33 protein-coding genes are annotated in these 47,399 nt (G+C 63.9%); 16 read left to right on the top strand and 17 right to left on the bottom strand.

All coding sequences use genetic code 11. From position 1 onward, the window contains the following. Positions 1–687 precede the first annotated feature (687 nt). Positions 688–867: a hypothetical protein gene (locus tag V8201_RS18020; RefSeq protein WP_271299038.1), complete on the top strand. Its 180-nt coding sequence runs from the start codon at positions 688–690 to the stop codon at positions 865–867. Positions 868–1,607: 740 nt separating this feature from the next. Here V8201_RS18020 and V8201_RS18025 read toward each other — a convergent pair. Both V8201_RS18025 and V8201_RS18030 read right to left on the bottom strand, forming a co-directional pair. Continuing rightward, positions 1,608–2,060 (bottom strand): hypothetical protein, encoded by a 453-nt coding sequence (locus V8201_RS18025; RefSeq protein ID WP_271299039.1) that lies wholly within the window; start codon positions 2,058–2,060, stop codon positions 1,608–1,610. Between the two features lie 384 nt (positions 2,061–2,444). After that, positions 2,445–3,191, bottom strand: coding sequence for a Crp/Fnr family transcriptional regulator (locus V8201_RS18030; protein ID WP_336546151.1), 747 nt, complete (start codon positions 3,189–3,191; stop codon positions 2,445–2,447). Positions 3,192–3,449: 258 nt separating this feature from the next. Between V8201_RS18030 and V8201_RS18035 the strand changes: the two genes are divergently transcribed. The 7 genes from V8201_RS18035 to budC all read left to right on the top strand — a co-directional run bounded on the left by V8201_RS18035 (position 3,450) and on the right by budC (position 11,270). Beyond that, positions 3,450–4,397: an alpha/beta hydrolase gene (locus V8201_RS18035; protein WP_243848130.1), complete on the top strand. Its 948-nt coding sequence runs from the start codon at positions 3,450–3,452 to the stop codon at positions 4,395–4,397. 59 nt (positions 4,398–4,456) lie between these two features. Continuing rightward, positions 4,457–5,539, top strand: coding sequence for a catalase family protein (locus tag V8201_RS18040; RefSeq protein WP_336546152.1), 1,083 nt, complete (start codon positions 4,457–4,459; stop codon positions 5,537–5,539). 25 nt (positions 5,540–5,564) lie between these two features. Beyond that, the gene (locus V8201_RS18045) at positions 5,565–6,671 is read left to right on the top strand and encodes an NAD(P)-dependent alcohol dehydrogenase (protein WP_336546153.1); all 1,107 of its coding nucleotides are present in this window, start codon (positions 5,565–5,567) and stop codon (positions 6,669–6,671) included. Positions 6,672–6,733: 62 nt separating this feature from the next. Further along, the gene (locus V8201_RS18050; RefSeq protein WP_336546154.1) at positions 6,734–7,285 is read left to right on the top strand and encodes a carboxymuconolactone decarboxylase family protein; all 552 of its coding nucleotides are present in this window, start codon (positions 6,734–6,736) and stop codon (positions 7,283–7,285) included. Further along, positions 7,180–9,330 (top strand): L-dopachrome tautomerase-related protein, encoded by a 2,151-nt coding sequence (locus V8201_RS18055; RefSeq protein WP_336546155.1) that lies wholly within the window; start codon positions 7,180–7,182, stop codon positions 9,328–9,330. Before V8201_RS18050 ends, V8201_RS18055 begins: the two co-directional genes overlap by 106 nt. Positions 9,331–9,341: 11 nt before the next feature. Beyond that, positions 9,342–10,427 carry a catalase family protein gene (locus V8201_RS18060; RefSeq protein ID WP_336546156.1) on the top strand — a complete coding sequence of 362 codons (1,086 nt, stop codon included), beginning with the start codon at positions 9,342–9,344 and terminating at the stop codon, positions 10,425–10,427. A gap of 81 nt (positions 10,428–10,508) precedes the next feature. Beyond that, positions 10,509–11,270, top strand: a complete 762-nt coding sequence (budC, locus tag V8201_RS18065) for a meso-2,3-butanediol dehydrogenase (RefSeq protein ID WP_037534818.1) — start codon at positions 10,509–10,511, stop codon at positions 11,268–11,270. A gap of 202 nt (positions 11,271–11,472) precedes the next feature. Here budC and V8201_RS18070 read toward each other — a convergent pair whose 3' ends face one another. Both V8201_RS18070 and V8201_RS18075 read right to left on the bottom strand, forming a co-directional pair. Then, positions 11,473–12,531, bottom strand: a complete 1,059-nt coding sequence (locus tag V8201_RS18070; RefSeq protein WP_336546157.1) for an acetate/propionate family kinase — start codon at positions 12,529–12,531, stop codon at positions 11,473–11,475. Next, positions 12,519–14,933 (bottom strand): phosphoketolase family protein, encoded by a 2,415-nt coding sequence (locus tag V8201_RS18075; protein ID WP_336546158.1) that lies wholly within the window; start codon positions 14,931–14,933, stop codon positions 12,519–12,521. Before V8201_RS18075 ends, V8201_RS18070 begins: the two co-directional genes overlap by 13 nt. Before the next feature lie 519 nt (positions 14,934–15,452). On the opposite strand from V8201_RS18075, the gene V8201_RS18080 reads away from it, so the two are divergent. Further along, positions 15,453–16,685 (top strand): glycoside hydrolase family 27 protein, encoded by a 1,233-nt coding sequence (locus V8201_RS18080; protein ID WP_336546159.1) that lies wholly within the window; start codon positions 15,453–15,455, stop codon positions 16,683–16,685. A gap of 249 nt (positions 16,686–16,934) precedes the next feature. Here the strand turns inward: V8201_RS18080 and V8201_RS18085 are convergent, their stop codons facing one another. Next, positions 16,935–17,690, bottom strand: a complete 756-nt coding sequence (locus V8201_RS18085; RefSeq protein ID WP_336546160.1) for a hypothetical protein — start codon at positions 17,688–17,690, stop codon at positions 16,935–16,937. A 54-nt stretch (positions 17,691–17,744) separates the two neighbouring features. Here V8201_RS18085 and V8201_RS18090 point away from each other — a divergent pair, with 54 nt between their 5' ends. Further along, complete coding sequence (locus V8201_RS18090) at positions 17,745–18,056, top strand: hypothetical protein (RefSeq protein ID WP_336546161.1); 312 nt, start codon at positions 17,745–17,747, stop codon at positions 18,054–18,056. A 1,314-nt stretch (positions 18,057–19,370) separates the two neighbouring features. Here the strand turns inward: V8201_RS18090 and V8201_RS18095 are convergent. From V8201_RS18095 to V8201_RS18105, 3 genes are all read right to left on the bottom strand, one after another. Further along, a complete protein-coding gene (locus V8201_RS18095; protein ID WP_336546162.1) occupies positions 19,371–21,278 on the bottom strand; it encodes an NPCBM/NEW2 domain-containing protein in 1,908 nt (635 codons plus the stop codon). Positions 21,279–21,385: 107 nt separating this feature from the next. Further along, positions 21,386–24,748, bottom strand: a complete 3,363-nt coding sequence (locus tag V8201_RS18100; RefSeq protein WP_336546163.1) for a TonB-dependent receptor — start codon at positions 24,746–24,748, stop codon at positions 21,386–21,388. A gap of 505 nt (positions 24,749–25,253) precedes the next feature. Then, positions 25,254–26,771, bottom strand: a complete 1,518-nt coding sequence (locus tag V8201_RS18105; RefSeq protein WP_336546164.1) for a DUF4832 domain-containing protein — start codon at positions 26,769–26,771, stop codon at positions 25,254–25,256. Between the two features lie 530 nt (positions 26,772–27,301). Here V8201_RS18105 and V8201_RS18110 point away from each other — a divergent pair. Continuing rightward, positions 27,302–27,955: a FadR/GntR family transcriptional regulator gene (locus tag V8201_RS18110; protein ID WP_336546165.1), complete on the top strand. Its 654-nt coding sequence runs from the start codon at positions 27,302–27,304 to the stop codon at positions 27,953–27,955. Positions 27,956–28,254: 299 nt separating this feature from the next. Here the strand turns inward: V8201_RS18110 and V8201_RS18115 are convergent, their stop codons facing one another. The 5 genes from V8201_RS18115 to V8201_RS18135 form a co-directional block, all read right to left on the bottom strand. After that, positions 28,255–29,187, bottom strand: a complete 933-nt coding sequence (locus tag V8201_RS18115; protein WP_336546166.1) for an N-acetylglucosamine kinase — start codon at positions 29,185–29,187, stop codon at positions 28,255–28,257. Beyond that, positions 29,184–30,326: an SIS domain-containing protein gene (locus V8201_RS18120; protein ID WP_336546167.1), complete on the bottom strand. Its 1,143-nt coding sequence runs from the start codon at positions 30,324–30,326 to the stop codon at positions 29,184–29,186. The genes V8201_RS18115 and V8201_RS18120 overlap by 4 nt, the downstream gene beginning before the upstream one ends. Then, the gene (locus tag V8201_RS18125) at positions 30,319–31,599 is read right to left on the bottom strand and encodes a D-tagatose-bisphosphate aldolase, class II, non-catalytic subunit (RefSeq protein ID WP_336546168.1); all 1,281 of its coding nucleotides are present in this window, start codon (positions 31,597–31,599) and stop codon (positions 30,319–30,321) included. Before V8201_RS18125 ends, V8201_RS18120 begins: the two co-directional genes overlap by 8 nt. A gap of 73 nt (positions 31,600–31,672) precedes the next feature. Continuing rightward, positions 31,673–32,596, bottom strand: a complete 924-nt coding sequence (locus V8201_RS18130) for an EamA family transporter (RefSeq protein WP_336546169.1) — start codon at positions 32,594–32,596, stop codon at positions 31,673–31,675. Beyond that, positions 32,593–34,557, bottom strand: a complete 1,965-nt coding sequence (locus V8201_RS18135) for a glycoside hydrolase family 36 protein (RefSeq protein WP_336546170.1) — start codon at positions 34,555–34,557, stop codon at positions 32,593–32,595. Before V8201_RS18135 ends, V8201_RS18130 begins: the two co-directional genes overlap by 4 nt. A gap of 265 nt (positions 34,558–34,822) precedes the next feature. On the opposite strand from V8201_RS18135, the gene V8201_RS18140 reads away from it, so the two are divergent. Further along, complete coding sequence (locus V8201_RS18140; protein WP_336546171.1) at positions 34,823–35,929, top strand: amidohydrolase family protein; 1,107 nt, start codon at positions 34,823–34,825, stop codon at positions 35,927–35,929. A 15-nt stretch (positions 35,930–35,944) separates the two neighbouring features. On the opposite strand, the gene agaR is transcribed toward V8201_RS18140, so the two are convergent. Continuing rightward, positions 35,945–36,718, bottom strand: a complete 774-nt coding sequence (agaR, locus tag V8201_RS18145; RefSeq protein ID WP_336546172.1) for a transcriptional repressor AgaR — start codon at positions 36,716–36,718, stop codon at positions 35,945–35,947. Positions 36,719–37,133: 415 nt separating this feature from the next. On the opposite strand from agaR, the gene V8201_RS18150 reads away from it, so the two are divergent. Then, positions 37,134–39,962, top strand: a complete 2,829-nt coding sequence (locus tag V8201_RS18150) for a TonB-dependent receptor (RefSeq protein WP_336546173.1) — start codon at positions 37,134–37,136, stop codon at positions 39,960–39,962. 1,259 nt (positions 39,963–41,221) lie between these two features. On the opposite strand, the gene V8201_RS18155 is transcribed toward V8201_RS18150, so the two are convergent. Genes V8201_RS18155 through V8201_RS18165 form a run of 3 tightly spaced genes read right to left on the bottom strand, consistent with a single transcriptional unit; the run spans position 41,222 to position 44,413 of the window. Then, a complete protein-coding gene (locus tag V8201_RS18155) occupies positions 41,222–42,115 on the bottom strand; it encodes an amidohydrolase family protein (protein ID WP_336546174.1) in 894 nt (297 codons plus the stop codon). Next, positions 42,115–43,137 carry an amidohydrolase family protein gene (locus V8201_RS18160; RefSeq protein WP_336546178.1) on the bottom strand — a complete coding sequence of 341 codons (1,023 nt, stop codon included), beginning with the start codon at positions 43,135–43,137 and terminating at the stop codon, positions 42,115–42,117. The genes V8201_RS18155 and V8201_RS18160 overlap by 1 nt, the downstream gene beginning before the upstream one ends. A gap of 28 nt (positions 43,138–43,165) precedes the next feature. Then, positions 43,166–44,413: a LysR family transcriptional regulator gene (locus V8201_RS18165; RefSeq protein ID WP_336546175.1), complete on the bottom strand. Its 1,248-nt coding sequence runs from the start codon at positions 44,411–44,413 to the stop codon at positions 43,166–43,168. 107 nt (positions 44,414–44,520) lie between these two features. On the opposite strand from V8201_RS18165, the gene V8201_RS18170 reads away from it, so the two are divergent. The 3 genes from V8201_RS18170 to V8201_RS18180 all read left to right on the top strand — a co-directional run. Beyond that, entirely contained in the window at positions 44,521–45,192 is a 672-nt protein-coding gene (locus tag V8201_RS18170) for a 4-carboxy-4-hydroxy-2-oxoadipate aldolase/oxaloacetate decarboxylase (protein WP_336546179.1), read from the top strand. Then, positions 45,185–46,240, top strand: a complete 1,056-nt coding sequence (locus tag V8201_RS18175) for a 4-oxalomesaconate tautomerase (RefSeq protein ID WP_336546176.1) — start codon at positions 45,185–45,187, stop codon at positions 46,238–46,240. Before V8201_RS18170 ends, V8201_RS18175 begins: the two co-directional genes overlap by 8 nt. A 32-nt stretch (positions 46,241–46,272) precedes the next feature. Then, the coding region (locus V8201_RS18180; protein WP_336546177.1) for a cation:dicarboxylate symporter family transporter at positions 46,273–47,399 on the top strand (1,127 nt) is incomplete at its 3' end.

Consider the following 47,399-nt stretch of genomic DNA (forward strand, 5'->3'; position numbering starts at 1 on the left):
CTTCACCTGCGCTCATGCGCGACAACACCCGTCGGTCTCTGGTCGCAGCTGGATGAAAGACAGGGGTCACGTCACGACGCATTCTGCTCATCGGCCGCAAGGCGAGATCGCTCTCGTTCTCACTCCGCCACGCGGCGCGAGAACTCCGAGAAGTCGCAACCGCTCAAAGCCAGTGCCGCGATCGTGAGACTGAAACCGCCAACCGCGCACCGCCTTTGAAACGGCCATCGCCGCCGAACACATGATTTCATGCCGCTCGTCTAGCGTCTGGCGGTTAATGTCTGCTTCTGGGAGGAAATCGGCCCGTCTGCTTTTGGGGATGTGGGGGCGATAGCTGGCATCGCGCCGATGCCGGCGCAGATTGATCTTATGAATGAATTGTCATGAGCCAGTATCAGTGCCGATGTTTACCTCTAGGGAAAGTCTTGTAAGAAAAAGGTGACGACAGTGATCGCACTTCTCAGCTTCAGTGTAGCTACCGCAACAGCGGAAATCGCAACCATCCCAGTGCCCCCACCACAAGCAATAGCGTTGGCCGAAGCCCACCCTAATTGGGCAATTACGGGCGTTTTTACGATGAAGGTAGCTGCTGCTGAAAGACGGCCAAACGCTCTGTAATTAAAATCCGACGCCGATTATTGGTCACCAAATAACATCACGTTCAACATCACACCAATAGTAGCGAATATGCTGGAAAAGCGTTTGGGTTCAAAACCGGAAATTGCGCTGATTGGAAAGAACATCACAGTCAAAGGCGAGCTGAAGCTTCTTCCGGTAGCCAACATGCTGGCGGGGCAACCGCGTAGCCTCAATCGATATCAGCACACCGTTTTTGTGCGCGACGCTAGTCAAATCGTTATTCAATAAGCCTGCGAGATAACAGCCTGCGCATGCGATGATGGCTGATTCAGATGAAGTATGCTGAGGCCATGGTGGGTTGTCAGCGTTCCGACCAGGGAGCGCTCAGCGCGGGGGGAACGCCGTATTCTATTAGAGAAAGGCTGCTAGCTTTCAGCCGCCAAATGGCAAAGTTGCAAACGGCCGGGGAACCAACCGGCACCCTTCGGTAGGCCGCCGTAGCGATACGCCTACCAGATGCGTCACGCGGTTACGTACAAGGTTTGTGTGAAGCCCGTCGTTACGCAATATCCGGTTTCAGGTGGCGCGGTTCGCTGTCGGAATGGCAATGTTTGGGCGGAAGCAGCCGCCCTGCTCTGCCGCCGAGGAGACCCAGTTATGGTCATTCGAAGTGCTCTGCTGTCTTCCCAGCTCCTGCCATTCGTTCAGCTTCAGAATGACGCACCACCTTAGGCCACGTTGTGTGGGTGAACGGCTGCCATTAGGCGAAGCGGACGCGGCACCGTTCGAACGATCCGTGATGAGCGCCGAGGCATGTTCTCAAGATGCGGGCTGCCTCAGCTCGATGTTACCTCCCAAGAACGCAAGAGGATAGATAACGCGTTCTTCAAGCCGCATACGGTCGCCGGCTCTTACCAAGATTATATTGTTTGCCAAAGCAAAGCTTGACCAGCGGCTGGCTATACGCCCCTCATCCCAGTAGAAAAGGTACTGCTTCCAGTCTCGTTCGATTTCGCCGGTGAGACTCGTCAATTTTCGTTCAAGCGACTAAAGAGTTGCACCTTGCCTCGTTCGAGGGGCCCATAAAAACAACGCCGTTCCGACGCGCGATGAGCCTCGATAAGGGCCTTAAATTCCGTCAGTTGCCGCCATGCCTCACCTGGATCAGGCTCCTCTCTGACGAGTTGCAGCAGCGACTTACGCCTGCGGTCGAGGTTCTCATGTTCGAGTAAAAGTTGCTGTAAAGAGTCGCTGTTGCGAAGTTGTACAAATTCGCCTTCACCATGACGGCCGCCCATTTCGCTGAGGACGGGTGGCAAGGTTGATTTGGATTCCAACGCGTCCGCCCAAGCATTGCCGTCTTTTCCAAGCGCGACACGGGCTTCTTCGAGCTGGATGCTGGTGAGGCTAAGACCGAGCTCATCCGCAAGCATCAACGCCCGCTCAATCAGCTGAGCAACTTCGTCGATTCCATGGACCATATGCGACCTCCAAGGCGTCGGTCACGTCTGAATGACCTTTGTAGTAGCGTCGTCGCCGTCGCAGGCAAGGTGGGCCGAGCTGGAAATGGGCATGCCCGCCGTTTGGGGCTGGTTCAGGCTTGCTCAACGAATGACGCGATGGGTCCATTCGACGAAGATGTCTCCCCGAGCGCGAGCGCTATTGAGCGAAAGCTGCCGCCCTCCCCTTCGCGGCGATGACCCATATCCGGTCGTTGGCGAAGTATTTGCCCCGCCCCAACTTCGGCCATTTGTTCATCTCGAGTAAGCGTCCAATCTCACCGGTGAGGGCAAGTCGGCGAGATATGGGTATTTCAAGCCACTCATGGGGTCATCCGGGGGCGGCAGTCGGCAGATTCAATTTGATCAGAGGCCGAGTAGGCGCCGATGTTCCGCCTCGGCGAACCCGTAGGTGTCGCCGGCGAGCCTCAGCAGCCGCTCGCGATCACGCACGACCACGCGCCCGCGCACGGACCGGACAGCCTCATCCTCTTCGAGCTTGTGCAGTGCGTCGGTCACGCTGCTACGGCGGACGCCGAGCATGAGCCTGAACTCCTCGTGCGTCATGCAGATGTCGTCCTCCTGCACACGATCGTGGTAGAGCAGGATCCATCGCGCCATCCGCCGCTCGATCGAATGCGCGAGCGACGAGACGATCGTCCTAGACATTTGAATCATGACCACGTCGACGAAACGGAGCAGAACGGTTCGGATCGCCGGACGGTCGGCCAGTATCTCGTTCAACGCCGCAGCCGACAGCCGCATCGCCGTGCCGTGTTCGGCCCTCATCACCACGTCATGCGACCAACGCTCGTTGCCAAGCAGCAACTGCCAACCGATGAACCCTTCGCGGCCGACCAGCGCGACTGCGTAGCGGCGGTCACCCTCGAGCGAGTCAAGTATTGCAGCGATACCGGTCAACGGAAAGCAGATGCTGTCGGCCGCATCGCCAGCGCGTGCGATCATGTCGCCATTGCGAAACGGTACCGGTTCCAGATGCGGCGCAAGGGCGGCGCGGTCAGCGTCATTCAAGAGACGCAGCAGCCCATTCGCCTCCCAGGGCAACGCGTTAGACCTGCGCGTCCCATCCACGATCGAAGCCTGATCATCCATGCCGCCGCCCATACTCCCGAATTTCGCTGCCCAAACGCTTGCGTCTACTTTCGTACCGAAACGCCGAAGCGCGCTCGATGGTTGAGAAACGGATAGTTACAGGAGGGATTTTTGCGCAAAACCATTTCCATGCTGATCGCCGCGTCGACGGCGATCGCAGGCGTTCCGGCTCTCGCCCAGTCAGCCCGCTCGGTCACGGCCCCTCCTCCGCCACCTCCGCCCCCGACATCCGTGCAGCCCCCGAAAGCCGCACCCGACATGCAGTCGGTCCTGGACGCGCTTGCGTCGCTCGGCGGCAAGCCGATCGAGACGCTCACGCCGGCCGAAGCCCGGATGCAGCCCTCGGCTGCGGACGGAGCCAAAGCGGCGATGCAGAAGAAGGGTATGTCGACGGCGCCTGATCCGTCGGTAACGACGAAGGACCTGCCGTACGGCAGCGACCCCAAGCAATTCGCGCGCATCTACAAGCCGGCCGGTGCACCCGCCGGTGGCAAGGCCATGCCGGTCATCGTCTACTACCATGGCGGCGGCTGGGTCATCGCCGACGTCGACACCTACGATGCTGCGCCGCGGGCCATGGCGAAGGCGCTGAGCGCCATCGTCGTCTCGGTCGAATACCGCCATGCGCCCGAGTTCAAGTTCCCGGCGCAGCATGACGATGCGGCCGCTGCCTATCGCTGGACGCTCCAGAATGCGGCAAGCTGGGGTGGCGACCCTGCACGGATCGCGACGGTCGGCGAGAGTGCCGGCGGCAATCTTGCGGTCGCGACCGCGATCTACGCGCGGGACAACGGCCTGACGGTGCCGCGGCACATCGTGTCGGTCTATCCGATCGCGAACAGCAGTATGACGCTTCCCTCGCGGCGGGACTCGGCGAACGCCAAGCCGCTCAACACTGCGATGCTGCCGTGGTTCGGCTATTACTATCAGACGAGCAAGGCCGATGCGCAGGATCCGCGTCTCAACCTGGTCGCCTCGAACCTGCGTGGTCTGCCGCCGACGACGATCATCAACGCGCAGATCGATCCGCTCCGCTCGGATGGCGAAACGCTGGCGGCCGCGATGCGGGCGGCCGGCGACAAGGTCGAGCAGAAGACCTTCCCGGGCGTCACCCATGAGTTCTTCGGCATGGCCAAGGTCGTGAACGGCGCCAAGCAGGCGAACGACCTCGCTGTCGCGCGGCTCAAAGCAGCGCTGGCGCGTTGATCGATATGGAAGGGCGGCGACTGCCGCCCTTCTCCCCTTTCTAATCACGAGGCCGTGCCATGACCGGTTCCCCTGTCCGCTATGCACCCGACGTCGAGCAGAAGCAGCCCGATGAAGCTGATACCATCCAGCAGCTCAACGAGGCGTTCGACGTCATCCTAAAACGGACGGCGGAGGATTACGGCCATGCGGTCCGCTCCGTCCATGCCAAGGCGCATGGCGTCTTGAAGGGCGAACTCGTCATCGACGATGCCCTGCCGCATGAGCTGGCGCAGGGAGCGTTCGCCTCTCCCGGCACCCATGAGGCGCTCATCCGCATCTCGACCAATGCCGGCGACATCTTGCGCGACGGCATCAGCCTGCCACGGGGTCTCGCGATCAAGGTTCTCAATGTCCAGGGCGAGCGTCTTCCGGGTGCCGATGGAACGGCACAGGATTTCGTCACCAATAACGGCAAGGTGTTCGTGGCGAAGGACGCCAAAACCTTCCTCGGCAACGTCAAGATGCTGGCCAAGACAACCGACCGCATGGAGGGCGTGAAGGAGGTACTCTCGACCACATTGCGGGGCGTACACAACGCGCTGGAAGCGGTCGGGCTTTCCAGTCCAACGGTCGACACGCTGGGGGGTACGCCCAACGCCGATCCACTGGGCGAAACCTACAATTCGGTCACGCCATATCGCTGGGGCGATTACATCGCCAAGTATCGCCTCGTACCTATCGCGTCCGATCAGGTCGCGCTCACCGGGCGCACCGTCGAAGCGGCAGATCGCCCGGATGCGATCCGTGAGGATGTGCGTGTCGAGATGGCCCGGCTCGATGCCGAATGGGAATTTCAGGTCCAGCTTTGCCGCGACCTCAAGAAGCAGCCGATCGAAGACCCCACGGTCGAATGGGACGAGGAGGTCTCGCCGTTCCAGCGCGTCGCCGTCCTGCGCGTGCCGGCGCAAGATAGCTGGGATCCGGCCCAGGTGCGCCAGATCGATGAGGAAACACGCTTCAGCATCTGGACCGGGCTCGCGGCACACCAGCCGCTCGGCAACGTCAATCGCGCACGCAACGAAACCTATCGCCACTCCGCGGACTTCCGGGCGCGCGTGAACGGCTGCCCCTACCACGAACCTACCAGCGCTCGCGCTTGATCACCCGGAACGAGGAAGACGCACCATGACCAAAGCCCTCGGCTACGCCGCCAAGCATTCGTTCAGCCGCCTGAAGCCCCTCGAGTTCGATCGCCCCGAGCCGAAGGCCAACGAGGTGCAGATAGACGTCCTCTATTGCGGCGTCTGCCATTCCGACATTCACCAAGTCGAGAACGACTGGGGCAATACCGTTTATCCCTGCATGCCGGGGCATGAGATCGTCGGCCGCGTCTCGGCTGCCGGGGCGGGCGTTTCGCGGCACAAGGTCGGCGACCTCGTCGGGGTCGGCTGCATGATTGACAGCTGCCGGCAGTGCGAGCCCTGCCGCGAGGGCGACGAGCATCATTGCGAGGGGCATAACAGCTGGCTGGCGACCTACAACGGCCCGATGAAGCCCGCCGCGCAGACCGAGGATGGGGTCAACACCTACGCCGAGGATAACACCTACGGCGGTTATTCGAACGTCATGGTAGTGCCTGAGGATTTCGTCCTGAAGGTGCCCGAAAGCCTGCCGATCGAAGCGGCGGCACCGATCCTTTGCGCAGGTGTCACCACCTATTCGCCGCTGAAGCACTGGGGCGTGAAGGCGGGCGACAAGGTCGGCATCGTCGGCCTGGGTGGGCTGGGCCATATGGCGGTGAAGCTCGCGGTCGCGATGGGCGCGGACGTCACCATATTTACGACCGACAAGGACAAGGTCGAACCAGGCAAGGCGCTGGGCGCCAGCCAGGTCGTGATCGAAGGTGACAAGGATGCCTACAAGGAACTCGAGCTGAGCTTCGACTTCATCCTCTCGACCATCCCGGAAAAGCATAAGGTCGACCCGTTCATCACGCTCTTGAAGCGCAACGCGACCTATTGCGCGGTCGGCGCGCTCGACCAGATTCCCGGCTACAACAATCAGGAGCTGATCATGCACCGCCGGACGCTGGCGGGCTCGCTGATCGGGTCGATCGCCGAAACGCAGGAGGTGCTCGACTTCTGTGCCGAGAAGGGTGTCGCCCCCGACGTCCAGGTGATCGACATCCAGGACGTCAATGCGGCCTACAAGAAGGTCAAAAACGAGGACGTGCGGTTCCGCTATGTCATCGACATGGCCAGTCTGAAGCGTGAGATGGACGAGGCCGCCTGATGCGCGCGCCTCCATTTCCTCCGGCAGACATGCCGGAGGATCTCCGCTCACTGCACGATGAGATGAGCGGATACATCGCCGAGCACCTCAAGGGGTTCGTGTCCCGTCGGACCGATGGCGCGCTCATCGGACCATTCGCACCGATGCTCCGATTCCCGGCATTCGGTCGCGCCGCCTGGATCTACACAAAGGCGCTGATCGACAATGCGAGCCTCCCCAAGGCAGCGCACGAGGTCGCAATCCTCGCCACCGGCGCGGCGATGAATTCCCGTTATGAACTTTACGCGCACGAACGGGTCGGCGAGGCCGCCGGGCTGTCGAACGAGAAAATTGCCGCGATCGCCGCAGGGCAGCGGCCCGCCGATCTCACAGAGGAAGAACAATCTGCCTATGACGTCGCAGCGACCTTGGCCGGCGGACGCCAGTTACCCGCTTCTACATATGGCCGCGCCGTTCGCGCGTTCGGCGAGGATCAGACGGCAGAGCTGATCTACCTCGTTGGAGGCTATTGCCTCGTGTCGCTGCTGCTCAACGCATACGACATGTCCGTGCCCGGCCGCGAGGAGGGCTTGCCCGACGACGCCCGAGAGGAAGCTGCTGGGGACCGATCGTGAGCGGTGACCACGGTTTGGCATCCTTTGCGACCGACACGCTCGACATAGCGTATCGCGACCAGGGCCCGCTGGACGGTACGGTAGTCGTGTTGCTCCATGGCTGGCCGGACGATGCCTCGACATGGGAGCATGTCACAGGACGCCTGAACGAGGCTGGCCTGCGTACGATCGTCCCGACGCTTCGTGGCTTTGGGGCGACGAGGTTTCGGGACGATGCATCGCCCCGGACCGGTAATAGCGCGATCCATGCCATGGACGTGGTCGCGCTGCTCGACGGCCTGGAGATCGACCGGTTCATGGTGGCCGGTCACGATTGGGGATCGAACATCGCTGAAGCGCTTGCGGTAGGCTGGCCAGAGCGGGTGGAACGGCTGGCGATGCTGTCGACCCCGCCCCGGCTCGGCGGCATGGCGAATCTGCCCTTCGAGCAGACCCAGCGGCAATGGTATCACTGGTTTATGGCGACCGCGCGCGGGGCGGAGGCGGTCCGTACAGACCGCCGCGGCTTCGCCCATCTCCACTGGGTCAATTGGTCGCCGCCTGGCTGGTTTGACGAAGCAACGTTCGCTCGTGTCGCGCGGTCGTTCGACAATCCCGACTGGGTCGACGTGACGCTCCATAGCTATCGTTCCCGGTGGGATGAAGCGGCGCCCGACCCGGGCAGTGCATGGCTGGAGGAGAAGGTGAAAGCGGCTCAGACGCTGTCGCTGCCAACGCTTTACCTCCATGGAGATGCGGATGGTGTAAACCCGCCCTCTACAGCTGAGGACGCCCCCTCGAAGTTCGCCGGCCCGTTCGCGGCCGTCACGCTGGCAAGCGTGGGTCACTTCCCGCAGCGCGAGAACCCGGAGGCGGTCGTCCGCCACCTTCTCACCCTCTTTACCGGCGACCCCGCCGCGCTCACCGATACGACCGACAGGAGCCTGACCATGAAGAAAGCCGCCCCCTATGCCGCCGGGATCGCCGCCATCGGCCTGGTCGCCGCTGCCGCAGCCGGCGTCGCCCATGCCCAGGGACGCAGCGCACAGCTGACCCAGGTGGCGCAGTTCGATCATCAGGCGACCGGCGTCGCCGTGACCGAGGATGGCCGTCGCTTCGTCAACTTTCCCCGCTGGACCGACGACGCGCCCATCTCGGTTGCCGAGGTGATGAAGGACGGATCCTTGCGTCCCTATCCCGACGCCAAGTGGAACAGCTGGCGCAACGCCCGCGCCAACGAACTGCCGGTCGGTGATTATTTTGTCTGCGTGCAGTCGATCGTACCCGATGGCCATGGCAACCTCTGGGTGCTGGATCCTGGCGCGCCCGGAAACGAGAAGATCCTCGAAGGCGCGCCCAAGCTCGTCCGCATCGATCTGTCATCGAACACCGTGACGAAGACGATTCTGGTTCCCGGCGACGTCGCGCTGCAGGGTACCTATCTCAACGACATCCGCTTCTCGCCCGATGGCAAGACCGGCTACATCACCGACAGCGGCACGCGCGGCGCGATCATCGTCGTCGATCTGGAAAGCGGCAAAAGCCACCGTGCGCTCGACGGGCACGCCTCGACGCAGATCGACAAGACGGTGAAGGTCACGCTGGACGGCAAGCCGCTCGTCCGTCCCGATGGCCGCCAGCCCGCGTTCGCCGCCGATGGCATCGCGATCTCCAAGGACGGCAAGACGCTCTACTATCAGGCGCTGACCGGCAAGACGCTCTATTCGATCGACACCGCCAAGCTGCGGTCGGACGTCAGCGAGACGGACAGGGCGGCAGCGGTGAAGACGGTCGCGCAGACCCACGTTGCCGACGGCCTGTGGATGAGCAAGGCGGGCGTCCTCTACCTGACCTCGCCGACCGACTATGCGATCAAGCGGCTGAACGGCGCGACCGTCGAGACGGTGCTGACCGACCGCCGCCTGCGCTGGCCCGACACCTTCTCCGAAGGGCGCGACGGGACGATGTACGTCACCGCCAGCCATATCCAGGACACCAACTGGTTCACGCCCGGCGCACCCCCGTCGATCAAGACGCAGCTGTTCTCCTTCGCGCCCGCCAAGTGATCGGACATCCCATGACCTATCTACGCTATTCGCCCGACATCGAAACACCGGAGACCGACGAACAGGAGAGCATCAACGGCATCATCCAGGGCATGACCCAGGAGAGCCAGACCGTCGAGAAGCGCGACGGGCATGCGGTACGGGCGAGCCATGCCAAGAGCACGGCCTGTGTGATCGGCAAGCTCATCGTTGCGCCCGGGTTGCCGCCCGAGCTGGCACAGGGCCTCTTCGCAGATCCAGGCACGTTCGATGTCGCCGTCCGTTTTGCGCAAGGCCCCGGTGAGAAGCTCGGCGACCGCGTCTCAACCCATCGCGGCATGTCGATCAAGGTATTCGGTGTCGAGGGCACGAAGCTGCCTGGCCATGACGCGCCGACGCAGGACTTCGTCCTCGCCAGCGGTACGACCTTCCCGGCGGCGACCGCCGCGGGCTTCCTCTCGCAAGCCAAGAAGATTGGGCTGACGGTGCCCATGCCCGAAGGGGTGAAGAGTGCGGCCGCCTCCGTCGCCCGCAACATCAACAAGGTACTGAATGCGGTCGGTGCGGGTCCGAGCCCGACGCTGGACTTCTATGGCCACCCCTTCAGCCACCCGCTGGTCGAGGAATATTTCAGCCAGTGCCCGGTGCGCTACGGCGACCATGTCGCGAAGATCGGGGCCTTTCCCGTTTCAGCCGAGCAACATGTGCTCGCCGATTGGCAGCTCGACCCGCATCAGGATGAGGATGGCTTCCGCCATGCCTCGGTCGAGTACTTCGAGGGCAAGGATGCGGTGTTCGAGCTTCGGGCGCAGCTGTGGACCGATGCCGAGACGCAGCCGATCGAGGACACCTCCGTCGATTGGCCGACAAGCGAAAGCCCATATCGTACCGTCGCCACGATCCGATTGCCGCGGCAGTCGGCCTATGGCCCCGACCGCGTCCGCTACTTCGACGAAGTGATGACGTTCCGCCCGGCCCATAGCCTTGAGGTCCATCGCCCGCTGGGCGGCGTGATGCGCGCGCGCATGCAGGTCTACCAGGCGCTCAGCGACTTCCGTCACCGTGAGAACGGCATCGCCGCCGCCAACACCGCTACCATCCAGGACATTCCAGCCTGAGCTGAACACCAGTCCTGACGACAGTGAGAGGACAATCATGAAGCTGCAAGGCTACCACGACGCCCAGGCGGGGAATGCATAATGGCGCGCTTTTCCAACAAGGTCATCGTCATCACGGGTGCCGCCTCGGGGATCGGTGAAGGGGTCGCGCGTCGCTTCGCTGAGGAAGGCGCAACGCTGGTATTGGGCGACATCGACAAGGCCGCGCTCGACAAGCTGGCGGGCGAACTGCACGGCACAGTCGAAACCCGCGAGACCGACGTGTCCGATCACGCTGCATGCGAGACGCTCGTCCAAGCTGCGATCGATCGCTTCGGTCGGATAGACGTGCTGGTTAACGACGCGGGCGTCGATCATCTCGGCAAAGTCGATGAAGGCGACTTCGCCGAATTCACCAAGGTGATTGAGACCGACCTCTACGGCGTCGTTCACATGAGCCGCGCGGCGATCCCCCATCTGCGCCAATCGAAAGGCTGCATCGTCAATGTGTCGTCGGTGTCCGGGCTGGGCGGCGACTGGAACCATAGCTTCTACTGCGCGGCAAAGGGTGCAGTGAGCAACTTCACCCGTGCGCTGGCGATGGACGAGGCGAAGCACGGCGTCCGCGTCAACGCGGTCAACCCGTCGCTCACCTACACCGCGCTGACCGCGGGCATGAAGGAGCAGCCCGAGTTGATCACCAAGTTCGAAGAACGCATCCCATTGGGCCGCGGTGCCGAGCCCGCCGACATTGCGGGGGTAATCGCGTTCCTCGCGAGTGAGGATGCGCATTTCGTGACGGGCGTGAACCTGCCAGTCGATGGCGGCCTTACTGCCTCAAACGGGCAACCGCCGCTGTCTTGATGGATGTGAGGCGGGCCCTCGCGCCCGCCCAATATTCGGGATGTGAGCATGCCCATGATGCCAGATTCATTAAAGGGCAAATTGCTCAAGCCGATTGATTCACGTCGCAGCAATTTGACCCAGAAGACGACATTCAGACCGACTTGCCGGCTTCCCGACTTCGGCCATTTGCTAATCGGCGCGCTGCCACCGGCAGGCGATGTCACGCCGCCGTGTCACGCGCGACGTCCGCCCGCATAAGCTTCGACGCATCCCACGCGATCTGCTCTTCCTCATCAGCCGAGCAGACTCTGACGTTCCCCGCATCTGCACCCTCTGCGACTCCGGCCCAGGCGAGATCGGCGCATATCGCGTTCCGCGTCTCGGCATCATGCTCGCCGATGCCACCGCTGAAGACGAGCAGGTCGATGCCGCCCAGGCTGGCGGTCATCGCCGCGATCTGCTTGGCGACCGATCGGCAGAAGATGTCGATGGCAAGCCGGGCGTCGGGAGCGGCGGGTGCCAGCCGACGGAGTGTCTGCAGGTCGCCGCTCCGGTCCGAGATGCCGAGGAGGCCGGATTCACGATCGAGCAACTCCTCAAGCCGACCAGCCGTCATTCCGTGTTTGCGCAGCAGGAACATCAGCAGGCCGGGATCGAGATCGCCGCTCCGGGTGGCCATCACGACGCCCCCCGAGGGAGTTAGTCCCATCGAGGTATCGACCGAGACGCCGTCCAGGATCGCCGTGACGCTTGCCCCGCTGCCGAGGTGCGCGATCACCAGCCGCTCGGGCAGGTCGGCGCCGAGCTGGCGCACGATCGACTGACAGGATAGGCCGTGAAAGCCGTAGCGTCTGACCCCGACCGTCCGGAGCGCTTTGGGAACGGGCAGAACGGCGGCGATCGCCGGTAGGTGTTCGTGGAAGCCTGTATCGAAACAGGCGATCTGCGGTGTGCCCGGATAGCGGCGCCGCGCCGCCGCGATCAGGTCCAGCGCGGCGGGCTTATGCAGGGGCGCAAACGCGCATGCCGCCTCGAGGTCGGCAATGACACCGTCGTCGATCAGCGTCGGCCGGAACAGCTTTGAGCCGCCGTGGACGACGCGGTGGCCGATCGCATCGGGCAACCTGTCTAGCTTCGCCGCGATCCCGTCGAAGCTGTGATCGTGCGCAGTCTCGATCGCACCAGAGACTACCGTCTCCATCCGGTCGTTCCCGACGGTGAATGCACCGTATTTCAGCGACGAGGAGCCGCCGCTGATCGCCAGGATCAGCGTGTCCACTGCCAGTCCCGCACCTCGGGCAGGTCGTCACCCTGTTCGGCGACGTAGAGCTTGTGGCGCTCCATCAACCCCCAGTAGCGGGCAGTCTCCGCGGGCACGCGATCCTTCAGGCGCGGCACGCGCTCGATCGCGTCGAGTGCGAGCCGGTATCGGTCAAGGTCGTTCATGACGACCATGTCGAACGGCGTCGTCGTGGTACCCTCGCCCTTGTAGCCGCGGACGTGAAAGTTGTGGTGACCGTGACGGGCGTAGGCCAGCCGGTGCACCAGCGAAGGATAGCCGTGAAAGGCGAAGATCACCGGCCGGTCGGTGGTGAACATCGCGTCGAACGCACGATCGTCCATCCCGTGCGGATGTTCCGACTGCGGTTGCAGCACCATGAGGTCGACGACGTTCACCACCCGAATGCGGATGTCGGGCACATACTCCCGCAATAAGGTCGTTGCCGCGAGCGTCTCCAGCGTCGGCACGTCGCCGGCACAGGCAAGCACCACATCGGGGTCGCCGTCGTCGCTCGCCCAGTCCCAGATGCCGGCACCGGTCGTGCAGTGGCGCACCGCCTCGTCGATCGTCAGCCACTGCCATTCGGGCTGCTTGCCGGCGACGATGACATTTACATAATTGCGGCTGCGCAGGCAGTGATCGGCGACCGACAACAGACAATTGGCGTCGGGCGGCAGGTAGATGCGCGTGACCTCGGCCGTCTTGTTCGCCACGTGGTCGAGGAAACCCGGATCCTGGTGTGACGAGCCGTTGTGATCCTGCCGCCAGACATGCGACGTCAGCAGGTAGTTGAGCGAGGCGATCGGTTTGCGCCACGGGATCGTGCGCGTGGTCGTCAGCCACTTCGCGTGCTGGTTCACCATCGAGTCGACGATATGGACGAATGCCTCGTAGCACGAGAACAGGCCGTGGCGTCCTGTCAACAGATAGCCCTCCAGCCAGCCCTGGCAGAGATGCTCGCTCAGCACCTCCATCACGCGGCCGTCCTGAGCAAGGTCGGTATCGTTCGGCTCCGTTTCCGCCATCCACGTCTTGCCTGTAACGTCGTACACCGCCTGCAAGCGGTTCGAGGCGGTCTCGTCGGGGCCGAACAGCCGCATGTTCGACGCGCCCAGGTTGAGCGCCATCGCCTCCTTCAGGTAGCTGCCGAGCGTCGCCGTGGCAGGCGCCCTGACGCCCCCGGGCGCCGTGAGCGCGACGGCGTGCGACCGGAAATTGGGCAGCGCCAGCGAGCGCATCAGCTCGCCGCCATTGGCGTGCGGGTTGGAGCCCATCCGGCGGTGACCGGTCGGCGCCAATGAAGCGAACTCTTCGCGGAACTTGCCGGTGGCGTCGAACAGCTCTTCGGCGCGATAACTCCGCATCCACGCCTCTAGCAGGACGAGATGCTCAGGATTGTCGAAATCGGCGATCGGCACCTGATGTGCGCGCCAGGTGCCCTCGACCGGCTTGCCGTCGACAATCTTCGGCCCGGTCCAGCCCTTCGGCGTGCGGAGCACGATCATCGGCCAGCGTGGCCGCAACCCGCTTGGCGTGGCCGACCGGGCCTCGCGCTGGATCGTGCGGATATGGTCGAGCACCGTGTCGAGCGCCCCCGCCAGCTGCTGATGGACGAACATCGGGTCGTCACCTTCGACGAAGAACGGCTCGTGACCGTATCCGCGCAGCAGGCTGGCAAGCTCCTCGTCGCCGATCCGGGCGAGCACGGTCGGGTTGGCGATCTTGAAGCCGTTGAGGTGCAGGATCGGCAGCACCGCGCCGTCACGCGCGGGATTGAGGAACTTGTTGCTGTGCCAGCTTGCCGCGAGCGCGCCTGTCTCTGCTTCGCCGTCGCCGATGACGCAGGCGACGATCAGGTCGGGATTGTCGAACGCGGCGCCGTATGCGTGGGCGAGCGAATAGCCGAGCTCACCGCCTTCGTGGATCGATCCCGGCGTCTCCGGCGCGACATGGCTCGGGATGCCGCCCGGCCAGGAGAACTGCCGGAACAGCCGCTCCATGCCGCCGCGACTGCGCTCGATTGCGGGGTAGCGCTCGGTGTAGGAGCCTTCGAGATAGGTCTGCGCGACGATGCCGGGGCCGCCATGGCCGGGCCCGATGATCGCGATCATGTCGAGGTCGTGCTCGACGATCAGGCGGTTGAAGTGGACGTAGAGGAGGTTCAGCCCCGGCGTGGTGCCCCAATGGCCGAGCAGCCGCGGCTTGATGTCGGCCAGCGTCAGAGGACGTTCCAGCAACGGATTGGCGCGCAGGTAAATCTGGCCGACCGAAAGGTAGTTCGCCGCCCGCCAGTAGCCGTGCATCCGCCGCAGCAAATCCGGCGACAGCGGCGACGCCTCTGCCGCGCGGATGTCCGTGTGAGGGTTCCCGAGGGGCGAGCGTTCGAGCAGCGCGTCCATGCTCAAGCCGACCCGCCGTCCGCCGACGGTCTACCGGTTCGAGTGTGGCCGGCCGCCCAGTGCAGGTCGGCAAGCTCGGTATGGATGATGCGCGCCATGTTGGTAGTTGAGAGTTCGGCCATCTTCCGTTCGAACCGTGCGCGAGCGAGATGATTGCGGCGAATAAGCGGCATAGCCGTCTCCCGTTGGTAAGCGGGAGCGTTGACGGTCTCTCAGTCGTCGCGGTGCCCAGGGCGGAAGCGACGATGACCTTCATTACCACGTTGGCGCTTTACCCCCTAACGATCTCTGGCCGGTAAACGAGGAGCCGGCGTGCAGTACAGTCGCCCGCGACAAGACCCACGACCGGCCGTTCTCGGTGACGCCGAGCCCTCCCAACTTCGGCCATTCGTTCACTTCGGTGTCGCAGCCCCTTCTGCCCCTTCCGGCCTTCCGATAGCAGCCGCCTGCAAAGTTGAGGCTGGAATCGCGTGCGAAGGTGCTGCACGTGCAGTCCATAGGAAACGAAAGAGGTTCGGCGTGCTGAACAAGGTGTTGCTCCGCGTCATTACTGCGGTTCTGCTGCTTCACACGGCCACTCCGCTTCGGGCACAAGAGGTGCTCGATCCCGACCCGAATACGCTGGCACCGTCCAAGGACCCGAGGCGTACTGCGAACGGCCTGGCGCAGCAGCCGCCGATGGGCTGGAACAGCTGGAACAAGTTCGCCTGCAAGGTGGACGAGACCACTATCCGTGCGGCCGCTGACGCGATCGCCACTAACGGGATGAAGGGCGCCGGGTATAACTATGTCGTTATCGATGATTGCTGGCACGGCGCCCGCGACGCGAACGGATTCATCACCGCGGACAAGACGCGCTTCCCCAGCGGGATGAAGGCGCTGTCGGACTATATCCACGCCAAGGGGCTCAAGTTCGGCATCTACTCAGACGCCGGCACGAAGACGTGCGGGGGGCGTCCGGGTAGCCAGGGACACGAATATCAAGATGCCCTGCAATATGCACGCTGGGGCGTGGACTACCTCAAGTATGACTGGTGCTCGACAGGCGTTCGCAACGCCGAAGAAGCCTATGCGCTCATGTCGGACGCGCTCCGTGCGTCGGGTCGCGATATCCTGTTTTCGATGTGCGAATGGGGGAATTCGAGGCCGTGGCTTTGGGCGTCCAAGATCGGCAACATGTGGCGCACGACCGGCGACATCACCGATAAATGGACTGGCCGTTATGGCTATAGCTGGGGTGTGGCGTCGATCGCCGACATGAACGAGCCGCTATGGCCCTACGCCGGACCGGGTCATTGGAACGATCCCGATATGCTGGAGGTAGGGAACGGCGGCATGACCGACACCGAATATCGTTCGCATTTCTCGCTCTGGGCGATCATGGCCGCGCCGCTGATCGCCGGCAACGATATCGTCGGCATGACCAATGCGACCCGCGCGATCCTTCTCAACACGGACGTCATTGCCGTCGATCAGGATCGGCTTGGCATACAAGGCCACCGGGTGTGGAAAGACGGTGACCGCGAAATTTGGTCCAAACCTCTGTCAGACGGGGGGCGTGCCCTGCTGCTGTTCAATCGCGGCGATACCCCCGCGGCGATCGCCGCCGACTGGACAATGCTCGGCTTGCCACGACAAGTACGGATGGAGGTGCGCGACCTCTGGGCGCACAAGAGCCTCGGCAAACGCTCTGGCCGCTTCGAGGCGTCGGTCGCACCTCATGGTGTCGTCATGGTGCGATTGAAGCAATAATTCCGAAAAGAATGCCTGCGGATACGATCTCGGCCCGGTGTTGGGGCGGATTTTTCCGTTCGGTATGTGTAGCGCGACGACCCACATGCGGACGCTCACAGCCGCTTTATCGCTTCCCGAAAGCGGACGTCCATTCAGGTGGCGCGGCAGGGCAGCAAATGGGCCGATTGCGGACCGGCAGCCTTTTACATGGGCAGCGGAAGCTGCTGTTTTGCGGGTGTCACAAACGCTCGGTTGTGACACTCGGCCTCAGCCCACAACCTCGATTTCATCTTCTGCGAACCAACCCTGCTGCAGCAGCGCGTCGCGCGATGCTGTGGGGTTCTCCGCGTAATAGACGACTGCCAAGCTCCGCTCGGCGCGGCTGCACGTCACATAGAAAAGTCGCCGTGTACGATCGATTGTCGTCTCCTTGCCTGCCGCCTCGTTGTCGAGATCGGTCTTGCTCTTACCCTTGGCACCGAACAGCTTGTCATAGTTGAACAAGAATCCGCGAGCCTCCTCGTCGCTGATGACGACCATTACTCGTGGAAACTCCAAGCCCTTCACGCCCTGATGGGTGTCGAACTGCGAAACGCCGCGGACATAGCGGTCATATTTGTCGACCTGATCGAACGGCGCCTCAAGCGCCTGCCGCCAGGCGGCGGTCTCGCTCTTGTTGTCGACTTCTTCTTCGTTCTCGTCCGCGTCGTCCTCGTCTGCCGGATCGGGGTCGGCGGTGGCGAAGGGTAGCAGCACGTCCGGCACGGCGAACAACCGGTGCTCGGCAACATAGCGCAGCACGTCGCGCAGGCTCGCCGGGGGTTGCCCGTCGACCAGCGCCAGCAGCCCCGCACAGGCTCCTTTCGCCCGATCGAGCAGACCCTGCTGCGCCTCGCCGGCATCTCGCAGGGGGTCGCGGTCAAGCAGCGGCGAGGTCTTGCGGATGATCGCAGCCGTCGCGAACCGGTCGCCAGCTCGCAGGGCCTTGACCAACGGCAGGATCTCACGCGTGAAGATGCCCAAGCCAGCACCAGTCCCGTCGCCGAACCGCCGCTGACCGGCTTTGCCGAAGAGGCGTTGCCTATCTTCGTCCCGGCGGAACAGTGCGAAGGTGTCGAAACCGGGCCGATCGTCACCGCCGCGCCGCCCAGTCAGGACACAATGTGGGCTCGCCTGCAAAGCGTCGTGTGGCGCGTCGAGGAAGGCACGTTGCCGCCCGCCGCCCTGATCGCCATCACCGATCCTGCGCAGCCCCTAGAAGCCGCTGTCAGCGCCGCCGGAGCGTCGGGCACCGATCTTGCCACCTTCCCGCTGCTAGCCCTTCCTACCTATGCCCTAGCGCCCTTCTACCGGGCCGAGATCGGGCGTCGTCTTCCCAAGCTTCGGTGACTGCCACCACCGAAGGTTCGCCGCGCGCTGTGCCAGCGTGAGCGAATGCTAGCCCCGGCGTTTCCTTCCTCCGCGCCGGGGCTAGTTGATTGATCGCAATCGCCGCTAGCTAGGGTATCGTTGAAGCGTCGTCGGCTTCCTACATCCATAGAATGAGCCGAAATAAGGGTAGAGGGAAGAGCCGCAGCGCAGCCGAGATTTTGGCTGGAAACCCACGCTGCATTTATTGTGCGAACCCTGCGAAAACCGTCGAGCATATGCCGTCAAAGGCGCTCTTTCGAGCGAAGGATCGGCCAAGCGGACTCGAATTCCCAAGCTGCAAACAATGCAATAACGGGACTAGCGCGGCCGATAGCGCCGTCGCATTTCTCGCGCGCATCGATCTTCGGAGACGACACGGATACGTGGCAAGTTCAAGAGGCGGTTAAATACCTTGCTGCGGCTGAACAAGGCGCGCCGGGATTCTCCGCTGAACTCTTCAACGACGGAAACTCGCGTGACACGATCATGCGAACGCCCGGCGGGCTGCTAATCCCACTCGCGGAAACGCATGTCGGCGCAATCGGTAAAGCACTGCTAGACGTTTGGGCGGCTAAGCTTGGCATGTCCCTATACAATGAACATGTGGGCTCCCCCTTGCCGCTGACCGGCGGGCTCCATGCAATGTGGTTTCTCAACAATGAATTTTCGGAAGAAACAGCAGGACATTTCTTCCGAATACTGCCAGTTCATTCAACATTGAAGCAAGGACGCCGGAAGAGCGCGAGCGGCTAATTCGATTACCGCTTCAACTCCGACGACAAGAGCATCGTCGCCGCACTTACGCACTTCCACTCGAATATTCACTTCTTCACGATCGCAATGGCCGAACCTAACGTCTATGGCTTTCCAAAGGACAAGCTACCGCACGGTCGCTTTTCGCGGCCCGGCGAATTGCTAGCGATGATGCCGCCGAAAGCGCCGCCCGCGATCCTAATGAACCCGAACTGGAAACCGCTAGCGATCCCGCGCTTCAGCTTGCTTCGGCCCTGAACAGGCACGTCAATGAAGGTGGACATTATGGCGGACAGCTCGCCGTGATGGTTGCTAAACCATTGTAAAACAACGGTTTTTGGCGGAGCTGTCAGTTTTGTGCGGACGCGTCTCCGAAGGTTGGAGCTAGTCTCCTGAGGGAAAGCCTCAGCTGACAAGCGACTGCCACTCCGCTAGTGCGGCAAACCGTCGTTCTCGATAAGTTTGTTGGTCTATGAGTTGACGTTCGAGGTTGAAGTGGTTGTGAACGTTAGCGCAGACAGACCTGACCCAAGTCTGATGTCACTTTGTCATCCGAGCCATAGACCACGCCACCGAAACCGTCGAAGCTCCTCCGTCCCCTGATCGAGCTATAAGTTCGATGGTTTTGGCTTCGCCGAGATCCGCAGAGATTGGAACTGCAGCCGCACCGAAGCTAATCGGCCCGGTCTCGGCCAGCATACGTCCATCGCCGTAGACGGAGAAGCGCACGGTAGAAGATCGATTCCGGGTAGAATCGTCGATACCGACCTCAGCCTTGAAATGGGCGTAGCCCGCATCATTGCGTACTTCCATGCGACTGTTCGACAATATGCCTATGCCACGGCCATAGCCATGACCTGCGATGGTTAGAGGCGTTCCGTAGGGAGCAACATCTGGTTGAGCCCCGCCCCAGCCCGTGTACATCGGCGTTTCGCCGGACGACTTGGTGCCGGACCATGCGCTGATACCGCGATGGATCGTCGGATCGAGTTCGGCTTGACGGACACCATCCGCGGCCACGTTGATGGAACCTGTCATTTCGGAAAGGTAGAGTCCTTCGGCAAGCTCAGGCTGGCCTTCGGCCATGAAGAGCAGCGTCTCATGCGGCCGCAACATCAATCGGGTTTGACCGCTGAAAGTGACCGGCTTCGTACGATCCCAGAGGTTTACCATCGTCACCGGTCTATCCGGTGCAAGCTTGAGGTGTCCCGCGGTGAGGTCGGCGTGAACCGGCTCTGCCGTCCGGTTGAAGATCGCCACGGCCTTGCGTCCATCCGCCATGGTCTTGACGAGGATGTCCAGATCGGCGGACCTGTAGGCGGGAACGGCCTGATTGCCTGCGCGGTCCTGATTGACGGCGATCACGTCCGCGTTGCCCCAGATGTCGAGAAGCGACTGCGGGGCCTGACGCAGATCGTAGCCGATCATGAGGGGGGCGTTGACGATCGCCCATAGCGAGAAGTGGGTGCGGGCTTCGATCAGATGATGCTGATCGAAGTCGCCTGAGCCGATGAAGAGCATGTCCGGATCGTTCCAGGCTCCGGGATGGGCATAGAGCGCACGGGTCGCCGTGCTGTCGAACGACTGGAGCATGCTGGTCCAGTCCGCCGTGATATCTTCACTAGTCCGCCAGCCGTTGCCCACGTCCTTGCCCCAGGCGCGAACGTCGGCCTGCCCCCAGACGCAGATCGAGAAGTACGCGCCCGACGCATACTTGCGGATCGCTTCCGCTACCTCCTCGTAGCTCGCCCGCACGCGGCCGGCATCGGTCCGAGCGGGTTCCCCGCGCACCACGATCGGAACGGAGGGCCGGTAACCCTGCGCGGCGACGTAGGGCTTATCTGCCGAGTAGTCGGCCAGACCGCAGGCGTCGACCTTCAGGAAGTCGAATTTCCATTCCTGGAAGAACAGCCGGATGTCCTGATCGACGTGCCCGGACAGACCGACCTCGCGTTCGGCCGCGGTGCCGACGGGCAGGTTGGGGGACGAGAGGTCGTACGCCTGTGAGCAGGCATTGTGGCCGACGTCTGTATACAGGCCGGCCTTGAGCCCCATGGCATGCAGGCGGTCCGTGAGCGGCCGCAGGCTTGTCTCCGCCCCGCCGCCCCGCATCGCGCTCGGGAAGATCTGGGTCCTGACGATCAGCCGTCCGTCGGCGGCGCGACGCCGCAGCCACCAGCCGTCATCCACGTTGACGTAGACGTACCCTCGCTTCGCAAGGCCGGTGCGCACGAGCGCGACGGCGGATCCGAGGACCTTCTCCTCGTCGATCTCGGTCCGGAAGGCGTTCCAGGAACTCCAACCCATCGGGGGCTTGGCCGCTCCTCCCGCGGGTCTCGCGGTCCAGCGGCCGACGGGATCGACCCCGCCCGCGACCTGCGCGACTGCGGAGAGAGGTTGACTCAGCATCGCGAGCAGCAGCGTGCGCAGTAGAGGCTTAGCGCCCATGTGGTCTCCGATCGGCGTGTCGCCTCGGGCTTGCACGTGCTCGCGCGCCTTCGACGTGGTTGAGGATGTGCGGCGGCACGGCGATGGCGTGCCGCCGAAGGTGAAAATCAGAACGTGAGTTTGGTGCTTATCGCGAACTGGCGGTCGCTCTTGAACCACGAGCGGGGCGCCCGCACGTCGTTCTGGAAAGCATATGACGTCTTAGTGGTCGTGTTGAGCAGGTTCTGCACCTCGAAGACGATCTTGAAGTTCTTCGTCGGAGAGTAAGCGATTGAGGTGTCCGCCTGACCGCTCGCCTCGTTCCACACCGGGCCGAACGGGAAGCAGCAGTCCAGACGCGTGAGGAGAAACCGCGAGCGCCAGCTGTAGGCGAACCGCGCCTGCAGTCCGCCGAGCTCGTAGAAGAGGGCCGCGTTGATGTTGTGCTTCGAGAGCCCCTCGAGCGGAAGATTCTCGTAGAGGCCGGCGATGTCGATGGTCGGCTGGTTCCCGGTTTCGACGAGGTTGTTCGACGGTGCGTAGCCCGGCGGTCCGATCACGATCCTGCCCGTGTCGATGTATGTGTAGGACAGCTGCGAGCCGAAGCCGGCCAGAGGCCCTGGCAGGAAGTTATAGGTCTGCTGATAGGCGACCTCCACGCCCTTGACCTTGCTGTGTCCGGTGGCGTTCGCCGGGCCGGTGACCCCTACCGGCAAGGTCGCTCCGTTATTCGTCAGATCACGCGTGAAAAGCTGATTGGAGACGACGATGTTCTTCAGGTCCTTGTAGAACGCCGCGACGGTAAAGGACCCAACCGGTGCGAAATACCATTCGCCGGTCAGATCGAACTGCCATGCCTCGACCGGGCGGAGATACGGATTGAGTGAACGCGCCTCGAAGCCGCCCAGAACCGAGTTGTAGTTGACGCCCACGTAGTTGCGCAACTGATCGAAGTCCGGGCGGGAAATCGCCTTCGACGCAGCGACCCGAAAAAGCAGCTTGGAGGTCACGTCGAGGCGCGCGTTGAAGCTCGGGAGCCAATGCGAGAACGAGTTGCGCGCCGTGTTGGTGATCGAGCCGCCATTGGCGAATGCCAACGTCGCTTGCTGCTGCGCGGCGGTGACGCCGGATCGGCACAGCGCCGGTGCGGGCACCGCCGGGTCAGAGGTGGCCGCGGCGCAATAGGTAGTGAAGTTCCCGTTGTAGTTGCTAGGGATGACCTGGTTCGGCGTGGCGAAGTTAATCGAACCGGTCGACTCGTCCAGCGTGTGAACGTAGCGGAGGCCGACGTTTCCGCTGAGCTTCATGGTGTCGCCGACGGGCATGCCGAAGTTCGCCATCACGTAGGCGGCCCATGTCGCTTCGGTGTTGGGATAAACTTCGTTCGGCTGAAAGTACCCGTCGATGAGGTTCCCGCCGCGGTCCTCGATGGGGACGAACGTCCCGCCGGCGGTCTGCACCTTGCGTGCGAGATCCATCAACGCGGCGTGGTTTTTGAGGATGTCGGTGCGGATGAATGGAGCGCCGATCGGCTGCTCAACTTGGCCATGGAAGAAGTTGGGATATCCGAAGTAGCCGACGAGGCTCGGGTCGTTGGTGACGAAGTTCGGCCCGCCCGTGGCGTAGGTGTCGGACAGCTGACCCCAGTTGTTGAAGGCGTTCGTCCGCACCGTCTGTTGGCGTTCGGAATAGCGTCCGCCTACGCGGACGGTCCTCAGGAAGCTGTCCTCTGACACGTCATAGGTCAGGTCGCCACGGATCGCATATTCGTCGCCGTCGCTGATCGCCTTATTCTCGACGGCACTGCGATAGTAGATCCCCTGCCCGCCCGTTATGTAGTCCTGCCTGTTGAATCCGGGGGTCAAGAAGTTCACGGCAGGGTATTTGCCGCGAAGGTCGATTGAGACGTCGGTGAACGTATTCATGTTGATAGCGTCGTCGGAGTTTCCGACGTTTGACTTCGTATACTGGCCATCTAGGGATAGATGGAGCTTCGTGGTGGGAGACCAGTTGACCTTCAGCGAGAAGTCCTGAGTTTTAACCTCGTTGGTGGCGCTGCGGTTCGACAGCTTTGTCGTGATGCCGCCGGGCACGAATTGAGTGTAGTTGCAGCTCGCGTCGGCGAGAGGCGTGCAGCCGTAAGGGTAGTAGCCGGCGTGAACTAGGGTGCCTGCCGTGAATACCCCTCGATCGTCGTAGCTGAATTGGGCATTCGGATCGTAAGGAAAACCGAGCTGATTTAGATAGCCGGCAGGGAAGATCTTTCCTGCGTCCGAGAACCAGTTGTCGCTTTCAATAGTCCGCTCGGTCCAGCGCTCCTCGAAGTAGGATCGTATGTATTCCGCCGTCACCTGCAAGTTCCGGCTCGCGTTCTCGAACTGGAGCGATGCGTTGATGCTGCTACGTTCGCGCTTGAAGTCCTGCTCGCGGATGCCGGCGCCCAGGGGCGTGTAGACCTGTGACAGGCCGGCGGGGGTCGGGAAGCTGTCGCACACGCGGATCGCGTAGGGCTGCCCCTGATTGATGATCTTTCCGCCGACCGAACAGCTATATCCGTCGCCGGTGTCGGGCGCGTTGAAGCGCGGCTGGAAGCTGTTGAGGAACAGGGAGTCGGCGCGGCTGTACTGCTGGGAGTAGCTGCCGCCGACCAAGATGCCGATCCGACCGCCGCCCGAAAGGTTCCACTGGTTGCTGGCCAAGCCGACGAACTGCGGAGCGGAACGCTGCGCGAGGTCGCCTCCGTTGAGGCCCGCGGACAGGAACAGGACGCGCTTGTCGGAGTCGAACGGCTTTCGCGTGTTCACGGAGACCGTACCGGCGATGCCGCCTTCGATCATGTCGGCCGTCAGGTTCTTGTAGACGTTGACGGATCCGGCGAGTTCGGCGGGCACGTCGTCGAAGCCAAGGCCGCGACCCGACGAAGCGGAGAAGATGTCGCGGCCGTTGAACTCGCTGCGAACGTAGTTGAGGCCGCGGACCGTGACGCCCGACCCCTGCACTGAGAAGTGCGCGGAATCATTGGGGGCCGCGAAGCGCGTGATCGCAACGCCGGGCACCCGCTGCAGCGCTTCGTTAATGGAACGGTCGGGGAGCGAGCCGATGTCGGAAGCTGTGATGGCGTCGACGACGGTGTTCGCATCCCGCTTGATCAACTGCGCCGTCGCGAGGCTCTTCCTGATGCCCGTGACGACGATGTCGCCGCCGGTCGTGGACGAATCGTCCTCGTTCGCGCCGAGGTCGGTGTTCGCTCGGCGATCCTTTTCCTGCGACGTCACCGCAGGCGTCGTATTGGAATCGGTCCCGGTAGCCGCTTGCGTGACGACGGTGGGGGCAGAATCGGGGCGGGAGCCGTTCGATCCGGCAGGAGCCGCGTCCTGGGCGCATGCCCCTTGTGCGATGGCGATCGCGATGATGGATCCGCCTATGCGTAGAGCCAGATGAGAGGCCCCGCCGGAGCGCCGAATATTCGAGCGCGACACCAGCTTCCGCAACCTACGATCGTTTCGCATGTCGTCTCCCCTTTATGTTTCGGCTATTACCGTATTTGTCGTACATAAGTTTCACTCTGCGCTTTCGTTGTCAAACGAAATCGCACGTTGCCGGAGCGCGACGGTTCGATTGGCGTCCCGCCCGGCTGCGGTGTAATGCGCGACCGATCGCGGCAGCGGTCGACGACCGCCTGGTCGGCGGCGCCATGACGGACGGTGGAGGAGGCAGACGCCGCATGTGGGGCGCCTGATAAACCGATCCGGGCATCCGATGGACGCTATGAAGGAGCTTGATGTCGCGGAGCATGTCGCATTCGGGTCCGAGCGTCCGCATGGCATCGGATTTCTCGCCATGGCTCAGATCAGCGTTCGGGCTCAGCAGTCACGGAGGGTCGGTGGCGGTGGAAGCGACGGCGTGTCGTGGCCGTTTGCGAGACAACTGTTTGCGCCCTTGGCTGCAACCCGTTGGCCGGAGACGCGCGCGCCGTCGCGCCTCCGGCGTGAAGGATTAGCTAATGCTGATCGTCGTACCAAGGTTGAAGGCCCCAAGCGCAGTATCCCAATATTGGTTTGCGTTCGGGTCGTTCTCGTTCGCGAAGCGGATCGCATACCGGACATCGTTCGGAAGACGAGCGTCGACCAGGGCGATCAGTACGCGATACTGGCCTACTGGCAGGTTTGACGGGACGACGCCGTTGACCGTGGCGGCCGAAGGCTGGCTGCTGGGCGTCCAGCTGCGGGCGTCCGCTCCTGTCGTCGCGATGCGGACCGCGCTGTTCGTGCCGAGGTTTTGCAGGACGATCTGCACCGGGTGTTCGTTGTACAGACGTGCCCACCCGTCATTCTGAATTGAAAGGTTGACGCTGAACGCCCCGCCTCTGCTTGCAGCGCTCGGGTGGGACGCGCCTTTCAGCGCCAGGCGATAGCCCATCCGGCGGCGGACGTCCGGCATGCAACCGTTCGCCTCCCATCGGTCGTGGAATTCCGGACGCCAGTAGCTGATGTTCAGATAGGTGAAATTGTATTTGGCGCCTTCGCCGAGGATGTCCGCGCATGCGGTCCGCCGGACGTTGCTCGTGCTCCACGTCGTATCGCAGGTCTCCCCACCTACGGGGCCCACGTCGCCGAGCCTGTCCGCATAGTCACGCTGCTGGCTTCGCACGTCCGCATCGTCGCTGAAGGTGCCGATGTCGGCGACGCCGGACAGGAAGCAGTCGTTGTGGAAGCCGTAGCGGAACTTCCCCTGGATGGCCGAAGCGACCGTCGGGAGATTCGCGGCAGGCACCCAGGCCATGAGATGCCTTGGGTACCGGAACTGGACGAAGCGATCGTCCGGCAGCGCGGCGAGGAGGGCGTCCTTGACCTCCGCCCAGTTTGAAGCACCGGGGGCATTGTCGTCGAAGCCGTTCTTCGAGGTGTGCCACTCGCCCCAGACGCCGACGAAGCCGGCCTGCAGGAAGGCGATGACGTCCGCGTTGTTACGCAGCAAGGGACTGAGTTGGCCGATGTGGGACTTGATCCGAGCGAGTGGCGCGTCGCCGGCACTGAGATCGGTCTCGCTGCTCGGGTAGTTGTACACGAAGCGGACCACCAGCTTGATGCCTGCGCTGCGCGCGTAGCTGAATCCGGTGTTCAGCCTGGCGATCAGGTTGGCCGGCAAGGTGTCGACGTTCTTATAGTCCTCCAACGAGATGCGGGCATACAGGATGCGATACCCATTGTTGTATGCGTCGGTGGCATCGCTTTGGGTCCACTGATCGAGGAAGCCGGGCGAGATCCAGCGGTAGAAGCCACGCTCCGGGTTGGGGAAGTCGGAGGAACTGGGTAGAAAACTTCCGACCGTCACCGCGGAGGCGACGCCCTGAGCAGCCATGGTCCGGCTGCCGTCGGCGTCGGGTGCGGTTGCAGGCGGTGCCACGGAAACGCTGGATCGGCTGACTTCTCGGGAGCTTCCCGTGAGCGCTAAGGCTGCGCTCGCGAAGGCCACTCCACATGCGGTCGCGCCATACACGGACATCTTCTTCATGTTCTCTCTCCCAGGTCGTGGTTTGGTCTCTCGTTCGGATTCATCCTGATGAGCTCGGACGTCGTCGGGCCCACCGCCGCTTAATCGCCTTCTGCTGCCCTCTCCCACCTGCGGGCGTCGGAGGAAGAGGTTCGATCATGCTCATGAAACGTTGCACGTCGTAACGCTAAGTACTACATAGCGAAATTAAGCGAAAGAGTGTTGCGGAGTCCTCTTGCTTCGTTATCGTTTCAAGCTGGCGAACCCTCAGGCAGATCGGACATTCGCGCTTTGATGGACCATCCAGGTCGAACGGCGACCCCACCTGGGTGCACACACATGACGTCAGCCAAAGCGTATCCGGCGCCGTCACCCCTTCGACATGCGATCCGCGTCCTCAATATGGAGATGGAGAGGCCGGTGCCGATGCTGCCAGTCTGGACCGTCGTCCGCTGCGATCCAAGCTCAGACGCCTCGGTCTACCGCAGAGCCAGGACCGATCAGTGACGCAAGCTAGTGCATCCGGCGCTTCGGCGAAGCTCCATGGTCAGATGGTGGATCTTCTAGGCAGGGAGATCGCAGCGGGCGAACATGCGTCGCAGAGCGACTCCCTCAGCGACGGCGTACTCAAGGATCGCTTTGCCGTTTCCCGCTCGTCGATCCGGGAAGCTCTCGTAATCCTGACGTCAAAGGGAATGATAGAGAGGCGCAAGCATCGTGGAACCGCGGTACGGCCGATACGGCATTGGAATCTCCTCGACCCAGATGTACTCGGCTGGCTCGCCGGAGAAGAGACGGGCCTGGGCGTCGCCGAGGAGATCCTCGAGATCCGCCTTATGGTGGAACCCTTCGCTGCCCGGGCTGCAGCGTTCAAGAGCACCCGTTCGGATCTGCTTGCGATCGAACGGGCGATATACCGCCTGAAGCGGTCCGGCATCGGCGACGCCGATCGCCGGCTGGCCATCGTTGACATTCACAGGACCGTGCTGCGAGCATCGGGCAACCGGCTCATCGAACGGCTCATCGACGTCGTCAATATGCACCTCGGGAGAAGATCACCAGACCCGGCGGCCCGAACTGAGGAGCTTCGTGCCGCCTTGCAGTCGTACGACGAGTTGTTCGAGGCGATCGCTGCAGGTGATGGAGAGCGCGCATCGATCACGATGACGCAGATCGTTCGCAATGGCGGGGAGCGCCCTGCCTGAACGTAGACGCGGCCGGATCGTGGATCGCTTCCTCATCACGGCTGCCGGTGGCTGCGTTCGGCGCCGAAACCTGCGGCCCAACGTCGCGAACGCATGGGAAAGGCATCCAACACATGACCTATACGGCCTGAATGGCTGGCGTCGACGTACGCGTGCAAGGGACAGAGCCGGCGGCGGGGTGAGGAGGATCGATCGCTGTTGGATTCCAGAGGTAAGGGACGGGCCTCTTGGAAGAACAGCGGAATTCAGGATCGCCAGACGCTCATGGTGGTGCGGGGCGGCCGACTGCCTGCCGGGGGTCAGCAATTTCGGGACGCCAGCAGGCGTGCGTACAGCGCCGCCCCCACGCCGGGATCGTGGCGGGGCATCACGACGTCGAAGAGATCCCGAGCCTCTAGGTCGCGTAGAAGGGCGGCACGAACCGCTGCCTGCTTGGTCAGAACTCCGCCCGACCATGAAAGAGCGGTGCGTTCGTCGTCACGAAATTCCAGCTTTCTACGCAGAGCGTGAGCGATATCGGCGAGCTCAGTTCCCGCGCGATCGAGTATCGCGGCAGCCGCCGGATCGCCCGCATCCGCGGCTTCGGAGACGAGCGGGGCGAGCGCGGCAATTTCACCACGCGTCATTCCGTTCTCGCCCATCACGCGCGCGCAGATTGCCAAGTCGCCGTCGAGGGAGAGTGCGTTGCTCACGATCCGATGCAGCGGACCTCGCTGCTGGCGTCCGTCGCTCATCCGCGTGAACGCCTGCAGGCCTTGGATGGCGATCCAATAGGCGGAGCCTTCGTCGCTGAACATCTCGCCCCAGCCGCCGACCCGCGCGCCGTGCCCCTGCCGCTCGCCGTAGGCGATAGAGCCGGTGCCGGCGACGAGATTAATGCCGTCGGCGCAGGCGAGAGACCCCGCCCAGCCACACACCATGTCGTTGTCGCATCGGTACCGGCCGTGGCCGAGCACGGGTAAGACGCTGGCGACGAGTAACGGATCGACGCGCGCGTCCTCGCCGAACGCCGGCAACCCAAGGAAGACGTAGCCGAGCGCTCCCGCTTCGATGCCCAAAGTCGAACAAATGCTTCCGACGCCCTGCGCGATCCGGACCAGCACTTCCTCGAGTCCGACCTCCAGATGGTAGGTCGTTCCGGTAAGTGCGCGGGCGAGGACGTCGCCGTGCTCGTCGATGCCGACGAATTCGGTCTTGGTGCCGCCGCCGTCGACGCCGAGATAGACCGTCATGCCGACTGCGTGTGGATGCGCACGCCCTGGACCACGCGATTGACTGTGCCGCTCGCGTTGGGCTGGTCGGGGGTGCGTCCGAGCCGTAGCGAGCAGTGCAGGCCGAAGAGCTGCGCCGGCACCACATAGGGGAAGAGCAAGTCGGCGTCGGCCATCCGCGTCGCGTCCTGCACCAGCAACGCATCGTCGAGCCCGTCGCGCGCCATGACCGGCAGCACCCTTCCGCAGCGACCGTCAGAACGCAGTTCCGATATGATGTCGAGATCGTAGAGCCGCGTCAGTGGGTCGTTCGAGACAAAAACGACGACCAGGGTGCGCCCGGTGACGATGGTCTTCGGACCGTGGCGGAAGCCCAGGGACGAATCGAACGCGGTCGGGATCGCCCCGTCGGTTAGTTCCAGCAGCTTCAAGGCCGCCTCGCGCGCCAGCCCCTGGAACACGCCACTGCCGAGGTAGACGACCCGATCGAAATCGCGCGTCGCAAGGTCGGCCGCCAAGCCGTCCATCTCCGCAAGCGTCGTCGCGACCGCCGCGGCGATCGCCTCGACCCGCGCCGTCATCTCGTCGATGCCGGTAAAGATCGCCAGCGCTGCATAGAGCATGGCGCTGAAGCTCGACGTCATCGCAAAGGCGCGATCGTGCGTCGCTTCGGGAAGGCAGACGACATGGCCGATCGCACCCGGGCGCTGCGCCAGCGCACCCTCGAGGTTGCAAGTGATGACGAGGTGGTGGACCGACGCCAGCCGCGCGTCGGCCAGCTCGACCGCGGCGACGCTTTCCGGGCTGTTACCCGATCGCCCGAACGACACCATCAGCGTCGGCCGGTTCGCATCGAGATAGAGGTTCGGCGATCCGACGATGTCGGTGGTGGCCACCGCTTCGACCGGTCGACCGAGCGTCGCGGTCAGCCACGGCGCGAGGCACTCGCCGATGAAGGCGGAGGTACCCGCGCCGCACAGCATGATCCGCAGGTCGGGCTGCGCCAGCAATGGCCCGAGGAACGCCGCGATGCCGTCGCGTTCCGCGGCGAGCACCGCTTGCGTCGCGCGAAGCGTGGCGGGTTGCTGGTGGATCTCGCGCCGGGTCCAGCTGTCGTCGTTCGCGACCTGCGGATCGGCCGCCACTAGGGTCTCAGGCATCGGGATGGCATGCTCCATAATAGGCATCGAGGGTCGCGCCGATCTGCGCGACGATGAGGTCGACCGGGTCGAGGGTGCCGGTGTTGGCGCGCACCGCGGCATAGGCGAGCGGCAGATACTGGCTGACCAGCGGCAGCGGCGGCACGTGCGCCCGCAGATTGGCGAACAATCGCTCCTGCGCCGTGACGATCGCCGGGTCGGGCCAATAGTAGCGGATGCGGTCGCTGAGGCTGTACTGAAGCTGGAGGTCGAGCGCCGCTCCGGTCTCGTGATAATATTTGCGCCAGTTGGCGGGCTCTGCGCGCATCCGCGCGATCGCAACCGCACGCAGATCGCCGCGCCCCTCTTCGATCGTTTCGCGTTCGATCGCATCGAGCGCCCACAGCGCCTCGCGCAGCGCGAAGGTGACGCCGGGGCCGACCTTCAGGATGGCAAAGTGGTCTCGAACCAGCGCGCTTAGCGCCTCCGCGGTCTGATAGTCGGTGGAATGCGCCTCGAAGACGAGATGGTCGACCGGCACGATGGCGGCGCTGAGATTGGCGGCTGCGTCGGGGCGGTAATCGACGACCTTCATGTGGTCGAACTCAACTCCGGGCTGGACGACCGTCGCGATCACCCGCCCCCACGCTGCGTCCAACCCCATCTCGACGAACAGCGCTCGGTGCATTTCGACCGTCGCGAGCGCCGCCTCGGGCGAGGTGACTTCGAGCGTGTCGAGGTCCTCCGCCGCGCCACCCGGCACCGGCACCTCCGTGCCGATCACGTAGACCGGTGCATCGGCCGGATCGCCGACGAAGGCGTCCTCGGCGACACGGCACAGACGTGCGGCGCGCTCGGCGATCGTACGTTCGGGGAGAGGCGTCGGGTCGTCGGCGCAGGACATCGAGCAGTCCAGATGAATCTTGCCGAAGCCGGCGCGCACGTAGTCGGCAATCATGACCTCGGCCTTCACCATCGCCGCCTCGGCGGGAAGCGCGGTCCAGGCGTTGGGGCCGAGGTGATCGCCGCCCAGCGCGAGGCGGTCGAGCGGAAATCCCAGACGGCGTGCGATCCCCTCGACGAAGGCGCGGAAGTCGGCAGGCACCATGCCGGTGTAGCCGCCGTCCTGGTTCACCTGGTTCGAGGTCGCTTCGACGAGCACCACCGGCACGTCGTGACGCAGCGCATGGGTGAACGTCGCCTCGATCACCAGCGGATGCGCCGAGCACACCGACGTGACGCCGACGCGTTCGCCGGCCTTGTGCCGGGCGATGATGTCTTCGATCAGCTTCACGATAGTCTCCTTTCGTTCGAGATACCGTAACCAGACCGGAAACGCAACGAAACAAAGCGAAACAAATACAGTCTTACAGGACGGTAGGTTCTACGACGCCCTCACCAGCGGCGGAGTCCGGCTCAAACGCGAGCATCAGCGAGGCTGCGAGAGCTAAACCGATTCCGACGAGCTTGACCGGTCCCGGCATGACGCCGAGCGCGACGAGCGAGATGATCGCGGTGGCGAGCGGTGCTCCGGCGTTGGTCAGCGGCGCCACGATGATCGCCTTGCCGTAGCGGAAGGCAAACACGAGGGTGAGCGCGCCGATCGCGTTAAGCAGCTGGATTCCGGCCGCGAGCAACGGTCCATCGAGTCCGTAATTGATCGGGTGACTGAAGTCGGTCAGCAGCAGCGCCACCGGGATCAGCGCGACGCCGGTCACCATCATGTAGAAGAAGATGCTCTCCGCCGACATGATGCGGTTGGCGGACTTCATGAAATAGGCTTGCAGGCCCCAGCAGGCCATGACGGTGAATGCCATCCAGATCCAGCCGCCGCCCTGCGCATCGCCGCCCGGCGCGAAATCGAACGTCGGCAGCGCGAGCAGCGCGAGCAGGATGCCGATCGCGCCGAGCCTGCCGGTGCGCTCGCCCATGAACAGGAAGGACAGGATGATCGTGACGACCGGCGACAGCGAAATCACCGGAAAGATCAGATAGGCCGGACCGCGGGTGACCGCGTAGAACAGCACCATCTGCCCCCCTGCCCCCAGCCCACCCACGGCAAGGCCGTAAGCGATCGCCCGCGGATTGAGGTCGAGCTTCCATCGCGCCTGCGCGAGCACGATCAGCGCGGGCGGGATCATCGTCAGCGCCCAGACGCAATAGACGAGCGTCTCGGGAAAGCCGTGCTGCGGCGACAGGCCGGAGAACGCGCCCCACACCCCCCACAGCACGACGGTGGCGAGCGCGTTGAACAGCCAGGCCCGGCCGCGTGGTGATGCCTGATCGCTCATGCGGCGTCCTTCGCCGTGACGGGGGTGGCGGTGATCAGCAGGAAGTGCTCGAAGCGTGCGGGAACGGTGGCGACCGGTCCGCCGACCGTGCCGAGCGAAGCTCCGCTGAAGCTGTCGGTCAGTCGGTGCGTGCCCGGCGGCAGTCCGCGTAAGGTGACCTTCCCCGACCAGCTGTCGGCGTAGAACGCGTAGTGCATCCGGCCACCGGCGCGGATCGCATGCCCCTCCGGTTTGTCGAAGCCGATGTCGTACAGCCCGCCAAGATACTCGCCCTTGGGCAGCATGTCGGCGCGGTAGAGGGCGATCCACTTGCGCCAGAGGCGTTCACGCTCGGGAGTGAGCGCGATGCCGCCCGGCGGCAGGGGATCGGTCGTGTTGACCGGGTCGTGCGGCCAGGTGAACTTGGTCGAGACGATCGCGCCGATGCCGTAGTGGCTGGCGAAGTCGTCGTGCCGGTCGCTCAGCTCGACGTGATCGCCCGCGAACGGTGCGGAAGGCCCCATCATCGCCTTGAAGGTCTTGCCCTTGAGGCGGATCTGCCACGACGAGGTCGGATCGGATGCGGGGGTGTGGTTCATTCCCGGCATGTTGTGGAACGCGAAGGAGTCGCCGCAGGGACAGATCTCGATCACCGCCTGCGGGTTGATCGCCATCGCCTCGTCGTAGAGCGCCTTCCAGAAGCTCTGCAGCTTCTCGAACGATTCCTCCGGTCGCGCGTGGTTGTGGGCGGGATTGTAGCAGGACGCGACGCCGTTGAGATGCTGGCCGTCGAGCTTCAGCCCCTCGAACCCCCAATCGCCGATGATGCGGCGGATCTGCCCGCGGAAATAGTCGACCACCGGCGGATAGGCGGGGCACAGGGTGAAGGCGTTCCAGAAGCTGACGTTCTGCGCCGCACCGGTGCGGTCGAGCAGCAGCATGTCGGCATGGTCGCGGAGCAGGTCGGTGCCCGGATCCGCCGCCAGCGGCGCGAGCCACAGCCGCGGCCGCATACCCGCCGCCTTGATCTGGCCGACGAACGCCTTCATGTCGGCGTCTCCGTGCGGAAATTTGGCTGGGTTGAGCTTCCAATCGCCCTCCGACGTCTGCCAGCCGTCGTCCATCACCGCCCAGTCGAGGCCGATCGCCTTGGCCTTGCCCATCGCGGTCAGCACCTCGGGAATGGTGAAGTCGCGGCCATAGCCCCAGGCGCACCAGACCGGCGCGTAGCTCGGCTCGGGGATCGCGGGGGCGGCGATGCCGCGCTCCGCCATCAACCGGCGATAGGTGTCGAGCGGGCGGAAGTGATCGCCGTCGTGCACCATTAGGAAGACCGGCGGCAGCGTCAGCGAGGCGCCGGGGGCGAGTGTCACCGGCTCATCGCCCGCTATCCCGATCCGTGTTCCGGTCGGCTGCCCTCCGACCGGCAGCGACACCAGCCGCGGCACCGTGTCGACATGGCCGACGGCGAGGCCGACGTCGCGCCGCCACACCGCCGCGACGGGCGTGCCGCCGCCATAGTCGGAGGCGTTCATGCCCATGAAGTTGCGCTGACCGAACCCCGGTGCGACTCGCTGCACCCAGTCGCGCCGGTCCGGATAAGACGCGCCCGAGAAGCTCCAAGCGCCGTCCGGATGCGCGAGCAGATCATGCGTCGCCGCCTGCCACCCGGCGATCGTGAGCGGAGCATCACCAGTGTTGCGATAGGCGATGTCGAGCAACGCGAGGCCAGGATAGCGGTCGAACATTGTCACCGCGATCCGCTTCTCGATCCCGCCCGCCGCGGAGCCGCGCAGCCGGTGGATCCGACCGCTGCCATGCGGTCCCGATACAGCCGCACTACTCTGGTCGAGCAGCAGGAAGCGGTCGATCGGCTGCTGCCCGACCAGCCGGATCGCCTCGCCCGACTCCATCGCGGTCAGCACGGTCTCGCCGCGCGAGAGGCGCGAGTGCAGCCCGGAGTCGAACTCGATCGTCAGCACGCCGTCGCTGATACGCGTGGTCGGTGCGCCCGCGACCGGAACCCGCGCGACGGCAGGGGAAACGGCGATGACGGCCGCTCCGCCCGCGAGGTGCGCGATCAGGCGACGCCGGGATATAGGTATGTTGGACACGCGCACGCCTCTCGTAGCAACGGACGCCACTTGAAGAGGGCGGCCTTGAGCTCGGATGTGCCCCATCGGTTCAGCTTGCGCAATTCAAAACGCAACATAGTATTATTTCGTTACGTTTCCTTTGGAGAATCAAATGCGAATCCGATCAGGCCTGCTCGCCGTCACCGCCGCCGCGGCGCTCGTCGGCGCCGCACCGTCTCCCACGTCCTACACGGAGGCCGACTTCGCCCGCGTCGCCAAGCTCGATGCGCACGTCCACGCCAACCGCGATGCGCCCGACTTCGGTCAGGTCGCCCGGCGCGACGGGTTCGAGCTCCTGTCGATCAACGTCGACTATCCCGACTTTCCGCCGCTCGCGCGGCAGGCGGAGATCGCCTACAAGGACCATGCCGCCGACCCGAAGCACTTCCACTTCGCGACGACCTTCTCGATGGACGGCTTCGGCACGCCGCAATGGACGGCCCAGGCCGAGCACGCGGTGGACGAAGGCTTCGCGCACGGCGCGGTGGCGGTGAAGGTGTGGAAGAACATCGGCATGATCGCCAAGGATGCGAGCGGCAGGCGCGTCTTCCTCGACGATCCGCGCTTCGATCCCGTCATGCGCCACATCCAAGCGCGGGGCGTGCCGCTGATCGCGCATCAGGGCGAGCCCAAAAATTGCTGGCTGCCGCTCGACAAGATGACGACCGACAACGACCGCACCTACTTTAGCGAACACCCCGAATACTACATGTTTAAGCATCCCGAGGAGCCGAGCTACGAGCGCCTGATGGCGGTGCGCGACCGCTTCGTCGCGCGGCACCCGAAGCTCGCCTTCGACGGCGCGCACATGGCGAGCCTGGAGTGGAGCGTCGACGAACTCGCCGCCTTCCTCGACCGCTTTCCCAACGCGGTGGTAGATCTCGCCGCCCGGATGAGCCAGGTGCAGGTCCAGTCGAACGCCAACCACGCGAAGGTGCGCGAGTTCTTCGTCAAGTATCAGGATCGGCTGATGTACGGCACCGATCTGACCGACAGCCCGCCCGATCCGGCGGCACGCGCGCAGAATCCGCCGACGACGGGCGACTTCGCCAAGGAGGCCGACGAGACGTGGCGCTCGGACTGGCGCTATCTGGCGACGCCGCTGTCGCAGCCGATCGCCGCCATCAAGGCGGATGCGCCCGGTCTCGCACTGCCTCGCGAGGTCATCGACAAGATCTACTACCGCAACGCGCGGCGCTTCTTCCACCTCGATGGCTGAGCCGCCGCGTGTCCCTCATGCCTCGTGGATGCTGAACCCCAGCCGCTGCGAGGCGGAGCGGACGTCGTCGGGCACCTCGGTTCCGGTGACGAGGCGGTGGATGCTGTCGACCGGAATGATCCGGTGGAGGCAGACGCGTCCGAACTTGGATACGTCCGTCACCGCGATGACGTCGCGCGCCGCCTCCACCATCTTCCGGTTCAGCATCGCCTCCGGCTCGTAGTGGGTTGTGATGCCGCATTCGATATCGAAGCCGTCGACCCCGAGGAACAGCTTGTCGACGCGCAGATGCTCCAAGGACGCTACCGTCTGGGCCCCGTAGAACGCGCGGTTCTTACGGCGCAGCATCCCGCCGAGCATGACGATGTTAAGCCGCTCCTTCGCCGCGAGCACCGACAGGATGTCGAGGTCGTTCGTAAGGACGGTAATGTCGTCGTCGTCGGACAGGAAGCGCGCGATCTGCAGCGTCGTCGTTCCGGAGTCGAGTACGATTGACTCGCCCGGCGACACCATCGCCGCGGCGGCCTTGCCAATCCGCGCCTTCTCGTCGGCGTGGATCGTGCGCTTGACCTCGACCGGCGGCTCGGCGGTGACGTTGACCGCGCCGGCGCTGATCGCACCGCCGTAGGACCGCTCCATCACGCCGCGCGTCGCGAGGAAGCGCAAATCCTTCCGGATCGTCTGCATCGACACGCCGAACTTCTCGGCGAGCGGGGCAACCTGCACGCTGCCCCGCTCGCGCACCAGCGTGCTGATCCGCAGCCGCCGTTCACTCGTGTCCCGGATCATTCCGTCCTGTTCCCTGTATTCTTCCGCCACTGCTACCAGTCCGCTTCGGCTACATCAATCGCGTTACGTTTCGCTATCCATCGTTGGTGCCGGGGCCGAGCGACGGCCCGCATTCTGGATCCTCGCTCAAAACTCCTCTGACCCGCACCTCGCCGTGACGCTCCCGAACATCGGTCCGACCCAAGGATCGGACCTCGTCTTCCTTTGAAGGCGGCATAATTCTGGACGGACGAGGCATTCTCGCACCCTCGACGTGCGCATTGTCGAAGATGTTTCGTTTTTAATCGTTTGACAAGTTTGTTACGATCCATCTAGCAAAGCGCAACAAAGCGAGCGTGGTCGAGGATGTATGCCCGTGCCGCCGACGAGGGGAATGATGATGGTTGGAACAACGCGTTCGCATCGTGGTGCCTTGATGGGCGTGAGCCTGCTGGCGCTGCTCGCGGCCTCGCAGGCGACTGCGCAGACGGCGGTGTCGCCGACCGAACAGCCCAATCCCGGCTCCGTGATCCAGTCCGGCCCCGGCCAGAGCGGCGATCCGCAGGAAGTCGCCGGCGACGATCCCGCCAACGACATCATCGTCCGGGGCGTCCGCGGCAGCCTGCTGCGCTCGGTCGAGACCAAGCGCGACGCCTCGACGATCGTGGACGCCATCTCCGCCGAGGAGCTCGGCAAGTTCCCCAACCGCAACGTCGCCGAGGCGCTGTCCAACATCCCCGGCGTCACCGTCGGCCGTGACGGCCGCGGCGAAGGTCGCAGCATCACCGTCCGCGGCCTCGGCGAGAGCTTCGCCCTGACGACGCTTAACGGCCGCATTTTGCCGACTGACGGTCCCGACCGGTCGTTCGCCTTCGACGTCCTCCCCTCCGAGGTGATCTCCGGCGCCGAAATCCAGAAGGCTGCGCAGGCCGCGCAGCTCGAGGGCAGCATCGGCGGCAACGTCGATCTGCGCACCGCGCGGCCCTTCGATCACAAGGGCTTCCACGCCGCTGGCTCGCTGGAAGGCCAGTACAATCAGTTCGCCGAAAAGGGCGGGGTCAAGGCGTCGGGCGTAGTCAGCACCACCTTTGCCAACGACACGATGGGTGTGCTGGTCTCGGGCACCTACAATAAGTACAAGTTCCGAACCGACAACCTCGGCGAATATTCGAGCACCGACACCTTCGACATCGCCACCGCGGCGAACGGACAGCGCAGCATCGTCAACGTCCCCAATGGCGGCGTTATCGTTCCGTACTTCTACAGCGTCGGCTATGTGCTCGGCGAGCGCGAGCGCTGGGGCGGCTCGGCGGCCTATCAGTGGAAGCCGAGCTCGAATTTCGAGCTGCGCCTCGACGGCATCTACAGCAACTATACCGACAATGAGGAAAATCACCGCGTCTCGGTCGGGCTGACGCCCCTCGCCGACGACGGTAGCGTCCGCTGGGACCTCAACAACGTCAAAGTTGACAGCAACAAGGTTGTGACCAACTACACGGTCAACCCGGCGACGGTCGACATTCTGGCGACGACTGAGCCGCGCCATTCAATCACCTATCAATATGGTGGCCATATCGACTGGACGCCGGTCGACCGGCTCAAGGTCGCCGCAGACGTCTCATATGGCAAGGCGACCAACAACACCGGCGGCCAGAACCGCTTCGTCGTCGCGGGCATTCCGGGGTCGCGCGCGGTGGTGGCTACGCGCGACGGCGGCCTGCCCGATCTTCAGATCACCATCCCCAATGCCGACGGTACGCTGACCGACCGACCACTCACCGACGCCGGCAACGGTGACCTGCGCGCCCATTACATCGGCATCCAGGGGCAGAATATCTCCGATCGCAGCACCCAGGCGAAGCTCGATTTCGCCTATGAGGTCGACAATGGCGTGATGAAGTCGTTCACCTTCGGTGGCGCCTATCTCAACCGCAAGAAGACCGTCGACGTCATCGACAACCAATATACCACCGCCGAGAATTTCGCCGGCTATCCCTTCTCCTTCGCCGCGATCGGCGCCAACGTCGTCCAGGAGGGGCAGGTGTCGAACATTCTACCGAAATTGTCGGGCAATTTCCCGCGCTCGATCCCGTCATTCGACATCGATACCTATCTGGCGTCGCTGGCAAAGGCGGAGAACAACCCGAACGTGCTCAATCCGGCGACCGGCCAGCCCTATCCGACCGGTTATGCGACGCAGCAGATCGTCCCCGACCTGCTCGCCTCCTATGCGATCCGCGAGCGCACCTGGGACGGCTATTTCCAGTTCAACGTCGAGGGTGCGCGCTGGCGCGGTGATTTTGGCCTTCGCTACGTCCACACCAGCGTCGATTCGCTCGGCTATGGCGCGACGGTGCGCAGCTATCAGGTGATTGGCGTCGGCACCGCCAACGTCGTGTTCAACCCGATTGAGCCGATCAACGGCGGTGGCGACTATTCGCGCCTGCTGCCGTCGGCGAATTTCGCCTATGACCTCGCCGACGGGCTGCGCGTCCGCCTCGCCGCGTCGCAGGCAATCTCGCGTCCGACCTTTGGTCAGCTGTCGTCGGCCAAGGATTATTCCGCGGCGCAGTCGAACACTCCGGTCGTCACGGATGCCGGGAACCCCAACCTCAAGCCGGTGTCGGCGGACCAAGCGGATATCTCGCTCGAATATTATCCGAACAACCGCCTCGCGCTGACCGTCGCCGCCTTCTACAAGCACCTCACCAATTTCGTGACGACGCAGGCGGTCGCCTTCAACCTTGTGCCGACCAACCAGGTCGCCGGCGCGCCGTCGAGCTTCCCGTTCACGGAGCTGACCTACGTCAACGGCGACAGTGCCAAGGTCTACGGCATCGAGGTCGGCGGCCAGTACTTCTTGCGCAACGGCTTTGGCGTTCAGGCCAACGCTACCTACAACAAATCGCGCGCAGAGCGTGCCGGCCGGCCGACCGTCAATCTTGAAGATGCGGTGCCCTTTTCGGCCAACGCAAAGCTGTTCTACGAGGCGCATGGGGTCAACGCTTCGGTCTCGTACCAATACCAGTCGAGGTTTGTGTCGTCGCAGTACAGCTACATCGACAGCCTTGCAATCAAGCAATCCCCATATCATGAACTCGCAGCGAGCGTGTCCTATGATGTTCTGCCGCAGGTGACTATCTATGCGCAGGGGTCGAATCTACTAGATTCTGCTACCAAGCGTTTTTCCACGTATAGCAATGTTCCAGCGTTTTATGAGTATACTGGTCGAGCTTTCTTCTTCGGCATACGTGCTCGCATGTAAACTATAGATTGGATTTAATACCGCGTCGGTCGCGGCTGGCAGCGTATCGAAAGTATCGAGACGCGGTGTCAGTTCTCCTAACAAGAGGCGCATATCGGAGCCTGCCGCCCGCCGCTGCAAGTGGAAATGCAGCGGCAGCGCCTCACTGTCGTCGTCTAATCGTGTACACCGCGACGACCCAGTAGTGGACATTAAGCCCACCCTTCCCGCTCCCCAACTTTGGACGCTTGTTCATCGTCGCTAACGATTAGCTTGCTACCCTGGCCAGCCACTGACGAATGTCGTTACTTGGGTGGTTAGCGGACCTAGCCTGCCCCACCTTCAAGGTTCACGTTTTAGCTCGTCGGTCTTTTTGCCCGGCCCTAACTCCGCCCGGAGTCCGAAACCACCGCCACGCTGGAATCCAAAGGATACCCCCGGAGCGAGTTGTATCCTCAGGGGACGGGACAGAGGGCCAGGGGACACAGGTGGCGGTGTCAGCGGGCGTAAACGATATTCTTCGTCGTTCCTCCGGCCACAAACCACAACCTCTTCAGCGTCAGAGTTTTGGGCGTAGCTGCGCTCGTTTTGTTTAAGGATATCGATCGGCGCGGTGCCAGGCAGCGAAGAGGTTTCCGCAGACGGGGCCGCTATTTGTGACACCTCAGCTTGCTGGACGTCAATCATCTACGCCTCCACGTGTCAGGCCCGAACATCGTCATGCATCATGACGATGTTCGCAAGGGGGCATCCTGCTCCTATCCGACTCTCTCGCGAAGGATGTCAGGCGGGAACGCTGGCGGCCTCCCAAAACTCATGTTGGTCCGGGGATCGTGAACGCCGCCACGATCGCGAATGTCGCGATTCGGGCGTGATCAGACGGTAAGCTGAGCTGGGTTCGTGCTTTCGAGTATTACATATCTGGCATGAGCCGTGGCTTCCACGACCTAATTGCGGCCATCCGGGCACACTTTGCCTCGGCCCGAAAGCGGTCATTTGTTCAACTGGATCCGATCACCGTTAGACCGAGATCTCCCTGCGGCCATAATCGAGGCAATAGCGGGCCCACCAAGGATATGGCACTGTTCTGACGTCGCTACCTATCGCACAACGCGGCCGATCATCGATGGCAGTGCTGAAACATGGATAAGCTGCCTGCCCGCCATCGCCTATACGAAGATCCCGCGCTCCTCTGGAGGTAAAAAACGCTCTGGGAGACGGCATAATCTAGCATAAAATTTTCAAAGCAGTCGGTTTTCGAACGTTGCCAAGCTCTACACTTAGCCGCCAGCCCAATACAGGCGAATTGGATTATCGACGAGGAGGCTCTGCCTTAGCGCCGGCGTAGGCGCAATCAGCGGCACCATATCGAGCAAGTTGCCTTCGTCCGGCATATGGCTCGTCATGTTCGGGTGCGGCCAATCCGTACCCCACAGCACGCGACCTGGAAAGCGCTCCACCAGAGTCCGGGCGAAAGGAACCACGTCGGCATAGTGCGGCGGACCGCTCTTCGACAGCCGTTCCGGACAAGTCACCTTGCTGACGACATTCGGATGCTCCTCCATCAGGCGGAGGAAGCGCCCGAACTCCGGGCCATCGACCGGCCGGGTGACGTCCGGCCGACCCATATGATCGACGACGACGGTGGTCGGCAGGCTGGTGAAGAAGTCCCAGCGCTCTTCCAGATCGGCCGCTTCGAAATAGAGAACGACGTGCCAGCCGAGCGGCGCGATCCGGTCGATGATCGCACGGTAATAGGCGTCAGGCTTGGGGTCGGCGAGGCGGCGGACGAAGTTGAAGCGCACGCCGCGCACGCCGGCCGCATCGAGCTCGGCCAGTTCGGCATCGCTCACCGTGTCGCGCACCGTCGCCACACCGCGCGCGCGGCCGTCGGCGCTACGCAGCGCATCGATCAGCGCGCGATTGTCAGCGCCGTGGCAGGTCGCCTGGACGATGACGTTGCGGGCGAAGCCGAGATGATCCCGCAATGCGAACAGCTCCGCCTTGCCAGCGTCGCATGGCGTGTATTTCCGCTCGGGCGCATAAGGAAAGACATCGCCCGGCCCGAAGACGTGGCAATGCGCGTCGACCGCGCCCGGCGGCGGCACGAAGCGCGGCTTGCTCGGTGCCGGGTCCCAGCACAGCCAGCCCGGATCGGATGTGAACGCCGCCATCACAGCCCCCTCGCCGCCAGTTGCGCGTCGAGCCGCGGGTAGACGCGCCGCACATTGCCCTCGAACACCTTGCGCTTGTCGGCGTCGGGGATGGCGAGCGCGTCGATATAGCGTTTGGTGTCGTCGAAATACTGGCCGGTCTGCGGATCGATGCCGCGCACCGCGCCAACCATCTCCGACCCGAACAGGATATTGTCGACGTCGATCACCTCGAACAGCAGATCGATGCCGGGCTGATGGTAGACGCAGGTGTCGAAATAGACGTTACGCATAACATGGTCGGCGAGCGGCGGACGCTTCAGCATGTCGGCGAGCCCGCGGTATCGCCCCCAATGATAGGGCACCGCGCCGCCGCCATGCGGGATGATGAAGCGCAACGTCGGGAAGTCGCGGAACAGGTTGCCCTCGATGAACTGCATGAAGGCGATCGTGTCGGCGGCGATGTAATAAGCGCCGGTCGCGTGCATCGCCGGATTGCAGCTGCCCGAGACGTGAATCATCGCGGGCACGTCGAGTTCGACCATCGCTTCGAAGAAGGGGTACCAGGCGCGGTCGTACAGCGGCGGCGCGGCGAACCGGCCGCCCGACGGATCGGGGTTGAGGTTGCAGCCGACGAAGCCGAGCTCGGTGACGCAGCGTTCGAGCTCGGCGATCGACTGGTCGATCGACAGATCCGCGGTCTGCGGCAGCTGGCAGACTCCCGCGAAGGTCTCGGGGAAGAGATCGACGACGCGCTTGATCAGGTCGTTGGACCGCTGTGCCCAGATCCGGTTGACCGCCGCATCGCCGACGTGCGGCGCCATCGCGGAGGCGCGTGGCGAGAAGATCGTCATGTCGGCGCCGCGTTCGCGCAGCAGGCGCAACTGGTTGGTCTCGATCGTCTCGCGGATCGCGTCGTCGGAGATGGCGGGATAGGCGGGATCGATGTCGCCCCCGGTGCGGAACGCCGCTTTCTGTGCCTCGCGCCAGTCGGTATGGGGTGCCGGCGCGGTGGTGTAATGGCCGTGACAGTCGATGATCATGTCGGCGACGCTACTGCCGCGCGGCGGCTCAGGCATATCGGAACGGCTGATCGGCCATTGCTTTTGCGGAAGTCCAGTCGGCACAGGTGACGCGAAACGTCTCGACGAAGGCCGCCTGCAACGCGGTCGGGTGCCAGTCGCCGCGCATCGTCAGTCCGATCCGGCGGCGGAGTGCGATGCCCGCACCGGGGATCTCGACGAGCAGGCCGGCACGGCGCTCGAACAGGAACTGGTCGCGCGCCATCAGCGTCAGCCAGTCGTCCTCGAGCATCAATCCCCGGATCACCAGCACCGAACCGCATTCGACGCGCAGCCGCGGCGGTGTCAGGCCGTGGTCGGCGAACATCTGCTCCCAGCGCTGTCGCGTCGGCGTGCCCGCCGCGGCGATGACCCAGGGATAACCCTCTAGCGCGGCGAAGGGCGGATCGGTGCCGGCAAGCGGGTGACCGGCCCGCGCGACGATCACCGGATCGTCGGTATACAGCGGCTCCTGCACCACATCGCCGACCGGCACGGGATCGCGCATCGCACCGACCAGCAGGTCCATCTCGCCCTCGCGCAGCCGGGCGAGCAGCTCGAGATACGGCGCCTCGACCACCTCGACCGACGCGGCGGGATAGGTACGCGCGAAGCGGGCGAGCGCCTGCGGCAGCAGCACCGCGCGCGCCAGCGGCATCGTGCCGACGACGATCCGCCCCGCCCCCGTCGACCGCAGCGCCGCGATCTCGTCCAGCCCCGCCTGCAACTCGGCGCGCGCCAGACGCGCGAAGCGCAGAAAGCGGCCGGCGGCAGGCGTCGGTTGCACGGTCCGGCCCTGGCGCATCAGCAACGGCACGCCGAGCTGCTGCTCGAGATCGCGCGCGGCGCGGTGCAGCGCGGGCTGCGACAGGCCGGTGCGCATCGCCGCGAGCGCGAAGCTGCCCGCCTCGTCGACCGCGATCAGCGCACGCAACTGACCGAGCGTGACGCGTCGCTCGATATGCGGCAGCGGCGGCAGCCGCGCGCCGCGCCGCACGCTCTGGCCACCGCGGGTCAGATAGCCGAGCGCGCGCTCGATACGGAAGGCGAGCCGCCGCCCCGCCTCGGTCGGCACCGCGCCGCCCGGTTGACGATCGAACATTGATTGGTTGAGCCGCGCCTCCGTCTTGGCGATCGCCTGGGTCAGCGCCGGTTGCGACAGATTGAGCGCCTGCGATGCAGCGCTGATGCCGCCGAGCCGCGCCGCCGCGGCGATCGCGTCGAGATGGCGCAGGTTGAAGTCGAGTGGCTCGTTCATCGCACACACTTAGCACCAGCTTATGCCTCGTGCACAAATCGACGTTGTCCGCCGCCCGCCATATCCCTTTTAAGCCACGACAAAGTTACACGGGATCGAGGATGAACATGGCGCGCGTCGTCACACAGATCGAACGAACGGATCCGGCGACGATCGCCGGGCTGGGCGCCGCCGGGGTCGCCACGGTTCATGAGGCGCAGGGCCGTGCCGGCCTGCTCGCCAGCCGGTTGCGGCCGATCTATCCCGGTGCGCGCATCGCCGGGTCGGCGGTCACCGTGTCGGTGCCACCCGGCGACAATTGGATGATGCATGTCGCGATCGAGCAGTTGCGCGAGGGCGATCTGCTCGTCGTCGCGCCGACCAGCCCGTGCGAGGACGGCTATTTCGGCGACCTGCTCGCCACCTCCGCGATGGCACGCGGCTGTCGCGGACTGATCATCGACGCCGGCGTGCGCGACGTCCGCGACCTCACCGCCATGGGCTTTCCGGTCTGGTCGCGAGCGATCAGCGCGCAGGGGACGGTCAAGGCGACGCTCGGCTCGGTCAATGTCGATCTGGTCTGCGCCGGCGAGCTGGTGCGTGCAGGCGACGTGATCGTCGCCGACGACGACGGCGTCTGCGTCGTCCGCCGCGACGATGCCGCCGCGATATTGACTAAAGCGCAGGCTCGCGAGGCGAACGAGGAGGCGAAACGCACACGCCTCGCCGCGGGTGAACTCGGCCTCGACATCTATGCGATGCGCGATGCGCTCGCCGCGAAGGGCCTGCGCTATGAGTGAAAGCATCCCCGCCATGTGGATGCGCGGTGGCACGTCGAAGGGCGGGTTCTTCCTTGCCGACGACCTGCCCAGCGCCATCGACGCCCGCGACGCCTTCCTTCTGCGCGCCTTCGGCTCGCCCGATCCGCGCCAAATCGACGGCATGGGCGGCGCAGACCCGCTGACCTCCAAGGTGGCGATCGTCGCGCGGTCGAACCGGCCCGGGATCGACGTTGACTATCTGTTCCTCCAGGTCTTCGTCGACGCGGCGATCGTCACCGACAAGCAGAATTGCGGCAATATGCTCGCCGGCGTCGGCCCGTTCGCGATCGAACGCGGCCTTGTCGCCGCGTCCGACGGCGAGACGCGTGTCGCCATCCATATGGTCAACACCGGCAAGGCCGCGACCGCAGTGGTGCAGACGCCCGGTGGCGCCGTCACTTATACAGGCACCACCGCGATCGACGGTGTCCTCGGCACGGCCGCGCCGGTGGCGCTGTCCTTCGCTGACATCGCCGGATCGAGCTGCGGCGCGCTGCTGCCCACCGGGCGACCGGTCGACGTGATCGAAGGCGTCGAAACCACGCTGATCGACAATGGCATGCCCTGCGTCGTGCTGCGCGCCACCGACGTCGGCATCACCGGCTATGAGGATCGCGACACGCTCGACGGTGACACAAGCCTGAAGGCCCGGATCGAGGCGATCCGCCTTGCCGCCGGGCCGCTGATGAACCTCGGCGACGTCAGTGCGCAATCGGTGCCGAAGATGATGCTGATCGCCGCGCCGCGCGCCGGGGGCGCGATCTGCGTCCGCTCGTTCATTCCGCACCGCTGCCACGCCTCGATCGGCGTGCTCGGCGCGGTCAGCGTCGCCACCGCCTGCCTGGTGGCCGACAGCCCCGCCGCGGCACTCGCGACGGTCGGCGCCGGCGCGACCAGGACGCTCGGTGTCGAGCATCCGAGCGGCATCACCCCTTGCGTGATCGAGACCGACGCCGACGGCGTCGTCACCGGCGCCGGGATGATCCGCACCGCGCGCAAATTGTTCGACGGCATGCTCTTCGCCTGACCGTCGCCCCAGCAGAGAAAAGTATAACGATCATGACGACGATAGGAGAGACGGAGAATAAGGCGCGCCGCTTCGGCATCGCCGGGCAATTGTGGTTCCAGGTGCTGGTTGGCACGCTGATCGGCATCCTGCTCGGCCATTTCGCACCGGGCACCGCCGTGGCGATGAAGCCATTCGGCGACGCCTTCATCAAGCTGATTCGAATGATGATCGGGCCGATCATATTCGTCACCGTTGTGCACGGCGTAGCGGGCATGAACGACATGACCGCGGTCGGCCGTGTCGCGCTCAAATCGATCCTCTATTTCGAGGTGATCACCATCCTCGCGCTGATCTTCGGCCTCGTCGCAGTCGATCTGTGGCGACCGGGCGCCGGCATGAACATCAACGCCGCCGCGATCGATACCGCGTCGATCAAGACCTATGTCGCCTCGGCGCACGATCAGTCGGTGACCGGTTACCTGATGGCGATCATTCCCAACACCTTCGCCGGCGCGCTGACCGAGGGACATGTGCTGCAGGTGCTGTTTGTCTCGGTGCTGTTCGGCATCGCCATCGCCGCGACCGGCGAGCGCGCCAAGCCGGTGCTCGACGTGATCGAGAGCGCGTCGCAGGGCTTCTTCCGCATCATCGGCTATATCATGTATTTCGCGCCGCTCGGCGCGTTCGGCGCGATCGCCTTCACCGTCGGCCAGTTCGGCACCGCCTCGCTGCTGTCGCTGGGCGAGCTGATCGTCGAGTTCTTCGTGGTCTGCGGCGTGTTCACCGCGACGGTACTCGGCGGTGTCGCCTGGTATTGCGGCGTCAGCCTGTGGCGGCTGCTCGGCTATATCTGGGACGAGATCGTCATCGTCGCCGCCACGACGTCGACCGAGACGGTGCTGCCGCGGCTGATCCAAAAGCTGCGCAAGCTCGGCTGTGAGGAGAGCGTCGTCGGCTTCGTCATCCCGGCGGGCTATTCATTCAATCTCGACGGCACCTGCCTGTACCTCACCACCGTCGCGGTGTTCCTGGCGCAGGCGACCAACACGCACCTGACCTTCTGGCACGAACTGGGGCTGATCGCGGTGCTGTTGCTTACGTCCAAGGGCGCGGCGGGGATCGCCGGGGCGGCGTTCGTCGTGCTGGCGGCGACGCTCAACACGACCGGGACGATCCC

The organism is Sphingomonas kyungheensis, from assembly GCF_037120395.1.
Taxonomy (GTDB): domain Bacteria; phylum Pseudomonadota; class Alphaproteobacteria; order Sphingomonadales; family Sphingomonadaceae; genus Sphingomonas; species Sphingomonas kyungheensis.

Bases quoted from the DNA above. Each gene is read 5' to 3' on its own strand.
- V8201_RS18020 (WP_271299038.1), top strand. From the start codon at position 688: ATGCTGGAAAAGCGTTTGGGTTCAAAACCGGAAATTGCGCTGATTGGA.
- V8201_RS18025 (WP_271299039.1), bottom strand. From the start codon at position 2,060: ATGGTCCATGGAATCGACGAAGTTGCTCAGCTGATTGAGCGGGCGTTG.
- V8201_RS18030 (WP_336546151.1), bottom strand. From the start codon at position 3,191: ATGGATGATCAGGCTTCGATCGTGGATGGGACGCGCAGGTCTAACGCG.
- V8201_RS18035 (WP_243848130.1), top strand. From the start codon at position 3,450: ATGCAGTCGGTCCTGGACGCGCTTGCGTCGCTCGGCGGCAAGCCGATC.
- V8201_RS18040 (WP_336546152.1), top strand. From the start codon at position 4,457: ATGACCGGTTCCCCTGTCCGCTATGCACCCGACGTCGAGCAGAAGCAG.
- V8201_RS18045 (WP_336546153.1), top strand. From the start codon at position 5,565: ATGACCAAAGCCCTCGGCTACGCCGCCAAGCATTCGTTCAGCCGCCTG.
- V8201_RS18050 (WP_336546154.1), top strand. From the start codon at position 6,734: ATGAGCGGATACATCGCCGAGCACCTCAAGGGGTTCGTGTCCCGTCGG.
- V8201_RS18060 (WP_336546156.1), top strand. From the start codon at position 9,342: ATGACCTATCTACGCTATTCGCCCGACATCGAAACACCGGAGACCGAC.
- budC (WP_037534818.1), top strand. From the start codon at position 10,509: ATGGCGCGCTTTTCCAACAAGGTCATCGTCATCACGGGTGCCGCCTCG.
- V8201_RS18075 (WP_336546158.1), bottom strand. From the start codon at position 14,933: ATGGACGCGCTGCTCGAACGCTCGCCCCTCGGGAACCCTCACACGGAC.
- V8201_RS18095 (WP_336546162.1), bottom strand. From the start codon at position 21,278: ATGGGCGCTAAGCCTCTACTGCGCACGCTGCTGCTCGCGATGCTGAGT.
- V8201_RS18105 (WP_336546164.1), bottom strand. From the start codon at position 26,771: ATGAAGAAGATGTCCGTGTATGGCGCGACCGCATGTGGAGTGGCCTTC.
- V8201_RS18110 (WP_336546165.1), top strand. From the start codon at position 27,302: ATGGTGGATCTTCTAGGCAGGGAGATCGCAGCGGGCGAACATGCGTCG.
- V8201_RS18115 (WP_336546166.1), bottom strand. From the start codon at position 29,187: ATGACGGTCTATCTCGGCGTCGACGGCGGCGGCACCAAGACCGAATTC.
- V8201_RS18120 (WP_336546167.1), bottom strand. From the start codon at position 30,326: ATGCCTGAGACCCTAGTGGCGGCCGATCCGCAGGTCGCGAACGACGAC.
- V8201_RS18130 (WP_336546169.1), bottom strand. From the start codon at position 32,596: ATGAGCGATCAGGCATCACCACGCGGCCGGGCCTGGCTGTTCAACGCG.
- V8201_RS18140 (WP_336546171.1), top strand. From the start codon at position 34,823: ATGCGAATCCGATCAGGCCTGCTCGCCGTCACCGCCGCCGCGGCGCTC.
- agaR (WP_336546172.1), bottom strand. From the start codon at position 36,718: ATGATCCGGGACACGAGTGAACGGCGGCTGCGGATCAGCACGCTGGTG.
- V8201_RS18150 (WP_336546173.1), top strand. From the start codon at position 37,134: ATGGGCGTGAGCCTGCTGGCGCTGCTCGCGGCCTCGCAGGCGACTGCG.
- V8201_RS18155 (WP_336546174.1), bottom strand. From the start codon at position 42,115: ATGGCGGCGTTCACATCCGATCCGGGCTGGCTGTGCTGGGACCCGGCA.
- V8201_RS18160 (WP_336546178.1), bottom strand. From the start codon at position 43,137: ATGATCATCGACTGTCACGGCCATTACACCACCGCGCCGGCACCCCAT.
- V8201_RS18165 (WP_336546175.1), bottom strand. From the start codon at position 44,413: ATGAACGAGCCACTCGACTTCAACCTGCGCCATCTCGACGCGATCGCC.
- V8201_RS18170 (WP_336546179.1), top strand. From the start codon at position 44,521: ATGGCGCGCGTCGTCACACAGATCGAACGAACGGATCCGGCGACGATC.
- V8201_RS18175 (WP_336546176.1), top strand. From the start codon at position 45,185: ATGAGTGAAAGCATCCCCGCCATGTGGATGCGCGGTGGCACGTCGAAG.